The sequence below is a fragment of the Sphingobium cupriresistens genome (assembly GCF_004152865.1).
Lineage (GTDB): Bacteria > Pseudomonadota > Alphaproteobacteria > Sphingomonadales > Sphingomonadaceae > Sphingobium > Sphingobium cupriresistens.
The window spans coordinates 56841-113348 of the sequence record NZ_SEOO01000002.1 but is presented as its reverse complement, the minus strand read 5'-3'; the positions used below and the strand labels follow the sequence as shown (position 1 = coordinate 113348).

General features: G+C 65.7%; 56 protein-coding genes and 1 tRNA gene (1 of these 57 cut by a window edge). 34 read left to right on the top strand and 23 right to left on the bottom strand.

Annotation, left to right across the window (positions count from 1 at the left end):
- Positions 1-68 precede the first annotated feature (68 nt).
- A complete protein-coding gene (locus EWH12_RS01820; RefSeq protein ID WP_129925514.1) occupies positions 69-1172 on the top strand; it encodes a hypothetical protein in 1104 nt (367 codons plus the stop codon).
- Between the two features lie 39 nt (positions 1173-1211).
- Here EWH12_RS01820 and EWH12_RS01815 read toward each other — a convergent pair whose 3' ends face one another.
- Entirely contained in the window at positions 1212-2864 is a 1653-nt protein-coding gene (locus EWH12_RS01815; protein ID WP_129925513.1) for a M28 family metallopeptidase, read from the bottom strand.
- 168 nt (positions 2865-3032) lie between these two features.
- Between EWH12_RS01815 and EWH12_RS01810 the strand changes: the two genes are divergently transcribed.
- The 7 genes from EWH12_RS01810 (at position 3033) to EWH12_RS01780 (ending at position 11511) form a co-directional block, all read left to right on the top strand.
- Positions 3033-5906, top strand: coding sequence for a M16 family metallopeptidase (locus EWH12_RS01810; protein ID WP_129925512.1), 2874 nt, complete (start codon positions 3033-3035; stop codon positions 5904-5906).
- Between the two features lie 23 nt (positions 5907-5929).
- Positions 5930-6232 (top strand): hypothetical protein, encoded by a 303-nt coding sequence (locus tag EWH12_RS01805; RefSeq protein WP_129925511.1) that lies wholly within the window; start codon positions 5930-5932, stop codon positions 6230-6232.
- Positions 6233-6411: 179 nt separating this feature from the next.
- On the top strand, positions 6412-6861 hold the full coding sequence (locus EWH12_RS01800) for a MarR family winged helix-turn-helix transcriptional regulator (protein WP_066607553.1): 450 nt from the start codon (positions 6412-6414) through the stop codon (positions 6859-6861).
- 10 nt (positions 6862-6871) lie between these two features.
- Positions 6872-8938: an FUSC family protein gene (locus tag EWH12_RS01795; RefSeq protein ID WP_129925510.1), complete on the top strand. Its 2067-nt coding sequence runs from the start codon at positions 6872-6874 to the stop codon at positions 8936-8938.
- Positions 8935-9150 (top strand): DUF1656 domain-containing protein, encoded by a 216-nt coding sequence (locus tag EWH12_RS01790; RefSeq protein WP_066607122.1) that lies wholly within the window; start codon positions 8935-8937, stop codon positions 9148-9150. The genes EWH12_RS01795 and EWH12_RS01790 overlap by 4 nt, the downstream gene beginning before the upstream one ends.
- Positions 9147-10067, top strand: a complete 921-nt coding sequence (locus tag EWH12_RS01785) for an efflux RND transporter periplasmic adaptor subunit (protein WP_129925509.1) — start codon at positions 9147-9149, stop codon at positions 10065-10067. The genes EWH12_RS01790 and EWH12_RS01785 overlap by 4 nt, the downstream gene beginning before the upstream one ends.
- A 70-nt stretch (positions 10068-10137) precedes the next feature.
- The gene (locus tag EWH12_RS01780) at positions 10138-11511 is read left to right on the top strand and encodes an efflux transporter outer membrane subunit (RefSeq protein ID WP_242495926.1); all 1374 of its coding nucleotides are present in this window, start codon (positions 10138-10140) and stop codon (positions 11509-11511) included.
- A 182-nt stretch (positions 11512-11693) separates the two neighbouring features.
- Here the strand turns inward: EWH12_RS01780 and EWH12_RS01775 are convergent, their stop codons facing one another.
- Positions 11694-12209: an outer membrane protein assembly factor BamE gene (locus tag EWH12_RS01775; RefSeq protein ID WP_129925507.1), complete on the bottom strand. Its 516-nt coding sequence runs from the start codon at positions 12207-12209 to the stop codon at positions 11694-11696.
- 162 nt (positions 12210-12371) lie between these two features.
- Between EWH12_RS01775 and EWH12_RS01770 the strand changes: the two genes are divergently transcribed.
- From EWH12_RS01770 to dinB, 4 genes are all read left to right on the top strand, one after another.
- Positions 12372-12908, top strand: a complete 537-nt coding sequence (locus tag EWH12_RS01770; protein ID WP_066607555.1) for a ubiquinol-cytochrome C chaperone family protein — start codon at positions 12372-12374, stop codon at positions 12906-12908.
- The gene (locus tag EWH12_RS01765) at positions 12905-13435 is read left to right on the top strand and encodes a YceD family protein (protein ID WP_207212344.1); all 531 of its coding nucleotides are present in this window, start codon (positions 12905-12907) and stop codon (positions 13433-13435) included. The genes EWH12_RS01770 and EWH12_RS01765 overlap by 4 nt, the downstream gene beginning before the upstream one ends.
- Positions 13436-13520: 85 nt before the next feature.
- Positions 13521-14111 carry a hypothetical protein gene (locus EWH12_RS01760; protein WP_129925506.1) on the top strand — a complete coding sequence of 197 codons (591 nt, stop codon included), beginning with the start codon at positions 13521-13523 and terminating at the stop codon, positions 14109-14111.
- A 51-nt stretch (positions 14112-14162) separates the two neighbouring features.
- Positions 14163-15254: a DNA polymerase IV gene (gene dinB, locus EWH12_RS01755; protein WP_129925505.1), complete on the top strand. Its 1092-nt coding sequence runs from the start codon at positions 14163-14165 to the stop codon at positions 15252-15254.
- A gap of 71 nt (positions 15255-15325) precedes the next feature.
- Here dinB and EWH12_RS01750 read toward each other — a convergent pair whose 3' ends face one another.
- Positions 15326-16132: a DUF1134 domain-containing protein gene (locus EWH12_RS01750; RefSeq protein ID WP_066607140.1), complete on the bottom strand. Its 807-nt coding sequence runs from the start codon at positions 16130-16132 to the stop codon at positions 15326-15328.
- Positions 16133-16354: 222 nt separating this feature from the next.
- Here EWH12_RS01750 and EWH12_RS01745 point away from each other — a divergent pair.
- Together EWH12_RS01745 and EWH12_RS01740 are read left to right on the top strand one after the other, a co-directional pair.
- Positions 16355-16446 (top strand) — tRNA-Ser (locus EWH12_RS01745).
- Positions 16447-16466: 20 nt separating this feature from the next.
- On the top strand, positions 16467-17018 hold the full coding sequence (locus EWH12_RS01740) for an arsenate reductase/protein-tyrosine-phosphatase family protein (protein WP_129925504.1): 552 nt from the start codon (positions 16467-16469) through the stop codon (positions 17016-17018).
- Here the strand turns inward: EWH12_RS01740 and EWH12_RS01735 are convergent.
- From EWH12_RS01735 to EWH12_RS01720, 4 genes are all read right to left on the bottom strand, one after another.
- Complete coding sequence (locus EWH12_RS01735; protein ID WP_129925503.1) at positions 16987-18201, bottom strand: carboxylate--amine ligase; 1215 nt, start codon at positions 18199-18201, stop codon at positions 16987-16989. The genes EWH12_RS01740 and EWH12_RS01735 overlap by 32 nt on opposite strands.
- Positions 18198-19178 carry a polysaccharide deacetylase family protein gene (locus EWH12_RS01730; protein WP_129925502.1) on the bottom strand — a complete coding sequence of 327 codons (981 nt, stop codon included), beginning with the start codon at positions 19176-19178 and terminating at the stop codon, positions 18198-18200. The genes EWH12_RS01735 and EWH12_RS01730 overlap by 4 nt, the downstream gene beginning before the upstream one ends.
- Before the next feature lie 160 nt (positions 19179-19338).
- Positions 19339-19833, bottom strand: coding sequence for a flavin reductase family protein (locus EWH12_RS01725; RefSeq protein ID WP_066607163.1), 495 nt, complete (start codon positions 19831-19833; stop codon positions 19339-19341).
- A 109-nt stretch (positions 19834-19942) separates the two neighbouring features.
- Positions 19943-22204 carry an NADP-dependent malic enzyme gene (locus EWH12_RS01720; protein ID WP_129925501.1) on the bottom strand — a complete coding sequence of 754 codons (2262 nt, stop codon included), beginning with the start codon at positions 22202-22204 and terminating at the stop codon, positions 19943-19945.
- 138 nt (positions 22205-22342) lie between these two features.
- Between EWH12_RS01720 and mutS the strand changes: the two genes are divergently transcribed.
- A complete protein-coding gene (gene mutS, locus EWH12_RS01715) occupies positions 22343-24988 on the top strand; it encodes a DNA mismatch repair protein MutS (RefSeq protein WP_129925500.1) in 2646 nt (881 codons plus the stop codon).
- 9 nt (positions 24989-24997) lie between these two features.
- Complete coding sequence (locus tag EWH12_RS01710; protein ID WP_066607171.1) at positions 24998-27760, top strand: [protein-PII] uridylyltransferase; 2763 nt, start codon at positions 24998-25000, stop codon at positions 27758-27760.
- Between the two features lie 133 nt (positions 27761-27893).
- Here EWH12_RS01710 and EWH12_RS01705 read toward each other — a convergent pair whose 3' ends face one another.
- The 12 genes from EWH12_RS01705 to EWH12_RS01650 all read right to left on the bottom strand — a co-directional run bounded on the left by EWH12_RS01705 (position 27894) and on the right by EWH12_RS01650 (position 41010).
- Positions 27894-28397 (bottom strand): L,D-transpeptidase family protein, encoded by a 504-nt coding sequence (locus tag EWH12_RS01705; protein ID WP_129925499.1) that lies wholly within the window; start codon positions 28395-28397, stop codon positions 27894-27896.
- A complete protein-coding gene (gene ribA, locus EWH12_RS01700; protein ID WP_066607178.1) occupies positions 28394-29467 on the bottom strand; it encodes a GTP cyclohydrolase II in 1074 nt (357 codons plus the stop codon). Before ribA ends, EWH12_RS01705 begins: the two co-directional genes overlap by 4 nt.
- Entirely contained in the window at positions 29467-30264 is a 798-nt protein-coding gene (locus EWH12_RS01695; RefSeq protein ID WP_066607182.1) for an exodeoxyribonuclease III, read from the bottom strand. The genes ribA and EWH12_RS01695 overlap by 1 nt, the downstream gene beginning before the upstream one ends.
- A 255-nt stretch (positions 30265-30519) precedes the next feature.
- Positions 30520-31170 (bottom strand): LolA family protein, encoded by a 651-nt coding sequence (locus tag EWH12_RS01690; protein ID WP_066607184.1) that lies wholly within the window; start codon positions 31168-31170, stop codon positions 30520-30522.
- Positions 31171-31576: 406 nt separating this feature from the next.
- Positions 31577-33904 (bottom strand): FtsK/SpoIIIE family DNA translocase, encoded by a 2328-nt coding sequence (locus EWH12_RS01685; protein WP_066607186.1) that lies wholly within the window; start codon positions 33902-33904, stop codon positions 31577-31579.
- Between the two features lie 98 nt (positions 33905-34002).
- Positions 34003-34485, bottom strand: a complete 483-nt coding sequence (locus EWH12_RS01680; protein WP_066607188.1) for a GNAT family N-acetyltransferase — start codon at positions 34483-34485, stop codon at positions 34003-34005.
- On the bottom strand, positions 34482-35384 hold the full coding sequence (locus EWH12_RS01675; protein WP_066607191.1) for a DMT family transporter: 903 nt from the start codon (positions 35382-35384) through the stop codon (positions 34482-34484). The genes EWH12_RS01680 and EWH12_RS01675 overlap by 4 nt, the downstream gene beginning before the upstream one ends.
- A 13-nt stretch (positions 35385-35397) precedes the next feature.
- Positions 35398-36558, bottom strand: coding sequence for a flavodoxin-dependent (E)-4-hydroxy-3-methylbut-2-enyl-diphosphate synthase (gene ispG, locus EWH12_RS01670; protein WP_066607193.1), 1161 nt, complete (start codon positions 36556-36558; stop codon positions 35398-35400).
- A gap of 108 nt (positions 36559-36666) precedes the next feature.
- Positions 36667-37971 carry an OmpP1/FadL family transporter gene (locus tag EWH12_RS01665; RefSeq protein WP_129925498.1) on the bottom strand — a complete coding sequence of 435 codons (1305 nt, stop codon included), beginning with the start codon at positions 37969-37971 and terminating at the stop codon, positions 36667-36669.
- Positions 37972-38396: 425 nt separating this feature from the next.
- A complete protein-coding gene (pgmG, locus tag EWH12_RS01660; protein ID WP_129925497.1) occupies positions 38397-39773 on the bottom strand; it encodes a phosphoglucomutase/phosphomannomutase PgmG in 1377 nt (458 codons plus the stop codon).
- Positions 39770-40204, bottom strand: a complete 435-nt coding sequence (locus tag EWH12_RS01655) for a J domain-containing protein (protein WP_129925496.1) — start codon at positions 40202-40204, stop codon at positions 39770-39772. The genes pgmG and EWH12_RS01655 overlap by 4 nt, the downstream gene beginning before the upstream one ends.
- Entirely contained in the window at positions 40204-41010 is an 807-nt protein-coding gene (locus EWH12_RS01650) for a division plane positioning ATPase MipZ (protein WP_066607202.1), read from the bottom strand. Before EWH12_RS01650 ends, EWH12_RS01655 begins: the two co-directional genes overlap by 1 nt.
- Before the next feature lie 106 nt (positions 41011-41116).
- On the opposite strand from EWH12_RS01650, the gene panC reads away from it, so the two are divergent.
- On the top strand, positions 41117-41962 hold the full coding sequence (gene panC, locus EWH12_RS01645; protein ID WP_129925495.1) for a pantoate--beta-alanine ligase: 846 nt from the start codon (positions 41117-41119) through the stop codon (positions 41960-41962).
- Between the two features lie 41 nt (positions 41963-42003).
- Here the strand turns inward: panC and EWH12_RS01640 are convergent, their stop codons facing one another.
- Both EWH12_RS01640 and hemE read right to left on the bottom strand, forming a co-directional pair.
- Positions 42004-42444 (bottom strand): CopD family protein, encoded by a 441-nt coding sequence (locus EWH12_RS01640; protein ID WP_129925494.1) that lies wholly within the window; start codon positions 42442-42444, stop codon positions 42004-42006.
- A gap of 25 nt (positions 42445-42469) precedes the next feature.
- Complete coding sequence (gene hemE / locus EWH12_RS01635) at positions 42470-43516, bottom strand: uroporphyrinogen decarboxylase (protein WP_129925493.1); 1047 nt, start codon at positions 43514-43516, stop codon at positions 42470-42472.
- Between the two features lie 292 nt (positions 43517-43808).
- On the opposite strand from hemE, the gene EWH12_RS01630 reads away from it, so the two are divergent.
- The 11 genes from EWH12_RS01630 (at position 43809) to EWH12_RS01580 (ending at position 50922) form a co-directional block, all read left to right on the top strand.
- Entirely contained in the window at positions 43809-44636 is an 828-nt protein-coding gene (locus EWH12_RS01630) for a pyruvate, water dikinase regulatory protein (RefSeq protein WP_066607558.1), read from the top strand.
- The gene (locus EWH12_RS01625) at positions 44633-45238 is read left to right on the top strand and encodes a Maf family protein (RefSeq protein WP_129925492.1); all 606 of its coding nucleotides are present in this window, start codon (positions 44633-44635) and stop codon (positions 45236-45238) included. The genes EWH12_RS01630 and EWH12_RS01625 overlap by 4 nt, the downstream gene beginning before the upstream one ends.
- A complete protein-coding gene (aroE, locus tag EWH12_RS01620; protein WP_129925491.1) occupies positions 45235-46062 on the top strand; it encodes a shikimate dehydrogenase in 828 nt (275 codons plus the stop codon). The genes EWH12_RS01625 and aroE overlap by 4 nt, the downstream gene beginning before the upstream one ends.
- 12 nt (positions 46063-46074) lie before the next feature.
- Positions 46075-46668 carry a dephospho-CoA kinase gene (coaE, locus tag EWH12_RS01615; RefSeq protein WP_129925490.1) on the top strand — a complete coding sequence of 198 codons (594 nt, stop codon included), beginning with the start codon at positions 46075-46077 and terminating at the stop codon, positions 46666-46668.
- A gap of 33 nt (positions 46669-46701) precedes the next feature.
- Complete coding sequence (gene dnaQ / locus EWH12_RS01610) at positions 46702-47394, top strand: DNA polymerase III subunit epsilon (protein WP_129925489.1); 693 nt, start codon at positions 46702-46704, stop codon at positions 47392-47394.
- Between the two features lie 88 nt (positions 47395-47482).
- Positions 47483-48079 carry a ribosome hibernation-promoting factor, HPF/YfiA family gene (gene hpf, locus EWH12_RS01605; protein WP_066607224.1) on the top strand — a complete coding sequence of 199 codons (597 nt, stop codon included), beginning with the start codon at positions 47483-47485 and terminating at the stop codon, positions 48077-48079.
- A 122-nt stretch (positions 48080-48201) separates the two neighbouring features.
- Positions 48202-48669, top strand: coding sequence for a PTS sugar transporter subunit IIA (locus tag EWH12_RS01600; RefSeq protein ID WP_066607226.1), 468 nt, complete (start codon positions 48202-48204; stop codon positions 48667-48669).
- The gene (locus tag EWH12_RS01595) at positions 48656-49132 is read left to right on the top strand and encodes a PaaI family thioesterase (RefSeq protein WP_066607228.1); all 477 of its coding nucleotides are present in this window, start codon (positions 48656-48658) and stop codon (positions 49130-49132) included. The genes EWH12_RS01600 and EWH12_RS01595 overlap by 14 nt, the downstream gene beginning before the upstream one ends.
- Positions 49122-49463, top strand: coding sequence for a DUF1491 family protein (locus EWH12_RS01590; protein ID WP_066607229.1), 342 nt, complete (start codon positions 49122-49124; stop codon positions 49461-49463). The genes EWH12_RS01595 and EWH12_RS01590 overlap by 11 nt, the downstream gene beginning before the upstream one ends.
- Positions 49464-49638: 175 nt before the next feature.
- Positions 49639-50304, top strand: a complete 666-nt coding sequence (locus EWH12_RS01585) for a cell wall hydrolase (RefSeq protein ID WP_129925488.1) — start codon at positions 49639-49641, stop codon at positions 50302-50304.
- Positions 50305-50427: 123 nt separating this feature from the next.
- Positions 50428-50922, top strand: coding sequence for an MmcB family DNA repair protein (locus tag EWH12_RS01580; protein WP_066607233.1), 495 nt, complete (start codon positions 50428-50430; stop codon positions 50920-50922).
- Positions 50923-51097: 175 nt separating this feature from the next.
- Here the strand turns inward: EWH12_RS01580 and EWH12_RS01575 are convergent, their stop codons facing one another.
- Positions 51098-51712 (bottom strand): ankyrin repeat domain-containing protein, encoded by a 615-nt coding sequence (locus EWH12_RS01575; RefSeq protein WP_390902371.1) that lies wholly within the window; start codon positions 51710-51712, stop codon positions 51098-51100.
- Positions 51713-51750: 38 nt separating this feature from the next.
- On the opposite strand from EWH12_RS01575, the gene EWH12_RS01570 reads away from it, so the two are divergent.
- From EWH12_RS01570 to EWH12_RS01555, 4 genes are read left to right on the top strand one after another with little or no spacing between them, the layout of a single operon-like run.
- Entirely contained in the window at positions 51751-52431 is a 681-nt protein-coding gene (locus EWH12_RS01570; protein ID WP_129925487.1) for an SCO family protein, read from the top strand.
- The gene (locus EWH12_RS01565; RefSeq protein ID WP_129925486.1) at positions 52419-52856 is read left to right on the top strand and encodes a YcgN family cysteine cluster protein; all 438 of its coding nucleotides are present in this window, start codon (positions 52419-52421) and stop codon (positions 52854-52856) included. The genes EWH12_RS01570 and EWH12_RS01565 overlap by 13 nt, the downstream gene beginning before the upstream one ends.
- Positions 52813-53553, top strand: coding sequence for a M48 family metallopeptidase (locus EWH12_RS01560; RefSeq protein ID WP_207212343.1), 741 nt, complete (start codon positions 52813-52815; stop codon positions 53551-53553). The genes EWH12_RS01565 and EWH12_RS01560 overlap by 44 nt, the downstream gene beginning before the upstream one ends.
- A 3-nt stretch (positions 53554-53556) precedes the next feature.
- Positions 53557-53817 (top strand): hypothetical protein, encoded by a 261-nt coding sequence (locus EWH12_RS01555; protein WP_129925484.1) that lies wholly within the window; start codon positions 53557-53559, stop codon positions 53815-53817.
- Here the strand turns inward: EWH12_RS01555 and trhO are convergent.
- Positions 53814-54653 (bottom strand): oxygen-dependent tRNA uridine(34) hydroxylase TrhO, encoded by an 840-nt coding sequence (gene trhO, locus EWH12_RS01550; protein WP_129925483.1) that lies wholly within the window; start codon positions 54651-54653, stop codon positions 53814-53816. The genes EWH12_RS01555 and trhO overlap by 4 nt on opposite strands.
- Positions 54654-54719: 66 nt before the next feature.
- On the opposite strand from trhO, the gene pdeM reads away from it, so the two are divergent.
- Entirely contained in the window at positions 54720-55379 is a 660-nt protein-coding gene (gene pdeM, locus EWH12_RS01545; RefSeq protein WP_129925482.1) for a ligase-associated DNA damage response endonuclease PdeM, read from the top strand.
- A 189-nt stretch (positions 55380-55568) separates the two neighbouring features.
- Positions 55569-56508: the 5' end (the start) of a TonB-dependent receptor gene (locus EWH12_RS01540; protein ID WP_129925481.1), read on the top strand. 1883 nt of this gene lie beyond the right edge of the window; the window shows 940 of its 2823 coding nt (coding positions 1-940); its start codon is at positions 55569-55571; its stop codon lies beyond the right edge, outside the window.

Here is a 56508-nt window from a genome sequence, read left to right as displayed (position 1 = left end):
GCAGATCCGATTTCTTCTTCTAATCGATTCCACCGGGTCGCACCGCATTATTCCGGGGGGAAAATTTCGTGAAGCGACTCGTCATTCTAGCGGCCATGCTGGCTTCCACGCCGGCAGCCTATGCCAACACCCATTGCGACGCCGTCGGGGGCTACACGATCGGCGCATCGCCGATCGGCCTGGTTCCGGGCACCTATATTCCCTATATCGATGCGACTGGCGTAGAACGGATCAACGTACCCACTGTGACGGGCGGCATCGTGCCGTTGCGCACCAGCCAGTTGACGACTCTCGGCATTCCCTTTTCCTTTGCAAACAGCACACCGCTGCAACTGAGCTGCGGTAGCCCCGACAGCGCCAATTTCCGGGCGGTCGCCGATGCGCTGGACATGGATTTCGATTTCGACTTGGACGGCGATTCAGACACGATCGGCGGCGCGGCGACGGCGTGGAGCGTCGCCAATGAGGATGGCCAGCGTTTCGACCTTAAATATGCCAAGGGCATCCGTCTGTCGGAACGCAACCGCACCCGCTTGCTGATCACCGTCCCGGCGCGATATCTGAACGTCAACAGCACGGCCGGCGGCCTTGCCAGCGCGCATGGCGGCCTGAAGGCCTTTTCGATCGGGCTGGGCGTGGGCGTGCAGATTCCGGTCAGCACCAATTGGTGGCTGACCCCGCGCGTGTCCTATACCGCCACCGACGCCAGCAAGGGGCTGGGCGGCGATGGTGAACTGGCGTCGGCGACCCTGTCCAGCAACTATCGCTTTGCCGGCATCGGGCGTGGCGAACTGACCATGGGCAATCTGGTCGGCTATACCCAGACGGTCCGCACCGGCATCACCAGCCAGGACAGCGCCGACTATTTCAAGCAGCGCAACTGGTGGTTCCGTAACGGGCTGGCCTATCAGTTGCCATTGGGCGGCCGGATGTTCGGGCGCCAGACGTCGCTGCGCACCAGCTATGTCTTCACCCTGGGCGCCAAGGACACGATGGCGTTCGAGCAGGTGCATGAAGCCGCGATCAATTTCGGTTTCCGCATGCGCGAGACGGAGCAGCGCGCGGGCAGCGACCTGCTGCGCGTTGGTTTGCTCTACACCCATGCGAAGAACGAATATTTCAAGAATGCAGATTATGACTCGCTGACTCTGACGGTCGGCTACCGCTTCTGATTCTAGGGTGGGGGGAGCCAGGCTCCCCCTATTTTGCCGTCAGGGCTTGGCCGCCTTGGACACAGTCGGCGCGAAGGTGTCGCCGAAGAAATCCGCCTGATACCAGAGGGGCGCGGCATCGCCATCCGCCATGGCGCGGGTGATGCGGTAATTGGCCTCGGCAAAGCGGGCGCCGGCGGTCCAGTCGATCTTCTGGCTCATGTCATCGCCGGGGTGGTGATAGGCGCCGCCCAGGAACGCTTCCCAAGCCTTTTCGCCGCCATTGGCATAGCCGGTGGCGAGGAAGACGGCGGGGACGCCCTGTTTCACGAACATATAATGGTCCGAGCGCACGAAGATCGTCTCCTGCGGCATTGGATCGGGCGAGAGCTTCACGCCCATGGGCGCGACCGCCTTGGCCACGATCGGTCCCAGCGTGGAATGATCCGCGCCGAAGGCGATGAGGTCGGTAAAGGGATAGAGCAGCAAGGGCATGTCGAGATCGACATTGCCGACGATCTGCCTGACCGGGACGCTGGGATGACGGGCATAATAGTCGGCGCCGAGCAGGCCCTTTTCCTCCGCCGTGGAGGCCAGGAAGATGATCGAGCGGCGCGGTTTGTCCGGCGCCTCAGCCATGGCGCGGGCGACTTCCAGCATGGTGGCGATGCCCGCGCCATTGTCCAGCGCGCCATTGTTGATCCGGTCCTTGTCCGGCGCGTCGCCAGGCTTGGCGGCACTGACACCGATATGGTCGAGATGGGCGGAGAGGACGACATATTCGTCTTTAAGTTTCGGGTCGCTGCCGGGCAGGATGGCGACGACATTGGGGCTGGTGACGCGCTGGCTGACCGTGTCGGCCTTGATCGTCACGCCGGTCTTGAGCGCGAAGCCCTTCGGCTTGCCGCCCGGCTTGTCGGCGGCCTTGCGGATCGCGGCGATGGTCGTGGGCGCGCCGGCGAACACAGCCTGTGCCGCCGGATCGTTCAGCATCGCGGACGCGCGCAGGCCCGGTGCCGCGTTGAACGGCACGCCTTCGGGCGAAACCCAGGTGAAATCGGGTTCGTCGGCGAACTGCACCATCCGCGCCCAGGGACGGGCCTTGGCCGACTGGAGCGTGTTGAACGCGATCATGCCGATCGCGCCATGGGATTCGGCGATCTTCCCCTTGGTGGCGGAAAGATGTGCGCCCTCCTCGCTCGGCAGCCCCTTGGGATAGCCGCGCAGGGTGACGACGATCTTTCCCTTCACGTCGAGGCCGGCATAGTCGTTGAGGCCAAGCCGCGCATTTTCAAGGCCATAGCCGACGAAGACGAGCGGCGCCGTGACGTCAAGATGCGGCTGGTCGGCGTTTATGCCGACGATCACGTCGCCGGCGTGGGTGAAGCTTTTCGCCCCGGCCGGGCCGGTGACGGTCAGCGTGGCGGGCGTTTTGTCAAATTCGGTTTTCTGGAAGGTGATGCGCTGGAGCCAGCTACCATTGTCGCCGGCAGGCTCGAGGCCGAGACCGTCGAACTGGCTGGCGACGTAGCGGGCGGCGATCTCATGCCCTTCGCTGCCGGTGTCGCGACCTTTCAACAGGTCGTCGGCGAGAAATTCGACATGGGCGCGCATGGCCGCGGGGGTGAAGACCGGATCGGCGGCGTTCTGAGCCGAGAGGGCGGCGGGCAACAACAGCGCCGTCATGGCGGCGAAGGCAATGGCGGTTTTCATGAAAGGATATGTCCACTGGATTACGGTATCGATGGAGGATTGCCGCCCTCCCCCGGCCATGTCCAGCAATAAGCGTATTGCACGTCTAAAACGGCCCGCTATGCTGCGCCCATTGTCGCTTCAGCCGCGTTCTGCACTCGCTAAAGCTCCCCTTTTCATGAGGTTCTCATGGCCCTTTCCCTGATGTCGCGCCGCCTGTCCCTGATGCTGGGCCTGTCGGTTCTGGCGCTGTCTCCCATGGCGCAGGCCGCCAAGCCCGTAGCGGCCGCAGCGCCCGCCCCGGTCGCCAGCCTCGTGTCCCAGGTCGATATTCCTTATGAGGAATTCACGCTGAAGAACGGGCTGCGCGTCATCGTCCATACCGACCGCAAGGCGCCGGTGGTGGCGGTGTCGATCTGGTATCATGTCGGGTCGCGTTATGAACCTGTCGGCAAGACCGGCTTTGCCCATCTGTTCGAGCATCTGATGTTCTATGGCTCGGAAAATGCCGATGGTCCCTTCTTCGGACGGCTGGAAGATATCGGCGCGACCGACTGGAACGGGACGACCTGGTTCGACCGCACCAATTATTTCGAGACGGTGCCGACCGGCGCGCTCGACCGGGCCTTGTTCCTGGAATCGGATCGCATGGGGCATCTGCTGGGCGCGGTGACGCAGGCCAAGCTGGATACGCAGCGCGGCGTCGTGCAGAATGAAAAGCGGATGGGCGAGAATGAGCCTTATGGCCTGGTCGAATATGCGCAGCTCGACGCGATGCTGCCCGCGGGCCATCCCTATCGCCACTCCACCATCGGGTCGATGGCGGACCTGAACGCGGCGAGCCTGGCCGACGTCCAGAGCTGGTTCAAGACCCATTATGGGCCGAACAACGCCGTGCTGGTGCTGGCGGGCGACATTGATGCCGCAACCGCCAAGACGAAGGTCGAGAAGTGGTTCGGCAATATCGCCGCCGGCCCGGCCCCCAAGGATGTGGACGCGACCGTGCCGAGCCTCGACAAGGATGTCGAAAAGGTGATGCACGACAATGTCGCGGCGACGCGGCTGTATCGCAACTGGATCGTGCCGGGGGTCAATTCGGCCGATTTGCAACAGCTGGACCTGGCGATGACAGTGTTTGGGGGGCTTAAATCCTCGCGGCTCGACAATGTGCTGGTGCGCGACGAGAAGGTCGCGGTCAGCGTGAAGGCCAGCATCCAGCCGTTCGAGAAGCTGAGCATCGCCGAGATCACCGTGGACGTGAAGCCGGGCGCCGACCCGGTGGCGGTGGGCAAGCGGCTGGACGCGCTGCTGGCCGATTATCTCGCCAAGGGGCCGAGCGCGGACGAAGTGCTGCGCGCGGCGACCACCCAGGCGGCGGGCACTATTTCCGGGCTGGAAAAGGTCGGCGGCTTTTCGGGCAAGGCGGTGACGCTGGCCGAGGGTGCGGTCTATTCCAACGATCCGGCCAAATATAAGAAAGACCTGGCCGTTTATGCCGGGGCGACGCCCGAAACGGTGAGCGCGGCGGCGCGCAAATGGCTGGGCCGGCCCGTGTTGCGCCTGACCGTGGCGCCGGGCGAGCGTAGCGCCGCGGACAATGCGTTGGCGGGGAATGCGACGCACAGGCCCGCCTTCTTCCGCAATCCCGATGCCGCCGCGCCCGTCATCACGACGCAGGCAGGGGCTTTGGCCGCGCCGACCAAGATCGCCGAGCCGCCGATCGAGCCGGTCAAGGATCTGGACTTTCCCGATGTCGAACATGCCACATTGAAGAACGGCATCCCGGTGGTTCTGGCCCATCGCGCGACGGTGCCGACGGTGCGGATATCGGTCGCTTTCGACGCAGGGAATGCCGCCGACGACCGGGCCAAGCTGGGCACGGCGGGGCTGACCGCCGCGTTGCTGGACGAAGGCACCACAACCCGGTCGTCGGTGCAGATCGCCGAGGAGCAGGAAAGGCTGGGCGCGTCGATCAGCGCGGCCAACAGCATGGACCGGACCAATGTCGGCCTGTTCGCACTGAAGCCCAATCTGGATGCGTCGTTGGGCCTGCTGGCCGATGTGATCCGCAACCCCGCCTTCGCGCCGGCCGAGGTCGAGCGACTGCGCGGGCAGGTGCTGACCCGGATCGCGTCGGAAAAGACCGAGCCGATGGCGATCGCGCAGCGGATGCTGCCGCCCCTGCTCTATGGGCAGGCTCATCCCTATGGCATTCCCTTCACCGGGTCTGGCACGGAAAGCGGCGTCAAGGCGGTGACGCGGGCGGACCTGACCGCCTTCCACGACGCCTGGCTGCGGCCCGACAATGCGACCATCTTCGTCGCGGGCGATACGACGCTGGCCGAATTGATGCCGCTGCTGGAAAAGCGCTTCGGCGACTGGAAGGCGCCCAAGACGGCGAAGGGGACCAAGACGTTCCGCATGGACAAGATGATGCGTCCGTCACGGATCATCCTGATCGACAAGCCGCAAAGCCCGCAATCGCTGATCCTGGGCGGGTTGTTGACCAACAAGGCGGGGACCGACAACCCGGTGACGTTGCAGACCGCCAATGAAGTGCTGGGCGGCAGCACGACGTCGCGCCTGACGATGGACCTGCGCGAGACGAAGGGTTGGGCCTATGGCGCAGGTACGGCGCTGCCGGGCGTCAAGGAGGCGATCCCGCTGCTGGTCTATGCGCCGGTGCAGACCGACAAGACCGGCGAGTCGATCATCGCCGCGCGGCAGGACATCAAGGACTATCTGACGACCAAGGGCACGACGGAGGCGGAGCGCAACCAGACGATCAACAGCCAGATCCTGTCGCTGCCGGGCAGTTTCGAGACATCGTCGGACCTGCTGTCCGCGATGATGCGCAACAGCCTGGTCGGCCGGCCGGACGATTATTACGAGACATTGCCCAAAGTCTATCGCGCCATGACCGCCGCGGACTTCGACAAGGCCGCGCGCGAGGCGATCAACCCCGACCGGCTGATCTGGGTCGTGGTCGGCGACGCCAAGCTGGTGCGACCGCAGCTTGACGCGGTGGGGCTGCCGGTGGAAATGGGCACACTCGCGGATTGACGCGAACGTAAAGGAGACTGGATATGGCAACCGTAGATGGCGCTTATGATTGCGTGGCCAAGACGCCGATGGGCGACCAGAAGGGCGTGTTCACCGTCGTCAGCAGCGGCGACCGTTTCAACGGGACCTTCGCCGGGATGATGGGGTCGCTGGACGTGGTCGATGGCAAGGTCGATGGCGACGCGCTGACATGGAAGATGGAGATGACCATGCCCATGCCGATGACGCTGGAATGCGAGGCCGCGGTGGCGGGCGACGCCATCACCGGCACGATGCAACTGGGCGCGTTCGGGGCGTCGGCCTTTAACGGGACGCGCCGGGCGTAAGGCGCTTTGACTGGGCTCCCGCGCAGGCAGGAGCCCAGTCAGACGGCAGGACTGGACTCCCGCCTGCGCGGGAGCACGGCATATGGCGGATCGATCGCACGGCCCATTTCCATCGTGCGACAACGAGTGTGACAGCAACACGCCATTGACAATTTTCATTAGTTAGCTATCTAATGGAAATGCCCCTGTCAGAACCCAAGCGCGCGCTCGCGCACAAGATGGCCCCGGTCGCCCGCGCCTGGCGGCAGTTGGCGGATACCGTATTGGCGGAATTCGGCGTGTCCAACAGCGCCGCCTGGTGCCTGATCCATATCGACCGGCTGGGCGGCGAGGTGGGCCAGAGCGCGCTGGCCGAGTCGCTGGACATCAGCCAACCCTCTTTGGTTCGCACATTGGACCAGGTGCAGGCGGCGGGGCTGGTGACGCGGGCGCAGCATCCCGACGACAAAAGATCCAACATCATCGCCCTGACCCCGGCCGGGCAGGAACTGGTCGGCCGGATCGAAGCGAAGCTCGACGCCCTGCGGGGCGAATTGCTGAAGGACGTGCCGGACGGCGCGATCGAGGTGACCGTGTGGTTGCTCGACCTGCTGAGCCTGCGCATCGCCGAGCATAAGAGCCCGGCGTGAGCATCCGGCCATGAGCGGCAAAATCATCGGCGAGCGCTTCGGCGCGCCGGCCGCGCTCTTTTCCCTCAAATGCCTCGCGGCGAGCATGTTGGCGCTTTATGTCGCGTTCAGCATCGGGCTGGAGCGGCCCTATTGGGCGTTCCTGACCAGCTATATCGTCGCCCAGCCCATGGCCGGCGCGGTGATTTCCAAGGCGGTGTTCCGCGCCGTGGGCACATTGGTCGGCGCGATGTTCGCGGTCGCCATCGTGCCGCCGCTGGTCAATGCGCCCGAATTGCTGGCGCTGGCCATGGCGTCATGGCTGGCGCTGTGCGTGTTCGTCTCGCTGATGGACCGGACGCCGCGATCCTATATGTTCGTGCTGGCGGGCTATACCGCCTGCCTGATCGTCTTCCCCGACGTCGATACGCCGCAAACGATCTTCACGGTGGCGTCGCTGCGCGTGCAGGAGATTTTGATCGGCATCGCCTGCGGCAGCCTGGTCCATAGCGTGATACTGCCCGGATCAATCACCACCACGCTGTTGGCGCGGGTGGAGGGGATGCTGCGCGACGCCGAACGCTGGTCGCGCGACGCGATCGCGACGGAACCAGTGGCAGGTTTGGATGCCGAACGCCGTCGGCTGGCGCAGGACGTCACGGAATTGCACCAGATGTCGGTCCACCTGCCCTTCGACATCAGCCGCCTGGCGCCGCGCGTGCGCACCGTGCGCGCATTGCAGGACCAATTGTCGATGCTGCTGCCGCTGGGCGCGGCGGCGGAAGACCGGCTGGCGCAATTGAAGGCCGCCCATGGCGGGACCGTGCCGCCGCAGGTCGAGACGTTGATCGCCGATATACGCGCCTGGCTGGATTCGCCGGTGGTGGACAATGACAGCCGGGCGCTGCTGGCCCAGGCGCTGATCGACCGCTGTGCGGCGATGGAGCCGGCGGCGACGCCCGACATGGGATGGGCCGACATGATGCGGTTGAGCCTTTATGCCCGGCTGGCCACGCTGATCGCGGCGCATCGCGACTGCCGCGACCTGCACGACCAGATGGCGACGCACAGTCGCGCCGCGGTGACGCCGAGGGTCGCGCAGCTGCTGGAGGGTCGCCGCAATCGCGAGTTGCACCGCGATTACGCCAGCGCGGCGCGCGGCGCGTTCAGCGCCTTCGTCACCGTGACGCTGGGCTGCGCGATCTGGATATTGAGCGGGTGGAAGGATGGCGGGACGGCGGTGATGCTGGCCGGCGTGTTCCTGGCCTTGTTCGCGGCGCTCGACAATCCGCTGGCCCCGCTCAAGGGATTCATGGTCGGCACGATCGCCGCGTCGGCGCTGGGCGCGCTGTACGGCTATGCCATCATGCCGCGGCTGGACGGTTTTGCGATGCTGGCGCTGGCCTATGCGCCCGCCTTGCTGATGCTCGGCGCGATGATGGCCTCGCCGCGCTGGGCGGGGATTGCGCTGCCCACCCTGCTGGGGCTGGGCAGCCCGGTGCTTTTGTCGAGCAGCTATGTCAGCGCCTTTGGCAGCTATATCAACGGCGCGGTGGCGCAGATCGTCGGCATCTGGTTCGCGATCATCATGGCCGGGCTGTTGCAATCGGCCGGGGTCGAAGACGCGATCCGCCGCACGTTGCGCGCGGGCTGGGCCGACATCGCCAATCGCGCGACGCTGATGAGCCCCCCCGACGTGCGTGGCTGGATCAACCGGATGCTCGACCGGATCGCCCTGCTCGCCCCGCGTCTGGCGGCGACCCGCGCCGATAGCGGCAAACCGCTCTACGATGCGCTGCGCGACCTGCGCACCGGGGTCGCGATCGGCGAGTTGCGCCAGTTGCGGCTGGACCTGCCGATCCAGGAAGGCGCGCCGCTGGCCGCCGTGCTGGGCGGGGTCAGCCGCCATTATCGCGGGTTGGACCCGGACGGGCCGGCGCAAGCCGATCCTGCGCTGCTGCACGATATCGACAGCGCCATCAGCGACATCAGCGCCCATCCGCGCTTGCCGGTGCGACGGGAGGGCGTGCTGGGGCTGGTGAGCCTGCGCCGCAACCTGTTCCCCGACGCCCATGCCTATCGGAGGGCCATGGCATGACCGGCGAAATCGCCCTGGGGGGCATCTATATCCCCACCCTGTTGCTGCTGGCGCTGGTCGCGCTGGTGCTGAGCTGGGCGCTGACCCGGCTGATCGGCGCTTTCGGCCTGTACCGTTTCCTGGCCTATCGTGCGGCGGTGGACCTCAGCCTCTTCATCCTCCTGCTCGGCGCCCTCGCGCTGCTCGTCCCCACCTTTGGAATCCGTCTATGAACCGCCTCTCGTCCACGCTGGTCCGCAGCGCCGCCACCATCCTGCTCGTCATCGCCGCGGCGCTGGTCGCGATCTGGATGTGGAATCATTATGAGCGCAGCCCCTGGACCCGCGACGGGCGGGTGCGCGCCGATGTGGTGCGGGTGACGCCCGACATCAGCGGGCTGGTGACGTCGGTCGCGGTGCATGACAACCAGCAGGTGAAGGCCGGCGACCTGCTGTTCGTGATCGACACGCCGCGTTACGCACTGGCGCTGGATCAGGCCCGGTCGCAGATCGCCAGCGCGCAGGCGACGCTGGCGCAGGCGCGGCGGGAGGCGCGGCGCGACCTGGCGCTGGGCGATCTGGTGGCGGCGGAGACGCATGAACAGAATGTCGCCCGCGTCGAGACGGCGCAGGCCGCGCTGACCGAGGCGATGAGCGCGCGCGAGGGCGCGGCGCTGAACCTGCAACGCACGCAGGTCAGGGCCTCGGTCAATGGGGTCGTCACCAACCTGGACCTGCATCCGGGCGACTATGTCGGCGCGGGCAGCCAGGCGCTGGCGCTGATCGACAGCGATTCGATGCGGGTCGAGGGCTATTTCGAGGAAACCAAGCTGGGTTTGATCTGCATCGGCGCGCCGGTGACGGTGCGACTGATGGGCGAGGCGCAGGATCTGCACGGCCGGGTCGAGAGCATCGCCTTCGGCATCGACGACGACAGCCGGACCAACAGCGGCAACCTCCTCCCCTCCGTCGAGCCGACCTTCAGTTGGGTACGGCTGGCGCAGCGCATTCCGGTGCGGGTGAAGCTGGACAAGGCGCCGGCGGGGTTGCGGCTGATTTCGGGCCGGACCGCAACGGTGACGGTGCAGCCCGCGGCGCCTGAGAAAAATGGGGACAAGGATGGCAAGGCGGGGGTTTGCCGTCATGGCTAAGGCTAACCGGGCCAAAAGGCAGCCTGTTCCCGCCTGCGCGGGACCGCATAAGGGTTTGGGGCCCGCGCTGTTGGTGTTGGCCCTGTCCGCCTGTGCGACCGCCGGGCCGGATTATCGCCCGCCGGCCCGGTCCGCCGCCACCGCGCCGGCCGCGACCGGGGCGTTTCATTCGGCCCAGGGCGGACCCTATAGCCAGGCCGACCTGCCCGACCATTGGTGGCGCCTCTATGCCGATCCGCAGCTCGACGCGCTGATCGAACAGGCGGTGGCCGCCAATACCGACCTCGCCCAAGCCGACGCCAATCTGGCCCAGGCGCAGGCCGTGCTGCGCGAGGCGGAGGGCGGGCGCACGATCGCGACCGGGGTCAGCGGCGGGACGACGTTGTCGCGTCCGTCCAGCACCGGATACAGCCTGCCCGGCGTGGTCGGCTATGATCTGGGCCTGTCGGCCAGCTATCCGCTGGACCTCAATGGCCGGATCAAGCGCGCGATCGAAGCGAGCGGCGCCGATGTCGAGGCGAGCGCGGCGGCGCGCGACTATGTGCGGGTCAGCGTCGCGGCGGCGACCGCGCGCGCCTATGCGCAGGTGTGCGCGGCCAATTACAGCCTGGGCGTAAACCGGCAGGTGGTGGCGTTGCAGCGCGACACGCTGAACGCGACGCGGCGGCTGGCCAAGGGCGGGCGCGGCACCGCGTTCGACGTCAGCCGGGCGCAGGCGGCGGTGGAGACGAGCGCGGCGGCGCTGCCCGCGTTCGAGGCGCAGCGGCAGAACGGCCTTTATCTGCTGGCGACATTGCTGGGGCGGCCGCCGGCCGATTATCCGCGCGATGTAGAGAGTTGCGCCGCGCTACCGGCGTTGCGCATGGCCCTGCCGGTGGGGGACGGCGCGGCGCTGATCCGGCGGCGGCCCGACATCCGGCAGGCCGAGCGGGCGATCGCAGCCGATACCGCGCGGCTGGGGGTGGCGACCGCCGACCTCTATCCGCAGGTCAGCATCGGCGGGTCGGTCGGCCTGTCGGGACCGCTCAAGGATCTGGGGTCTGGCACGGCCTTCGGCTTCAGCCTGGGGCCGCTGATCAGTTGGAGCTTCCCCAACCGGCCGGTGGTGCGGGCGCGAATCGCGCAAGCCGATGCGGCGGTGCGGGGCGACCTGGCCGGGTTCGACGGCGCCGTGCTGGAGGCGTTGCGCCAGACCGAGACGGCGCTGGAAAGCTATCGCCGCGATGCAGAGCGCGCCGCGGCGCTGGACCGGGCGCGGGACAGCGCAGCGCTCTCCGCCAATCAGGCGGGCAAGCTGTTCCGCTTTGGCCGGGGCGATTTCCTGTCGCTGCTGGACGCGCAGCGCAGCCTGGCCAGTGCGGAGGTCATAGCGGCGGCGGCGCGGACGCAACTGGTGCAGGACCAGATTGCTATCTTCCTGGCGCTGGGCGGCGGCTGGGAATGAGGGTGACTTGTCGTGAAGGCCGCGAGCGTGATTACATTGATCCCATCCGTTCGTCCTGAGTAGCCATTGAGCGAAGTCGAAATGGCGTATCGAAGATACATGCGCTGCGCTTGATGCTTCGATACGGGTCTTCGACTGCGCTCAGCCCCTACTCAGCACGAACGGGGTCAGGTCATCCAACCTTAGCTGCCGTTCGGGCCGCCGCCGGTGTTGCTGCCGCCGCCAGCGCCGCCCATGCCGCCAGCGCCGACCGCACCGATATTACCGAAAATCTCGTCGAACAGGCTGCGGTTGCGGCCCAGTGTCGGGGTCTTGTCGCCCATGGGCGAAATATGGGCGACCTGATCCAGACCCATGCGATCGACCGCCGTCACATTGCCCGCAGGATCGAAGCGGACGCGCAGCACAGTCTGTTCGACCGGCTTGGGATTGGAGAAGGCCAGCGCGCGCATCTCGCGCGAGACATAATACCAGTCCTGCTCGCCAAATTGCGAAATGAAGCTGGGACGGCCCAGCGTTCCTTCCACCGAAGCGCGATTGTCGATGCCGGGCTGAACCGAATCGACCAGCAGCTTGTCGATCGAATAGCCCTGATGCGTGCGAACGCGGGTGCAGCCAGACGCGCCCAGCACCAGCGCGCTGAGGCCGATCGCGAGCAGGATGCGCCCGCTTGACGAATGACGGCTGAACTGACGCATGAAATTCTCCTGCGGGGGGCCGACCCGCGAACCCAAGAAACTGATGTCGCCATTGCATTGCGCGACGCAGCGATCAATATGGAAATGCGCAAGCCCCGGCAAGGGGCGCAAATCATCGGACGGCGCGTCGCCATCCGATCCGTCACGAAAAGCCGTTGCCCGATGTCTGCCTCCCCCTCCTTCCTCCAGCGCCTGTTCGGGCGCACCGATCCCAAAGAGGGGCTGCGGCCGCTCTATAACGCCGTGATCCGGGAGGGGCGTCAGCCGCACTGGTATGTCGAGGGCGCGGTGCCCGATACGCTGGACGGGCGGTTCGACATGATCGTCGCGATCCTGGCACAAGTGCTGATCCGGCTGGAGCAGCAGAATGGCGCGCAGGACAGCGTGTGGCTGACCGAATTGTTCGTCGACGACATGGACGGGCAGTTGCGGCAGGAAGGCATTGGCGATGTGGTGGTCGGCAAGCATATCGGGCGGATGATGAGCGCGCTGGGCGGGCGGATCAGCGCCTATCGCGCGGCGCTGACCGGGGAGGCCGGCCTGGCCCCCGATCTTGCCGACGCGCTGCGGCGCAACCTCTATCGTGGCGCGGCGGTGGACGACGGCGCGATCAACCATGTCGAAGGCGCGCTGCGGGCGCGCTGGACGCGGCTGGGCTGCGTGTCGCGCGACGCGATGCTGACGGGAGATATCGGATGACCATCAACCCCAACCCCGAATTTGCGCGCACCCACAAGGTCGATCAGATCGCGCGGCTGGCGGGCAAGCTGCATATCGCAGCCAAGCAGCCGGAGCGGGACGCGCTGGCGCTGCGATTCGGGCTGTCGGCGCTCGATCGGCTGGAGGCCGATTATAATGTCGCCATGGAGGCTGGCGCGATCGTCGCGCGCGGACGAGTGCGCGCGGAGCTGGCCCAGCCCTGCGTCGCGACCGGCACGCCGGTGCCCGAAACGATCGACAGCGATTTCGTGTTGCGCTTCGTGGTCGAGAGCGAGGAAGCGCAGGCGGCCGACGAACTGGAGCTGGATGCGGAGGATTGCGATACGATCGGCTATGACGGCCATGTGATCGACATGGGCGAAGCGGTGGCCGAAACGATGGCGCTGGCGATGACCCCCTTCCCCCGCGCGCCGGACGCGGACGCCTATCTGAAGGAGGCCGGCGTGCTGAGCGAGGAGCAGGCCAGCCCTTTCGCCGTGTTGCTGGGCCTGAAGGACAAGGATTAGGGAAACGGGATTAGGGAAACGGGATTAGGGAAACGGGAATAGGGAACCGCGCATAGACTGGTGCGTCCCTCTTGCCATGAGACGCATGATTCTGATGGCCGCGATGATGGCGGGCGGGTGCGCCCCGCCGCCGGTGACGCCCCCGGCGTCCCCCAAACCACTATCGTCCGATGGACCGGCGCCACCCGCCGCGCCTGCGTCTTCGCCACTGATCGGCGCGGATGTCGCGCGGGTCCAGTGGGATGTGGCAGAAAATCGGGCGCAATGCGCGCCGCTGGCGCTGCGGTCCGACGGCGGCGCGGCGGGCAAGGCGCGCCCCGCGCAGTTTAGCGGCGGCTGGGCGGTCGCATTCGACCTGCCGGGGGTGCGCAGCGCCTATGGCTTCGCCGGGCCGGGGACAATCGCGATCGATGCCGAGCCGGATGCAGCGCAGCGGGCGCGGCTGACGCGGCAATGGCCCTATATGCGCGATCTGCCCACGCTGCCCCATCCTGCCTTTGCCGGTTATGGCGTGGTCGGCGCGGAGCCCTATCCGGCAGACAATGCGGACGGCAAAGGGCTTCATTCGCTCGCCTATCTGCGGATCGGCGGACAGCATTGCACCTATAATGTGTGGAGCCGGATCAGCCGCGCCCATCTGGAGACGTTGCTCGACAATCTGCGCGTGCAGGATTGAGGCGGCCGAGTCTGTTTCCCTTTCGTTCCTGACTATGGCATAGACGATGGCATGGACGCCTCGCCGCCGCCGCTGCGCAAGATCATCCATGTCGACATGGACGCCTTTTATGCGTCGGTGGAGCAGCGCGACGATCCGTCATTGCGCGGATTGCCGATCGCGGTGGGTGGGGGCGGCCCGCGCGGCGTGGTGGCGACATGCAGCTATGAAGCCCGCACATTTGGCGTGCGATCCGCCATGCCGGGCGCGCGGGCGCGGCGGCTCTGCCCCGACCTGATCTTCGTACCGCCCCGTTTCGACGTCTATCGCACGGTATCGGGCCAGGTGCGGGAGATTTTCAGCCGCTTCACCGACATCGTCCAGCCGCTCTCGCTCGACGAAGCCTATCTGGACGTGACAGTGAACAAGCCGGGCATCGCGTCGGCGACGCAGGTGGCGGAAGAGATCAGGCGGATGATCCGGGAAGAGACGGGGCTGACCGCGTCGGCCGGCGTGTCCTACAACAAGCTGATCGCCAAGCTGGCGTCGGACCAGAACAAGCCCGACGGCGTTTGCGTTGTGCGGCCAAGTGAGGGGCCGGCCTTCATCGCGGCGATGCCGGTGCGGCGCATCCATGGCGTGGGACCGGTGACGGCCAAGCGGATGCAGGCGCTGGGGATCGAAACGGGCGCGGACCTGCGGGCGCGGGACATGCGATTTCTGCAGACGCATTTCGGCAGCGCAGCCGACTATTATTATCGCGCGGCGCGGGCGCAAGACGACCGGCCGGTGCGCGAGCGGGAGGGCCGCAAGTCGGTGAGCGTGGAGGACACTTTCTTCGACGATCTGGTCGAGGAGGCGGCGCTGGTGGCGGAGATCGAGCGGATCGCGGCGAGCCTGTGGACCCGGATCGAAAAGGCGCAGGCCTGGGGCCGGACCGTGGTGTTGAAGGTGAAGTTCGCCGATTTCCGCATCATCACCCGGTCACGGAGTTTTTCGACGCCGGTGCGGTCGCCCGACATATTGGCGCAGGCCGGGCGGGAATTGCTGGTCGCGCAACTGCCGCTGCGCATGGGCGCGCGGCTGCTGGGGTTGGGGGTGCATAATCTGGAGGGGGAAGAAGGGGGCGAGGCGCAGGGCGGGCAGTTGGCGCTGGGCTTATAAGGGGTGAGCGGGTGGCGCGCGCCCTGCGCCACCACCTGCGGCGGCGGTCCCCCTCCCCGTACCGGGGAGGATTAGAAGGGTAGCCAAGTGCGCTTTTCGCTGAACTTCATATAGCCCGCATTGACGCCCAAGCGGTAGCCGACGCCCAGGCGGATAGGGATCAGCACGACATTGCCCCAGCGCAGATAGGAGGCGGTGAAGCCGCCGACCAGATAGGCGGTGCCCTCCGCCGCGGGGAAGCGGTGGTAGAGATCCTGGGTATCGTAGAGATTATAGACGAGGACGAAGGTGTTGGCCGCATTGCCGCCGACGTCAAAGCCGATCGACGGGCCGGTCCAATAGACTTCGCGCTTGCCCTCCACCTTATGGTTGAGCGTGCCCGAACCGTAGCGCAGGCCCACGACAAAGGCGCCCGACGCTTCGCGACCGGCGATATAGGCGTTGGGGCGGCCCTGATCCTTCAGCACTTTTTCGATGAGGCCCGCGAGGCCTTCGGCGCCCTTGCCGAACACGCCTTCGGCCGCACCGATCAGGTCGTCTTCCTGATAGGATTCGGCGGGCGAAAGGGCGGCAGGCGGCGAATTGCTCGTCACCGGCGCGCCGGTGGCGGTATTGCCGGCGGCGCTGCCGGCTGGCGCTTCATAGGGGGTGACGCCGGGACTGACGCCCTGATTGACGCTGCTGTCGACGCCGGGATCGGTCGGCACGCTATTGACCGGCGGCGGCGGCGCGAGGTCGGAATCGATCGCCGTATTGGGATCGATCGTCTTGACCTGCGCCGAGGCGGCGATCGGCGTCAGCGCCATGCCCGCGAGCGCCGCGACCAGCGCCGTGGCGCGCGCGATACGGCCCCCTATCTGCCCGTTGATGCCGATCATGCCCGATACTCCCCGAAAAGCCCGCTTAAATGTCATATCATGGCATTGCGACCAGCAAGCTGAAACGACAATGAACGAACGGCGACCTGAGTCGATTCCGCGCCGGAACGAAAGAGGAAAGACGGCGAAAAATTCCGCAAACAGCCCGTTGCCATGCTGCAAAGCCCTCGCTATAGCCCCTGCCAGCCATTGCTTTCCTGTCTGGGTGGGCAAATTTCGTGCGGAGACGTGGGTGAGTGGCTGAAACCAGCGGTTTGCTAAACCGTCGTGGCCTTAAGGGGCCACCGAGGGTTCGAATCCCTCCGTCTCCGCCAATTTTTACAGGGTCCGCGCGTTGATCCGATCCCGCTTCGGCACCTTTCGCGGGCTTGTCCGCCTCGCTTTGTCCTATCCGCAGCTCCTGCTCGGCCGGTCGGCCAGCCGCGCACCCAATCCGACGCAGGTGCGGCGGCTGGTGTTCGTGTGCCAGGGCAATATCTGTCGCAGCGCCTTTGCCGACGTCGCGGGCCGGCAGGCCGGGTTGAACACGGCGTCCGTCGGCCTGTCCACCACCACCGGGCGGGCCGCGCATGACGCCGCGATCGTGGCGGCGCGAGCGTTGGGCCATGACCTGTCGGACCATAAGGCGATCGACCTGAAGGATTATGTGCCGCAAGCAGGCGACCTGTTGCTGGCGATGGAGGTGCGGCAACTGCATCGGCTGGCCGCCGATCCGCGCCTGGCCGATCTGCCGCGCCTGTTGCTGGGGTGCTGGACCCGGCCGATGCTGCCGCATCTGCATGACCCCTACGGGCTGGACGACCGCTATATGGCGACCTGCTTGGCGCGGATCGATCGGGCGATCGGCGCGCTGGTCAGCGCCTTTCCCGGCGCACGGCTTTCCTGACGATCTGTCCCATGTCGCGCAGCCAAGGCCCCACGTCGGAACCGCTGAAGACATAGTAGCGAGTACGCGGGTCGAAAAAGGCGAGCAGATAGCTGGCGAGGTCGAATAGCGGGCGACGGCGGAAGAAGGGATCGCCGATGCGGCCGGGCGCCAGCAGGACGCGCGCCAGCCGCTTGGTTTCCGGCACCATGTAGCGCGCGCGCACATCGTCGCGCGGCGGGGGGGCGACATCGGTCCGGCCCAGCACCTTGCGGCGATAGGCTTCCCAGGCGAAATCGGCGCCGCAATGGCGCGCGAGCGGCAGGCTGCCCCAGAAGCGGCCATTGACTTCCATCAGCCAGTAGCGGCCGCTGTCGGGCTCGTAGCGATATTCGACCATCGCCTGCCCTTCCCAATCGAGCGCGCGCAGCAGCTTTTCCGAGAGCGCCATCTGCGCGCCATGCGCATCCGCAGGCTCGGCGCGGCACAGGGTCGATACGCCGCCTTCGGGCGGCCATTCGTGCAGGCGGCGATGCTGGAAGCGTAGCGTCGCCTGTCCGTCCTGCATGTAGAGCATCTGGCCAAGGCCGACGCCGCGGCAATATTGCTGGATCAGCGGCCAGCGGCCGACCGGGGCATAGCGGTGCAATAGCGCGACCAGTTCGTCAGGCGTGCGGACATAGTCGGTCTTGATCCACTCCAGCCCCGCCTGCGCCAGCACCGCCATGATGTCCGGCGGATTGGCCCATTTGGCGACGAGCGGATAGCGCATCTGGGCGGCGCGGGCGGCGAAATCCTCGCCCGCGCGCGGTTGCCAGGTCTGCGGCACGCGCAGCCCGGCGACCGCGGCGGCATGGAGCGTCTGCAGCTTGTCAAGCACCCGGCCAAGCGGTTCGGGTCGGGGGACGAGGAGATGGCAGTCGCCGATCATCGGCGGCAGGGCGGCCAGTTCGATCGGGTCGGATTCGGAAATCGCCAGCACCGCTCGCGCGCCGGTGCGGGCGATCAGGCCGGGCAGCCAGTCGGCGATCGGGCCAGCCGGGCGCATCGTCCAGTCGGCGCAATGGCGCGATGCCGCCCCGATCGACGTCGCGCTGCGGGCGATGCCATGGACCGGCACGCCATGGCCGCCCAGTTCGCGCACGACCGTCAGGGCGATCGCATTTTCCATACCCAGAAGCAGAACGCCCGGAAACGCGGTCACGCAGGCACCAGCCGGTGTTCGTAGCGCCAGGTCGCCCAGGCCTGCTCCGCCATGCGCAGGCCAGTGCGCCACTGGCTGGGCGCGGCCCGGCTGAGGCTGCGCGCCGGGCGGTCGGCGAGGTCGGCGGGGAGGTCGTTGAAGCCCGCGCCGTGCATGTCGGGCAGGTGGGCGGCTTGCCGGCACAGCGCCTCGAACCGGGCCATGACGGCGCGGTTGGGGCGCTGGCGGTCGCGTGAGAGCATTTCGAAACTATGGGTGACGACGACGAAGGCGTCATGCCTTTCGCCCACGGCGTGGCGCATCCCGGCGCGCATTTCGGCGGCCGACATGGCGCAGATTTGGGCCGGGCGGAAACCGCCAGGGCGGTCGGCGATGCCGGATACGGGCAGTTCGGCGACGCCCTGCGATCGTGTCGCGCCGATCTGCGCGGGATCGGCGGTGATGCCGCATTCGCGGCCGAGATAGGCGGGATTGACGCTGCTGTCCCAAGCGAGGCCGAGCGTCGCCAGCGCGCGCAACGTATCGTCATTGGCGCCGAAATTGCCGGCGCGAAAAGCGGTGATGGCGGGCGCCCCCGCCTGTTCCAGCCATTGTTTGGCGAGGCCCAGCAGGACGATCTGGTCGGCGAGCGAAAAATCGCCGATATTACGGCCCTGCCGGCCGCCGACGGGCGAGTCCTTCGCCCAGGCGAGCCATTCGCTGTGGATGTGCATCTGCACTTCATGTCCGCGCCCGACGATCGCGCCCACGATCGGCGCCAGAAAAGCGGCACCATGGACAAGCGCGGGCATTGGATCGAGGAAGAAGACGCCCTTGAGGCCATGGCGTTCGAGCAGGTCCATCTGCCAGCCGATGCCATAGGGCCTGCCCTGCGCCAGTCCCCAGATCGAGCGATCCACATTGTCCGCCAGGCTGACGCCCCGATGGTGCAGCGCAGAAGACAGTTCGGTGTCGATGGTGATGAGCAGCGCGGTCATGGGGGCGGTCCGGTCAGGGGGCGACAAGCCTGCAATAGATGAGCGGGGTTAAGGAGGCGTAATGTTTTCCCGATATGTCCGAACGGACGTTATCGGAAAAAACGGGCCGCCTCCTGTCATCCACCATGCCCCCTGAGACGGCGCGGCGCGCGCCCTTCCTTCATTCGAGCAGGGAAAATTCGCCGTAATTGCCCTGGAAGAAGAGCAGCGGGCTGCCGGGACGGTCCACTTCCAGCGCGACGACGCGGCCGAGCGCGATGTCATGGTCGCCCGCTTCATGCACCGCATCGAGCGTGCAGTCGATCCAGGCGACGACATCGTCGAGGATCGGCGAGCCGTTGGCCGAGACGCGATGGGCGATGCCGGCGAACTTGTCGGGACCGGGACCGGCGATCTGGCGACAGAGCGGCTTCTGGTCGCTGGCGAGGACATTGACGCAGAATTTGCCGACCGCCTGGATGCGCGGCCAGCTGGTCGAGCTTTTGGCGGGGAAGAAGGCCACCAGCGGCGGTTCGAGCGAGACGGAGGTGAAGGAACCGACCACCATGGCGGCGGGCGTGCCGTCCGCCTCGACCGCGGTGACGACGCACACGCCGGTCGGATAATGGCCCAGCACTCGCCGGAAGGTCGCACTGTCGAAACTGGCTACGCTCATGTCTTGCTCCCGAAAGGGTCATCAATCTTTTCGCGCGCGCAACATGCACCATGCAAGTGCAAAGCACACATATCCGACGGGAGGTAAGCCGCGAACGGTGCGCGCCCGATCAGAGCGCGACGCCGCCCGCCGCCAGCACCGCCAAGGTCAGCAGTTCGGATGCATTGGACGACATGGTGGCGATCTGCACCGATTTTTCCATCCCGACCAGCACCGGCCCGATCATCGACGTGCCCCCCAGTTCGCGCAGCAGCTTGGCCGAGATATTGGCCGATTGCAGCCCCGGCATGACCAGGATGTTGGCCGGGCCTGACAGGCGGCTGAACGGATAATTTTTCATGACGGCGGGGTTGAGCGCGACGTCGGCGGTCATTTCGCCTTCATATTCGAAATCGACAGCGCGTTCGTCGAGCAGCTTCACCGCGCCGCGCACATTTTCCAGGAAGGCGCCGGGCGGATTGCCGAAATTGGAATAGGAGAGGAAGGCGACGCGCGGGTCGACCCCCATGCGGCGGGCGACCGCCACGGTGCCTTCCGCGATGTCGGCCAGTTCGCTGGCGGTAGGGCGTTCGTTGACCGTCGTGTCGGCCAGGAACACGGTCTTGTCCTTGGCCACCATGACATGGATGCCGAAGGGGGTGCGGCCGGCCGCCGGGTCCATCACCCGCTTCACTTCGCGCAGCGTCTGCGCATAGGGGCGGGTCATGCCGGTGATCATCGCATCGGCCACGCCCATCTTGACCAGCAAAGTGCCGAAGATGTTGCGATCGCGATTGACCATCCGCTCGCAATCGCGGCGCAGATAGCCGCGGCGCTGGAGCCGGGCGTAGAGCATGTCGACCATGTCGGGCACCAGCGGCGAATTGACGCTGTTGTGCAGTTCGAAGCTTTCGGGGTCGCGGACGCCCAGTTCCTTAAGCTTTTCGACCACGTCGCCGCGGCCGACCAGCACCGGTATGCCATAGCCCAGCTCGCGGAACTGGATCGCCGCGCGCAGCACCACTTCCTCTTCCGCTTCGGCGAAGACGACGCGCTTGGGATTGGCCTTCGCCACTTCATAGGCGGTGGTGAGGACGGTGGTGGTCGGGTTGAGCCGGGCCTTCAAGGACTGGCGATAGGCAGCCATGTCCGCGATCGGCTTTTGCGCGACGCCGGTTTCCATCGCCGCCTGGGCGACGGCTGCGGGCACCACCTCCATCAGGCGCGGGTCGAAGGGCGCGGGGATGATATAGTCCGGGCCGAAGCTGTGCGATCGGCCATAGGCCTTGGCCACTTCCTCCGGCACCTGTTCGCGCGCCAGATTGGCGATGGCGTGGGCGGCGGCCAGCTTCATCGCTTCGTTGATGCCGGTCGCCCGCACGTCGAGCGCGCCGCGGAAGATGAACGGGAAGCCCAGGACGTTGTTGACCTGGTTGGGAAAGTCCGACCGGCCGGTGGCGACGATCACGTCGGGGCGGACGGCATGGGCGTCGGGCGGCAGAATTTCGGGATCGGGATTGGCCATGGCGAAGATGATCGGCTTTGGCCCCATCGACTTCACCATATCCTGCGTCATCGCGCCTGCGACCGAAAGGCCCAGGAACACGTCCGCGCCCTTGACTGCTTCCGCCAGCGTCCGCGCGTCGGTGCGGACGGCATGGGCCGACTTCCACTGGTTCATGCCCTCGGTGCGGCCCTGGTAGATCACGCCCTTGCTGTCGCACATGATGACGTTTTCATGGGGGACGCCGAGCGCCTTGATCAGTTCGGTGCAGCTGATGGAGGCGGCGCCCGCGCCGTTCACCACCACCTTCATGTCCTTCATCTCGCGCCCGGTCAGCAGCGCGGCGTTGATGACGCCGGCGGCCGCGATGATCGCGGTGCCATGCTGGTCGTCATGAAACACCGGGATGTTCATCCGCTCCTTGAGCGTCTGTTCGATGATGAAACATTCGGGGGCCTTGATATCCTCAAGGTTGATGCCGCCGAAGGTCGGCTCCATCAGTTCGACCGCCTCGATGAAGCGATCGACATCCTCGGTCTTCAACTCGATATCGATGCTGTCGACGTCGGCGAAGCGTTTGAAGAGGACCGCCTTGCCCTCCATCACCGGCTTCGACGCCAGCGCGCCGAGATTGCCCAGGCCCAGAATCGCCGTGCCGTTGGTGATGACCGCGACCAGATTGCCCTTGGCGGTGTAATCATAGGCGCAGGCCGGGTCTTTCGCGATCGCCAGCACCGGCACCGCGACGCCGGGGGAATAAGCAAGGCTCAGGTCGCGCTGGGTTGCCATCGGCTTCGACGCGATGATCTCGATCTTGCCGGGGCGTCCGGTCGAGTGGAAGAACAGCGCCTCGCGCTCGGAAAATTCCACATTCGATCTGTCGGACATCGCGGCACCCATATATTGGAACAACAGGGCGGCCCTAGCGGTAACATTATCCTGTGGGCAAGTGCGAGACGCGCAATTTTCTGGCCGCTTGGGCGAAGCGCTGGTTTCGGGGGGAGGATCAGGCTATCGGCTTTGGCCATGGCCCTTTCGACCGATACAGCCGCCCCGACGCCGATGATGGCGCAATATCTGACGCTCAAGGCACAGGCGCAGGACTGCCTGCTCTTTTACCGGATGGGCGATTTTTTCGAGCTGTTCTTCGACGACGCCAAGATGGCGGCAGCAACCCTCGACATCGCACTGACCAGCCGGGGGGAACATGGCGGCGCGCCGATCCCGATGTGCGGCGTGCCGGTGCATAGCGCGGAAGGCTATCTGGCGCGGCTCATCAAGGGCGGGCATCGCGTCGCCATCGCCGAACAGACCGAAACGCCGGCGCAGGCCAAAGCGCGCGGGGGCAAGACGCTCGTGGCGCGGGCGATCGTGCGCTACGTCACCGCCGGCACCCTGACCGAGGAGACTTTGCTCGACAGCCGGCGCGACAATATGCTGGTCGCGCTGGCGCAGGTCGGCGGCGACGTATCTAGCGAGATCGGCATCGCCGCCGCCGATATTTCCACCGGCCGGTTCGAAACGATGACCTGCCCGATCGGCGACCTGCCCGCCGAACTGGCGCGGCTGCGGCCGAGCGAGACGGTGGTGGCGGAGGGATCGAGCCTGGGCGTGGCCGATGGCCATCCTTTCGATCGCGCCGCCTTTTCGAGCGCGCGAGCGGACGAGGCGTTGAAGCGCCTGTTCGGGGTCGCGACCCTGGACGGGTTCGGCCAGTTCGGCCGCGCCGAGCTGGCGGCGATGGGCGGGCTGATCGCCTATCTCGATCATGCGGGCAAGGGCACCCTGCCCTTCCTGGCCCCACCATTGCGCAAGACCAGCGGCGGCCATGTGGCGATCGACGCGGCGACGCGCGAGAGCCTGGAGATCGTGGCGACCATGGCGGGCGCGCGGGCGGGCAGCCTGCTGGGCGCGATCGACCGGACGGTGACGGGCGCGGGCGCGCGGCTGCTGGGACAGGATCTGTCCGCGCCGCTGATGGACCTGGCGACGATCGAGGCGCGGCTGGGGCTGGTGCAGCTCTTCCACGACGATGCGACCTTGCGCGACCAGATGCGCGGCGCGTTGCGGACGCTGCCGGACATCGGTCGGGCGTTGGGGCGCGTGGCGGTTGGGCGCGGCAGCCCGCGCGATCTGGGGCAGCTCCGCGATGGGTTGGGCGAGACCCGGTTGTTGCGCGAGCGGTTGGGGCGGATCGCCGAGCCGCCGCTGTTGCTGGCGCGGATATTGCCGGCGCTGGACGGCCATGGCGCGCTGGTCGATGCGCTGGCGCGCGCGCTGGTGCCCGCGCCGCCGACCGAAACGGCGAGCGGCGGCTATATCGCCGACGGCTATGATCCCGCGCTGGACGAACTGCGCCGGATGGCGGGCGATGGCCGCCGCGCGATCGCCGCGCTGGAGGCGAAATATCGGGCGCAGACCGGAATTTCCGCGCTCAAGATCCGGCATAATGGGGTGCTGGGCTATCATGTCGAGGTGCCCGCGCGCGCCGCCGACACGCTGATGGCGCCCGACAGCGGCTTTACCCATCGCCAGACGCTGGCGGGCGTGGTGCGGTTCAATTCGATCGACCTGCATGAAGAGGCCGGGCGCGTGGCGCAGGCGGGCGCCCATGCGCTGGTCGCCGAAGCCGCGCATCTGGAGGAGTTGATCGCCGCCGTGCTGGACCGCAAGGCCGACATCGCCCGCGCGGCCGAGGCGCTGGCGCGGCTGGACGTCGCCGCGTCGCTCGCCGAACGGGCGGTCGAAGGCGGATGGCAGCGGCCGCATTTCGTGGTTGAAGACGGCGCCGGTCCGTGCCTGGACATCGTGGGCGGGCGGCATCCGGTGGTCGAGGATGCGTTGCGGCGTGAAGGCCAGCCCTTCGTCGCCAATGATTGCCGTTTGAGCGAGAGCGACCGGCTGTGGCTGGTCACCGGCCCGAATATGGGCGGCAAATCGACCTTCCTGCGGCAAAATGCGCTGATCGTCATATTGGCGCAGGCGAGCGGTTACGTCCCCGCGCAGTCCGCTACGCTGACTTTGGTCGATCGGCTGTTTAGCCGCGTCGGCGCGTCGGACAATCTGGCCAAGGGGCGATCGACCTTCATGGTCGAGATGGTCGAGACGGCCGCAATCCTGAGCCAGGCGACCGAACGGAGTTTCGTCATCCTGGACGAGGTCGGGCGCGGCACGTCCACCTATGACGGGCTGGCGCTGGCCTGGGCGGTGGTGGAGGCGGTGCATGAGGTCAATCGCTGCCGATGCCTGTTCGCGACGCACTATCACGAGCTGACCCGGCTGGCCGAGACGCTGCCGTCGCTGTCGCTGCACCATGTCCGGGCGCGCGAGTGGAAGGGCGATCTGGTGCTGCTGCACGAACTGGCGCAGGGTCCGGCTGATCGCAGCTATGGCCTGGCGGTGGCGCGGCTGGCGGGCTTGCCGCAGCCGGTGTTGAAGCGCGCCAAGGACGTGCTGGCGCGGCTGGAGGCGGGCAAGGCGAAAACCGGCGGGATCGCGGCGGGGCTGGACGACCTGCCGCTGTTCGCGGCGGCGGCGGTGCAGGAAGAGGCCGCGCCCGACCCGCTGCTGACGGCGATCGACGCGATCGACGCCGATGCGCTGTCTCCGCGCGCGGCGCTCGATCACATATATCGATTGAAACAACTGGCCGCTGAGCGGCGGTCCGACTAGAGACAGCAAATGGTCATGCAGTTCCCCGCGCTGGGATCGCGCCGCGCGATCATCGACCGGCGCGCAATTTCCGACACGATCAATGCCCTGGCGATGGAGCATCGGGGCGATAGCGCGCGGCTGCGCGCCGCTATCGTCCAGGAATTGAAGGCGGCGCTGGACGAGGGCCGGGCCGAGGTGGCGCGGCGGCTGGAAGCCAAGCCGACGCGCGGGCGCGAATCCGTGACCGCCTTCGCCTTCCTGATCGACCAGATATTGCGCCTGCTCTACGACGCGACGACGCATCACCTCTATCCGGCGGGCAATCGCAGCACCGGCGAACGGATCGCCCTGATCGCGGTCGGGGGATACGGCCGGGGCGAAATGGCGCCGCACAGCGACGTCGATATCGGCTTCATCACCCCGTGGAAGCCGACCGGATGGACCGAGCAGGTCATCGAATCCATGCTCTATTCGCTGTGGGATCTGGGGCTGAAGGTCGGGCATAGCAGCCGGTCGATCGATGAGACGATGCGGATGGCCAAGGCCGACCTGACCGTGCGTACCGCATTGCTGGAGGCGCGCTACGTCTGGGGCGACCGGGCGCTGTATGAGGAGACGTCGGTCCGGTTCGACGCCGAAGTGATGCAGGGCAACGCCCGCGCCTTCGTCACCGAAAAGCTGGAGGAGCGCGAGGAACGGCACAAGCGGATGGGTGACAGCCGCTATGTCGTGGAACCCAATGTGAAGGAAGGCAAAGGCGGTCTGCGCGACCTGCACACGCTCTTCTGGATCGGCAAATATGTGAACCGGGTGCGTTCAGTCGCCGAGCTGGTCGATGTCGGCTTGTTGACCCAACTGGAACTGCGCCAGTTCCAGAAGGCCGAGGATTTCCTGTGGGCGGTGCGATGCCACCTGCACACCATCACCGGGCGCGCCGAGGACCGGCTGACCTTCGACCTGCAACTGGAGACCGCGACGCGGATGCGCTTCACCGGGCGCGCCGGCCGGTCCGGGGTCGAGCGCTTCATGCGCTATTATTTCCTGAACGCGAAGATCGTGGGCGACCTGACCGCCGTGTTCCTGGCGCATCTGGACGATCAGATGGCGGAGAAGGGCCGGCGCTACATTCCGTCCATCTTCCGCCGGCCCAAGAAGCTGGACGGGTTCGTGCTGGAACGCGGGCGCCTCAGCCTGCCGAGCGACGATTTTTTCCAGGCGGACCCGGTGCGGTTGCTGGAAATATTCGCCGTGGCGGACAAGCACGGGTTGCAGATCCACCCCAGCGCGATCCGCGCGGCAAGCCGCGACGCGGGCCTGATCACCGCCAAAATCCGCAAGGATGCGCGCGCCAATGCGGCTTTTCTGCAAGTGCTGACCAGCCCGCGCGATCCCGAAACGGTGCTGCGCTGGATGAACGAATCGACCGTGTTCGGCCGGTTCGTGCCCGATTTTCGCCGCGTCGTCGCGCAGATGCAGTTCGACATGTATCATCATTATACGGTCGATGAGCATACCATCCGCGCCGTCGGTCTGCTGTCGCGGATCGAGAAGGGCGAGTTGCCGCAGGATCATCCGCTGGCGACCGACCTGATGGGCAAGATCCTGTCGCGGCGCGTCCTCTACGTTTCCGTCCTGCTGCACGATATCGCCAAGGGGCGCGGCGGCGACCATAGCCTGCTGGGCGCGGAAGTGGCCGAGCATCTGTGCCCACGCTTGGGGCTGACTCCAGCTGAAACGGAGACGGTCGCCTGGCTGGTGCGCTATCATCTGCTGATGTCGGCCACCGCCTTCAAGCGCGATCTGTCGGACTATAAGACGATCCTCGACTTCGTCGATGTGGTGCAAAGCCCGGAACGACTGCGGCTGCTCCTGTGCCTGACGGTGGTGGACATCCGCGCGGTGGGACCGGGGGTGTGGAATAGCTGGAAGCGCCAGTTGCTGGGCGACCTGTATGAATCCGCCGAAGAGGTGCTGCGGCTGGGCCATAAGCAGAAGGGGCGTGGCGAAAGAGTGATCGTGAAGCAGGAAACGCTGCAACGGGCGCTTGGCATTGACGACGACGCCTTCGCCGCGTTCAGCAAGCGGCTGCCCGAATCCTATTGGATCGCCGAACCTGACGACATATTGTTCCACAATGCGCAGCATATATTGGCGGCGGGCGAATCCCCGCTATCGATCGCCGCGCAATATTATCCGCAGCGCGGGGCGACCTTGGTGACGGTCTATGCCGCGGACCATCCGGGTCTCTTCTATCGCGTCGCTGGCGCCATCCATCTGGCCGGCGGCAATATCATCGACGCGCGCATCCACACGACGCGCGATGGCGTGGCGATCGACAATTTCCTGGTCCAGGACCCGCTGGGCGGCGCATTCCACAGCCCCGACCAGTTGAAGCGCATCCGCAATGCGATCGAGGATTCGCTGTCCAACCGGCACCGGATGATCACCAAACTGGCGGCGCGCCCGCTTCCCCGGACCCGCGCCGAAGCCTTCCGCATCGAACCCAATGTGCTGATCGACAACAAGGCGTCGAACCGCTTCACCGTGGTCGAGGTCAATGCGCGCGACCGGCCCGCGCTGCTGTTCAGCCTGGCCAATGCGCTGTTCCAGTCGAAGGTCACTGTCCACAGCGCCCATGTCGCCACCTATGGCGAGCGGGCGGTCGACACCTTCTACGTCACCGACCTTTTCGGCGGAAAGATTGAGAGCAAGGCGCGGTTGCAGACGCTGGAGCGGCGCTTGCTGGAGGCCGCCGGCGGCGAAGTGGGCGAGGCGCTGGAGCGAGCGTGATGCGCGTCACCCGCTAAAGATCGCCCAATTCCGTTCGGGCTGAGCCTGTCGACGCCTTGTTCTTCTTTTCCGAGGTCGAAACAAAGGCCCTTCGACCGGCTCAGGGCGAACAGCGTTTTCATGATACCGCGCTTTAGGGGACGATCTCCATCGCATCGCCCGGCGCGAGCAGCGGGAGCAGGCGCAGCATGTCCGCCCGGTCCACCGCGACGCAGCCGGCGGTGGGGCGGCTTTCGGACAGATGGAGGAAGATGGCGCTCCCCTGCCCCGGCACCGGCGGCGCGTCATTATGGCCCAACACGACGATGACGTCATAGGCGTCGTCGCTGCGGATCAGGCTTTCGGCGGAGAAGGGGCGCGGCAGGCGGACCGGGCGGTTATAGGCGGGGTCTTCGGGATCGTCCGACCAGCCGTCGTTCGCGCGGACCCAGCGCCAGGGAAGGCGTATATCCGTCGCCTCGACCTTGCCGGGGCGCAGCAGCACACCATGGATCGGCCATAGGCCCAAGGGCGTGCACCCGTCCCCTTCCCGCTTGTCCGCCGCCGGGCAGGCGCCGTTGCGGCCAACGGCGCAATCCATCGCCAGATCGCGCAAGGTCAGGCGACCCGCGCCGCAATCGACGCGGATGACGGTCATAATTGATGGCCGGTGCGGTCGCGCTTTGTGGCGAGATAGCGTTCATTATGCGGGTTGGTGGGCAGGATGATCGGCAGGCGCTCCGTCACCGCGATACCCGCCGCTTCAAGCCCCGCAACCTTGTTGGGATTGTTGGTGAGCAAGCGCACCGCGTCCACGCCGAGCAGGTCGAGCATCCGCGCCGCGACCGAGAAATCGCGGGCGTCGATGGCGAATCCCAGCCGGACATTGGCATCCACCGTGTCGAACCCCTGATCCTGCATCGCGTAGGCGCGCAATTTGTTGACCAGGCCGATGCCGCGCCCTTCCTGACGGAGATAGAGGAGGATGCCCCAGGGCGCATCGGCGATCCGGTGCAGCGCCTCATGCAGTTGCGGGCCGCAATCGCATTTCAGGCTGCCCAGCACGTCGCCGGTCAGGCATTCGCTGTGCAGGCGGATGACCGGCGGCGAGCTATCGCGCTTGCCCACCACCAGCGCGATATGTTCGCGCGGTTCGTCCGGGCTGCGGAAGGCGATGATTTCGCCGCTCTCGCTGGCCGACACCGGCAGGCGCGCGCGGGTGGCGATGGCGAGGCGGGTGGCGTCGTCATAGGCGGCGATCGCGTCGGCGCTCACTGTCGCTTCGACCGGGGCGTCGCCGTTCGACAGGAAATAGGCGGGCAAGATGCCGGCCAGCCGGGCGAGGCGGAGCGCCGCCTTGGCGGCTTGGGGCGCGGGTAGCGACCGGGCGCGAAACGGTCCTTTCAGCGGCGAGGCGAGATCGAGCACCGGGTCGGAAATGGCGGTGGCGACATCGGCGTCGATCCAGGGCGCGCGTTCGACCAGCACCGGCAGGTCGGGGTCGGCCGCCGCCAACTGGTTGGCCAGCTTCAAGGTTTCGGCGCGGGCGGCGGATATGAGGATATCGGCCTGGCCGCGCGGGTCGAAGTCCGCCAGCGTGACCGCATCCGCGCCCTCGATCGCCATCAGCCGAATCGCGCCATCGGGCGCAGACAGGCGCACGGCCCAGCCGCGACGCAGCGCGTCTATGGCGCGCGCAGCATCGCGCCCGTTGGCGACGCTAGGCATCAGAAAGCGAATTCGGTGATGATGGGGATATGGTCGGACGGCTTGATCCAGCTGCGCGCGGGTTCGACCACGCGATGGCTGGTCGCCTTGTTCGCCACGTCCTTCGTCATCCACATATGGTCCAGGCGCCGGCCGCGATCCGATTCCGCCCAATCCTTCGCGCGGTAGCTCCACCAGGTATAGAGGCGCGCCGGCGCGGGATGGAAATGGCGGCCGATATCGACCCAGTCGTTCGACGCCTGCAACCGGGCGAGGATTTCACATTCCCCCGGCGTGTGACTGACGACGTTGAGCAATTGCTTGTGGCTCCAGACGTCGCATTCCAGCGGGGCGATGTTGAAGTCGCCGGTCAGGATGGCGGGTTGGCTGCCTAGCGCGGACGACCATTGGATCATCCGTTCGAGGAAATCCATCTTCTGGCCGAATTTGGGATTGAGATCACGGTCGGGAATGTCGCCGCCAGCGGGGACATAAACATTCTCGATCCGCACGCCATTGTCGAGCCGCACGCCGACATGGCGCGCTTCGCCATTGGCCTGCCAGTCGAACCGGTCATCCTCATGCACCGGCACCTTGCTCATGATCGCGACGCCATGGTGCATACGCTGGCCATTCAGCACCTGATGAACATAGCCCATGCGGCGGAACATTTCGGTGGGGAAAGTCTCGTTCACCACCTTGGTTTCCTGCAGGCACAATATGTCCGGCGCTTCGAGCCGCAGCAGTTGTTCGACGATGTCGATACGCGCGCGGACGGAATTGATGTTCCAGGAGCAGATGGAGAGGGTGTCGGCCATGCCCTCCACCTAGGAGGCCGCAGGCGGACACGCAAGCGGCTGAGAGAAGGCCGCACAAAGTAAGACCCCCGCTCCGGGGGCGTGGAACGGGGGTCTCGATCGCGCCCTTGAAGCGCTTCGCGGCGAGAGGGGGGACCGGGTAACAGGGGGGAAATCCCGGTTGTCTCTCGCCTTGGGTCTTGATTAGCGCCCGCCATATGAGCGGCAGATGAACGAAGCGCCAAGTTTTTCCATCCGTCCTGCAAGGCGCTCCGGTCAGCCGCCCGCCGCCCGTCCCCTGGGTCGCGGATCGGTCCAGCGGAAGGCGGAATCGGCCACCGTCGCGCCATAGACATGGTTGCTCAGCCGCACCGCCGTCCGGTTATTCTGCGAATCGAGCGCCACCCAACCGTAAAGCTGCAAGCCCGCGGGCCCGGAGGCGTTGCGTTTGAAGATCATGGTGATGGTGCCATATTCGGGCCGCTTGGGATCGCGCGCCTCGACGCTCAGGATCGACGGATCGCCGGTCGGCACGAGCTTGCCATATTTCGACAGATCCTTGTTCGGATCAAGCAGCGCGCCCAGCGGCGAGTTGCCGATCGGCCAGCGCTGCACCTGGCGTACTTCATAATCGATCATGGTCAGCGCCCTGCCATCGCCCACGATCAGCAGCGGCACGCCCTTTTGATATTGGAAGCGGATCTTACCCGGCTGCTTGAGGGTCAGCTTGCCGGTCAGGGTCTGACCGCTACGGTCGGTCTGGGTGAAATCGGCGGTGAGGGTGGTGACGCCGCGAATATAGGCATTGACCTGGGTCAGGTCGGGCGAGGCCTGCTGCGCGGCGACGGGCGCGGTCGGCACGACGACCGACAGGGCCGCCGGCGCGGCGGCGAGGGCCAGGATCAGGGGCGCAAGGCTGCGCTGCATGGCGTTCAACTCCAGTTGTTCAGGAAAGTGGTGGATATGCGGTCGGGCTTGAACCCGTTGTGAACCCGGCTGTTCCGAAATAGCAAGCTTTGGGCTTGATGGGGGAGAGCATCCGCAGACGGTCGCGACAGCTCGATCCCCCATGCTCCCGCCTCGCCCTGCCGGTCTGACCGGCGGCACCGCTCCAATTATGTTATCGGCGCGGCAGCAGCGGGATTCGCCTAGTCCTAATCGCGGATAAAAAAAAGGGCCGATCCGAAGATCAGCCCGAAAAGTTTTAGGAGAGGATGCCTGAAAGGCCTGATCCTATTGCCCGGTTCCGCTTCATGCTGCAAATGCGAAGGCCGCAGGAGCGATTGCACGATACGCAATCGTAACCAATTTTGGCCAGATCATCTGGCCAGTATCAGAGCGGATTGCCATTTTCGTCGCGCAGCACTTCGCGGCGGCCAACATGGTTGGGCGGGCCGACCAGCCCTTCCTCCTCCATCCGTTCGATCAGGCGCGCTGCCGAATTATAACCGACGCGCAATTGGCGTTGCAGCCAGCTTGTCGAGGCCTTCTGATTTTCGAAGACGAGCTGGCACGCCTTGCGGAACAGTTGCGCGTCGGGGCTGTCGTCGCCCAGGTCCACGCCGTCGAGCGCGAAGCTGCCCTCCTCCGGCTCCTCGGTGACGGCCTGGATATAGTCGGGCTGGCCCTGCGCGCGCCAATGGTCGGCGACCACGCGGACTTCATCGTCCGATACGAAGGGACCATGGACGCGGGTCAGGCCCTTGCCACCATGCATGTAGAGCATGTCGCCCTTGCCCAGCAGTTGTTCGGCGCCCTGTTCGCCCAATATGGTGCGGCTGTCGATCTTGCTGGTGACGAAGAAGCTGATGCGGGTCGGCAGGTTCGCCTTGATGACGCCGGTGATGACGTCGACCGAGGGACGCTGGGTCGCGAGGATCAGGTGGATGCCCGCGGCGCGCGCCTTCTGCGCGAGCCGCTGGATCAGGAATTCGACTTCCTTGCCCGCGGTCATCATCAGGTCAGCCAGCTCGTCCACCACCACCACAATCTGTGGCAGCGGCTGGAAATCCAGCTGTTCCTCTTCATAAATGGGCTTGCCGGTTTCGGGGTCGTAGCCGGTCTGGACCCGCCGGCCGAGCGGCTTGCCCTTGGCCTTCGCAGCGCGAACCTTTTCGTTGTAATTGGCCAGGTTGCGCACCGATATGGACGCCATCATGCGATAGCGATCCTCCATCTGCTCCACCGCCCATTTGAGCGCGCGGATCGCCTTGGCCGGTTCGGTGACGACCGGAGAGAGCAGGTGCGGGATGTCGTCATAGGTCGACAGTTCCAGCATCTTGGGATCGATCATGATCAGGCGCAACTGGTCCGGCGTCATGCGGTAGAGCAGCGACAGGATCATGGCGTTCAAGCCCACCGACTTGCCCGACCCGGTGGTGCCCGCGATCAGCAGGTGCGGCATGGGCGCCAAGTCGGCGATGATCGGTTCGCCGGAGATATTCTTGCCCAGGATGATCGGCAGGGTCGCTTCCTGCATGAACTGTTCGCTGGTGATGAGTTCGCGGAAGGACACGCCTTCGCGATGAGCGTTGGGCAGTTCGATGCCGATGACCGTGCGGCCGGGGATCGTCGCGACGCGGGCGGACAGCGCCGACATGTTGCGGGCGATATCGTCCGCCAGCGCGATCACGCGGCTCGCCTTGATGCCGGGCGCGGGTTCCAGTTCATACATGGTGACGACAGGGCCGGGGCGGACTTCGGTGATGTTGCCCTTCACATGGAAATCGTCGAGCACCGATTCGAGCAGACGGGCGTTGCGTTCCAGCGCGGCCTTGTCGATCTTGCCGCCCTGGTTGGCGGGGACAGGGTTGAGCAGGTCGGGCGAGGGCAGCGAGCTGTGCCCGAACAGGTCGTCCTGGCTGACTGGCGCCATCGCGCGCTGCACCGGCGCGGGCTTGGGCGACTGGATGGTGATCGGCGGCTTGGGTTCGTGCGACACCTGCTTGCGCGGAGCGATGACGCGCCCGGCCAGCTCATCCTCTGCGTCGTCGTCATCATCGACCGCAGCGGCGGGGCCGGCAAAACCGAGCGTCGGACGCGGCAGGTTGAGTTTGGGCAAGGAGGGCCGACGCAGCGCGATGATCGGCTTTTCCAGCGCCAGGCTGCGATAACAGGCGAACAGGCCCGTAATCAGCGCGCCGACGATAAGAATGCCCGTGATCCAGGGCGCGGCGGCCGGCGCCTGCGCGGTCAGGCTGGCGATCCCCTTGGCGACGACCAGGCCGATCACCCCGCCCCAACCCGCGGGCAGGCCGACCAGCGGCGCGCTCTGGAACAAGGCGAGCGCGATGCCGATCAGGGCGATGCCGAACAGGCATTGCCCGAACTGCCCCTTCCACCCGCTCATATCCTGGTCGCCCCACATGCGGCGGGCGGTGACCGTCATCAACGGCAGGATCAGGGCGACGGGGACGCCCAGCAGCCAGAGCAGGAAATCGGCCGTCCAGGCGCCGGGCGCCTGCATGATATTGGCGACATGATCGCCCGCGACGGTGTTCATCGACGGATCGCTCGGCGCGTAGCTGAGCAACGCCAGGGCCAGGAACAGGGTCGCCAGCATGAGCGTGATCGCGCCGATCAGCGCGCCGCTGCGGATGACGCTGCGCTTCAGCATTTCGCGCCATTCCGGCGTGCGTTTCACGGTGCGGCCGACGGCCATAATCCTGCTTGTCCCCCAAATGTTCCGTTTCGGCACAATGAACCCGACGGCGAGTCCCCGTCAAGAGTGCGGCCGATCGGCTCGTCGCGCTGGCTCGATCAGAGCGCGGCGAGCGCCGCCAGCGTGTCGCCATCGACCCGCTGCACCGTCCATTCATCCATCGCCGTCGCGCCGAGCGACCGATAGAAGGCGATGGCGGGTTCGTTCCAGTCGAGCACCGACCATTCGAGCCGGGCGCAATCGCGTTCGATCGCCAGCGCGGCGAGGCGCGCGAGCAGCGCCTTGCCCGCGCCCAGGCCACGCGCATCCGGCAGGACGAACAGATCCTCCAGATAGACGCCCGGCCGTGCTTCGAAGGTCGAGAAATTGTGGAAGAAGAGGGCGAAACCGACCGCCCGGCCTTCATGTTCGGCGATCAGCACCTCCGCCATCGGCCGCGGGCCGAACAGATAGCGGGCGAGCGTGGCGCGGTCCGCCTTCACCGCATGGGCAAGCCGTTCATAATCGGCCAGCGCCAGGATGAAGTCATGAATGGTGCCGATATCGTCGGCCTGCGCGTCGCGAATGATGATGTCGGTCATGCCGTTCCTGCTTCCACATGGGCGACATTGGCCCCTTTGCTGCGGGCGGCGATAAGGCAACCCGCGACGATCAGCAATGCGCCTGCCACCGTGGTCAGGGTCAATCGCTCGCCGAACGCCAGCCAGCCCATCAGCGCCGCCCAGAGAAAGGCGCTATATTCGACCGGGATGAGCCGCTGCGCCTCCGCCCGCGCATAGGCCCAGGCGAGCGCGGCGAGCGAAGTGAAGGCGAGGCCGGCCGCGAGCAGCACCAGCGGAATCGCAGAACGGTCGGGCAGCACAGCCCAGGCCGGCGCGCCCAGCACAAAGACGCCCAGCATGACGATATGCTGGAAGAAGGCGACCTCGATCGGCGAAGCGCGCTGCGCCTGTTGCCGTTGAAGGATGAGGTTCCAGGCGAAAAGGACGGCCGATGCCAGCACCGCGCCTGCCCCCAAAAGCGCGTCGGCGTCATAACGCCCCTGCAATTTGCCCGACAGGATCACCCCCACGCCGACCAGTCCCAGCAGCGACGCGGCGATCGCCTGCCGTCCGATCGTTTCACCCAGCAGCAACGCGGCGAGATAGAGGGCGATCAGCGGCGCGATGAAGGAGAGCGCGATCGCTTCGGCGAGCGGCATCCGCATGAGCGCCCAGAAGAAGAGCGCCGCCATCAGCGCCACGACCGCGCCGCGCAGCAGGTGCAGGCGCAGCACGGCGCGGTCCGGCCAGCGCTGCCGGGTGAGCAGCATCAGCGCAAGGCCTAACAAGCTGCCCGCCGCGGCGCGCCAGAGCAGCGCATTATAGAGGCCGATGGAAAGGCTGAGCCCCTTCATCGCCGCGTCCATCACAGAGAATAGCGCGACGCCGATGCAGCATATGGCGAAGGGAATGGCGAACCCGCCGGGCGTGGGGCGCACCGCGTCGCTCCGCTTATTCCGCCGCCTCGGCCTTGCCCGCGTCGGTCATGTCGGCTTCCGCCTTGGCCGCCTCGACCTCCGCCGCCTTGGCTTCGACCAGGCGGACGATATGATCGACCATGCCTTCGTCCTGCACGGTGTGGTCGGTGATGCCCGACAGATAGACCATATGCTTGCCGGCCCCGCCGCCGGTCAGGCCGATGTCCGTCTCGCGCGCTTCGCCTGGACCATTGACGACGCAGCCCAGCACCGACAGCGAGAGCGGCGTGTGGATATGCTGGAGCCGTTCCTCCAGCGCCTGCACGGTGCGGATGACGTCAAAGCCCTGGCGCGCGCAGGACGGGCAGGAAATGACCTTGACCCCGCGGGTGCGGATGCCGAGCGACTTCAAGATTTCATAGCCGACCCGGACTTCCTCTTCGGGTTCGGCCGACAGGGACACGCGGATCGTGTCGCCGATGCCGGCCCAGAGCAGGTTGCCAATGCCGATCGCGCTTTTCACGGTGCCGCCGATCAGGCCGCCGGCTTCGGTGATGCCCAGATGCAGCGGGCAATCGACCGCGTCGGCGAGTTGCATATAGGCGGCCACGGCGAGGAAGACGTCGCTGGCCTTCACCGCGACCTTATATGCGTGGAAATCCTGGTCCTGGAGCAGCCTGATATGGTCGAGCGCGGATTCGACCAGCGCTTCGGGGCAGGGTTCGCCGTATTTTTCGAGCAAATCCTTCTCCAGCGACCCGGCATTGACGCCGATGCGGATCGAACAGCCATTGGCCTTGGCCGCATCGACCACTTCCTTCACCCGCTTTTCCGACCCGATATTGCCCGGATTGATGCGCAGGCAGGCCGCGCCCGCGTCGGCCGCTTCCAGTGCGCGCTTATAGTGGAAATGGATGTCGGCGACGATCGGCACGCGGGACGCGCGGACGATCTGTTTCAAGGCGGCCGTCGATTCCTCGTCGGGGCAGGAGACGCGGATGATATCGACGCCCGCTTCCTCGCAGCGACGGATCTGGTCGATCGTGCCCTTGACGTCATGGGTCAGCGTGTTCGTCATGGTCTGGACCGTGACAGGCGCGCCGCCGCCGACCGGCACATTGCCGACCATGATCTGGCGCGACTGCCGCCGCGCTATGTCACGCCAGGGGCGCAGGCCGGGATTATGATCGGACATGAAAAGAGGCTCCGTAAGCTACGGAGCCTCTATAGGGATGTTTGGTGACGGTTAGAAGCGGGAGATCCTTGCGTTTCAGCTTCGCTGAAACAGGCCGCACCGCGAGAATCAGAAGCGCAGCGTCGCGGATGCGGCGACCTGATCCGCATTGCCGCTGGTTTGCGACAAGGTGGTGGCGGTCACGGTTGCTGGCGATGGGAAATAGCTGTCGGGACGGATGATGTTCGCCTTTTCCACGAAGGTATGGGCGTAGCTGAGGTTCAGCGCGAAGGCATCCGACATGTTCCAGGTCGCGCCGCCGGTCAGCCAGACGCGGTCGCCATCGGGGACGCGGGTGGTCAGATGCTGCGGATTGGTCGGCGAACGATCGAACATCGTGCCGGCGCGCAGGGTGAAGGCCGGGCTGACATCATATTCGCCGCCGACGCTGACCGAATAGCTGTCCTTGTAATCCAGTTCCTTGTTGGTGGTGCCCGCGGCCGAGGTGACGGCGATGCCCTTGAACTTCGACCAATTATACCATTTGCCGGTGACCATTGCGCGCAACTGAGGCGTCAGCTTGTGCATCATCGAGACGGTGACGATGTCGGGCAGTTCCAGCTGCGCGGTGGCGGCGAATTCGCCATTGCCCGCGGCGACCGGCCCGACGAGGCCCGATACGATCTGCGTGCCGGCCAGTTTGTGGCTGACGCCCGACCGATAATGGACGCCCCAATTGGTATCGCCGGTGGTGTAGAACAGGCCCGCATTCCAGCCGATCGACCAGTCGTCGCCTTTCAGGCTGGCGAAACCATCCGTCGTGACCAGGGGCGAGAGCTGCGGCAGCGCGTTGGTCAGCGTCGCCTTGACATATTGCACGTCGACGCCGCCGCCGATCGACAGATTGTCGCTCAGCTTATAGGCGGCCGAAGGCTGGATATTATAGGTTTTAAGGTCGGTGTAGAGCGAGTCATAGCGACCGAAGAAGCCGTCATCATATTCCAGTTTCAGGCCGAAAGGCGCGTTGACGCCCAGGCCGACCCAGAGTCGGTCGCTGACCTGCGCGCTGGCATAGAAGCTCGGAATCGGGATGACGCTTTCGAAAGGATTGCCGCCGTCATTGCCGCCGACCGGGACCGACAGGGTCGATCCGGGGATGGTGCGGCGCGAACCGCGATTGGTCTGGTGCGCCGACGCCATCAGCGCGACGCCGCCGACCGAGGTCTGGATGCCCGACAGCTGCGTCATCGCGGCCGGATTGAAATAGATGGTGGATGGATCGTCCCCGGCCGCCGCGCCGCCGGACAGGGCGCGTCCGGTTTCCTTGGGCGATTGTTCCTGCAGGTAGAATCCGCCGGCAAAGGCCGGGGTCGCGGACGCCAGCATGACGCCGGTCAGGAGAAGAGCAGAAAAAGGGCGACCGCGAAGCAACATGACAGATCCTCTACTGGGCATGATATTGGCCTTGATCGGTGGCGTTCGAACGCCCGACCGGCTGTTTGGACGCAGCCCGATTATCAGGATTGTGGTTAAATTCCAGTGAGCGGATCGCCCGATCCATCCCATTTTCGCGGCTATAGGCGCATGTGGCAGGGCGAAACGCTACGGCAACAGGGCAGGACGGCAAACGGATCGAGACGAAAAAAAAGCCGCCCCGAAGGACGGCCTTGAGATTTTAGGAGAGGATGCCTGAAAGGCGAGTTCCTTTTGCGGTGCAGCGCGGATTGTCGCAAATGCGAAACATGGAGGGACGATTGCGTTTCCTGCAATCATTATCTCAGGCCATGCTTTCCGTAAGGGAAGATAGCGGGAGAAAACGGATTAACGATACCAAAATATGAGAGCGGCGCAGGCGCTTTTCAGGTCGATTCTGCCCGGATGACGCCCGAATCGGCCAGTTGCGCATCCATTTGCGCGATCAGCCGCGCCAGTCCCGCCTCGTCGGCCGATTCGGCGCGCGCCACCAACGCAGCCTCGGTATTGGACGCCCGCAGCAGCCACCAGCCATCGACGGTGCGGACTCGCGCGCCGTCGATGGCGCGGATATCAGCGCCCGCGGCCTTCAGCCGGGCGAGGATATCGGCGATCACCGCGAACTTGCGCGCGTCGGCCACCGGGAAACGCCATTCGGGTGTGATGATGCTGGTCGGCATCGCGTCATGCAGGGCGGTCAGGCTTTGTCCCAGCGATCCGACGGCGCGGATCAGGCGGACGGCGGCGTAAAGACCGTCGTCATAGCCGGGATACGCATCGGCGAAGAAGAGATGACCGGTGGTTTCGCCGCCCAGCGGGCTGCCAATCTGCTTCATTCTGGACTTGATATGGCTGTGGCCGGTCTTCCACATATCGGGTCGTCCGCCCAGCATCGCGATGCGGTCGAAAACGGTCTGGCTGGCCTTCACATCCGCCACGATCGGCGCGCCGGGCCGCTTTTCCAATATGATTTGCGCGAAGAGGCCGAGCAGCTGGTCGCCCGCGATCGTCCGACCTAGCCCGTCGATCACGCCGATCCGGTCGCCGTCGCCATCGAAAGCCACACCGAAATCGAGTTGCTTGGCAAGGACGAGCGCGCGCAGGTCGGCCAGATTCCGTTCCTGGGAAGGATCGGGATGATGGTTGGGGAAATGTCCGTCTATATCGGTGAAGAGCAGATGATGCTCACCGGGCAGCAATTGCGTCAGCTTCTCCACCACCGGACCAGCGGCGCCATTGCCCGCGTCCCAGCCGATGCGGCAGGCCGGGCCGTCGAAACCCTGCATCAAGCGCGCGACATAGCTATCCATGACGTCAATCGTTTCGACACGCCCCACGCCGCTGTTCCAGTCACCGGCCGCCGCCAGCGCGCCCAGACGCTGGATATCGTCCCCGAAAAATGGGGCATGACGGTGGACCAGCTTGAAGCCGTTCTGGTCGCCGGGATTATGGCTGCCGGTTATCTGGATGCCGCCATCCAGATCGCGCGCCATGTCGGCATGATATAGCATCGGCGTTGGACCAAGGCCGATGCGCAGCACGTCGATGCCGGTTGCGGTCAATCCCTCGACCAGCGCGCTTTCCAGCATCGGCGAACTCAGTCGCCCGTCATAGCCCACCGCAATCCGTCGTCCTTCGGCGCGGGCGACGATCGTGCCGAAACTGCGCCCCAGCGCCCAGGCGTCGGCGGCGCGCAGCGTATCGCCCACCGTGCCGCGCAGATCATAATCGCGCAGCAACGTGGGATCGAAAAGGTGCGTCAACGCTGCGTCTGATCGTCGAGCAGCAGGTCGCGCGCGGCGTTGATCTGGGCGGCGAGCGCCTCGGTCCCGCCCTTATCGGGGTGGACCGAGGCGATGAGGCGGCGATGGGCGGCCCGGATCGTCCCGGCATCCGCATCGGGTGCGACCCCCAGCAGCGCTCGCGCCTTCGCCACGTCATCGGCAGGCGGCGGCGCGACGGGCGCGGCGGGGCGCGTGCGGGCTTTCGCCTTGATATTGCCCTGCTTGGCGAAAAACAGCGCCGCGCCGATCAGCAGCGGCGCGCCGATGACGGGTTTGCCTTTGGCCGCGAGCACCGCGCCGACCAGCGCCGCGCCCAACGCCATGCCATCTTTTGCCGTCATGCGTTGCAACTTTCCCGTCCAGATCAGCCAGATCGCAAGCGCTGCGATGAAGAGCGTCAGCACGCCCATCAGGCCGCGCCGAGCAGGTCCATCGACGTCACGCCATCGCGCGTCGGCAGAGCCAGGCCGGACACCATTTCGCGCAATTCCTGGCGCGCGGCGATATGGCTGACCCCCAATTCGCCCAGATGCCCCTTGTCAAGCAGGGTGAGGCCGGAAGGGAAGAGTTCGCGGAAGATCACGCGCTCCGACAGGCCGGGTATGACGCGGAAGCCGACCCGGCGGGAGAGTTCCATCAGCGCGTCGCCGACCCGTTTTTTGTTGCGCGCGTCATGATGCTGAACGCGGTTGCGCAGCACCACCCAATCGATCGCCACGCCATCGACCTTCGCCCGCGTCTTGCGCGCTTCGAAGATGAGTTCGGAATAAAAGGACAGGCGGCGGACCTTGAAGGTTTCCGGGTCGACTTGGCCGATCAGGTCGAAATCGACGAAACTGTCGTTCATCGGCGTGACCAGCGTGTTGGCGTGCGGCGCCAGATGCCGGGCGAAGACGTCGTCGCGGCCGGGCGTATCGACCACCAGGAAATCCTTGTCGGCCGCCAGGGTCACGACCTGGTCGTCCAGCGCGGCGATGCTGTCGCCGGTGAAGACGGCGAAATCGGGCGTGGGCAATTCGATGCTGCGGCGGCGCGCGGTGTCGAGGCGATTTTCCATATAGCGGGTGACGGTCCGCTGGCGCGGATCGAGGTCGATCATGCCGACGCGATGACCCAGCGCGCTCAAGGCGATAGCGGTGTGAACCGCCGTGGTCGACTTGCCGGTGCCGCCCTTTTCATTGGCGAAGACGATGAGATGCGGCTGTGGATTGCCCATTTGCCCCGGTTAACCCCGTTGATTGTCGCAATGTTTGTTGACGGTCGCGCCGGCGCGAGCCTAGCAGGACAGCTATAGTGAAGCCCTTATCGGAGCCGTTCCTTCCGTGCAAACGCTGCGTGACCTGCCCGCCCTTCGTGCCGCCGTCGATGCGCTGAAAAGCGATGGAAAGCCGCTGACATTGGTGCCCACAATGGGCGCGCTGCATGACGGTCATATGGCGTTGGTGGAGGAAGCGCGGCGGCGCGGGCGGCATGTCGTCGTGTCGATCTTCGTCAATCCCCGCCAATTTGGTCCCAACGAGGATCTGGACGCCTATCCCCGGCGCGAGGCGAAGGATGCACAGATGCTGGTCGCAGCAGGCGTGGACATCCTCTGGATTCCGCCCGTCAATGTCATGTATCCGGCCGGTTACGCCACGAACATCAGCGTGTCCGGGATCAGCGACGGGCTGGACGGCGCAGCCCGGCCGGGCCATTTCGACGGGGTGTCGACGGTTGTTACCAAATTATTCAACCAGGTGCGGCCCGATGTCGCGATTTTTGGCGAGAAGGATTATCAGCAGCTCGCCGTGATCCGCCGTTTCGTGGCGGACCTCGACCTATCCGTCGAGATTATCGGGATGCCGACCCAGCGGGCCGAGGACGGCCTCGCCCTCTCCTCCCGCAACGCTTATCTGAGCGAAGAAGAGCGCAAGGCGGCGCTGGCCCTGCCCCGCGCGCTGGGCGAGGCTAAACGGCAGATCGAGAAGGGCGAACCCGTCGAGGGCGCGCTGGCCAAGGCGATCGCTACGCTGGCGGCGCATGGCTTCGACCCGGTCGATTATGTGAGCCTGTGCGATGCGGCGACGCTGGCGCCGATGACGGTGCTGGATCGACCCGCGCGGCTGCTGGGCGCGGCAAGGCTGGGCAAGACCCGGCTGATCGACAATATCGCGGTCGATCCGGCCTGATCGATCGATCACGTCGAGAGGGCGTTACCCCATTATGATACCTAAAAAGGCTTCACGATCACCGCGATGACGATGACCGCGGCGGCGATGCCGGGGATTTCGTTCATCATCCGCAATTGCTTGTCGCTGAGCGGGCGCTGACCCCGCGCAAGCTTCTTCGTATAGCCCGCGACCCAGCCATGATAGCCCGACAGGCCGAGGACGAAGAGCAGTTTGAGGTGAAACCAGCCAAAGCTCCACGCGCCGATCTCCACCATCAGCATCAGCCCGAACAGCCAGACCAGGACCAGCGAGGGATTGAGGATGATCTTGAGCAGTCGTCCTTCCCGCTCGATCCATTTCTGGTCTTCGGGCGATCCGGGTACGGTTTCCTGATGATAGACGAAGAAGCGCGGCATCATGAACAGCCCCGCCATCAGGAAGATGACGAAGATGACATGGGCGGCCTTCACCCAGAGATAGGCGGCGCCGAGATAGGCCATCAGACGGAAACTCCCTTAAGCGGCTTCATGCTCTTCGCACATAGCTAATGAGCGCTTCGACATGCGCAATGGGGGTATCGGGCAAAATGCCATGGCCCAGGTTCATGATATGCGGCCGGTCGGCGAAGGCGGCGCGGATCGTATCGACCGCCTGCTCCACCGCGCGGCCGCCCGCGATCAGCGCCAGCGGATCAAGATTGCCCTGCACCGGCATCGCCTTTGGCAACGCCTGGTTCGCCCAGTGCGGATCGATGGTTTCATCGACGCCGACCGCATCGACGCCGGTCTGCGCGGCATAGTCGGCGAGCTTCGCGCCCGCGCCCTTGGGAAAGCCGATGATCGGAATGGTCGGGTGCAGCGCTTTCAGTCGCGCGACGATCCGCTTATTGGGTTCGATCACCCAGCGCTGGAATTGCAGCGGAGACAGGCTGCCGGCCCAGCTGTCGAACAGTTGCACGGCTTCGACGCCCGCGTCGATCTGGCCGCACAGATAGGTTACTGTCGCATCGACGATGGCGTCGATCAGCGCGGCGAACTTTTCCGTCTGCTGATAGGCCATACGGCGCGCCGCCCCATGATCCTTGCTGCCCTGCCCCGCGACCATATAGGTCGCAACGGTCCAGGGACTGCCCGCAAAGCCCAGGAAGGTGACCGAAGGGTCCAGCGCCGCCTTCACCTGCCGCACCGTCTCGTAGACCGCCTCGAAGCGGCTGAAATCGGGTGTCAGTGCCGACAGGTCGGTTTCGGCAAGGATCGGGGCGAGACGCGGGCCTTCGCCAGCCTCGAACCACAGATCCTGCCCCATGGCGTAGGGTACGATCAAAATGTCGGAAAAGAGGATCGCGCCATCGAAGCCGAAGCGGCGCAAGGGCTGGAGCGTGACTTCGGCGGCGGCGGGGCTGTCATAGACGAGTTCCAGGAACCCGCCCTTGTCCGCCCGCAGCGCGCGATATTCGGGGAGATAGCGGCCGGCCTGGCGCATCAGCCACATGGGCGGAACAGCGGGACACTCGCCCCTGAGAACGGCCATGAGCGGTTTGGCGGGATGGTCGCTCGGCGCGGCGGGGCTCATCTATAGTCTCTCTTATTATTAAGATTCAAAAAGGATGATGGAGATAGTAGGGCGGTTGGCAGCGGGGTTTATGCGTTGCGCCCGGATTTGCCAACAGCTTGACTCAGGTGCGCCGCGCTTTGCCGTCCGAGTCACCATGGTCATCCACGCTATCCACAGGCTGTGGATGAAATTACGGGTCTGTTGGGGGCATGTGGATAAGATTCCCGGCTCCGGGGATAGCGGAAAGACGGGTTTTTATCCCCTATTTCATCCCTTGCTTTATCCACAGCCTGCCCACAGAGATATGCCCATGGCGCGCATCCATCTCCATCTCCTGTCTGACTCCACCGGCGAAACGCTGGAGAATATCGCCAAGGCGGCGATCGGCCTGTTCGAAAATGTCGAGGCGATCCGCCATTTCTGGCCGATGGTGCGGTCCGATGTCCATCTCGACCGGATTATGGAGGAGATCAGCGCCAATCCTGGCCTCGTCCTCTTCACCCTGACCAACCATCCGCTGCGCAAGCGGCTGGAGACGCGCTGCCGCGCGCTTGGCCTGCCCCATGTCGCGGCGCTCGACAGCGTGGCCGACGCCCTGTCCAACATATTGGGGCAGGAGACCCGCACCAGGCCGGGGCGCAAACATATATTGGATGAAGCCTATTTCGCCCGGATCGAGGCGATCCAGTTCACCATCGCCCATGACGATGGCGTGGGCCATGAAAATTGGGAGGAGGCCGACATCGTGCTGGCCGGGGTGTCGCGCGCGTCGAAGACGCCGACCTCCATCTACCTCGCCAATCGCGGCTACAAGACCGCCAACATCCCGCTGGTCCCGGAATCGCCGCCGCCGCATAATCTCTACAGCCTGAAGCATCCCATGGTGGTGGGGCTGACCGTCAGCCCCGAACGGCTGATCCAGATCCGCCGCAACCGTCTGCTCTCGCTCAACCAGGCGCCCGAAACCGCCTATGTCGATAATGAGAAGGTGCAGGAGGAACTGGCCTTCGCCCGGCGCATGTTCGCGGACAATGGCTGGCCGGTGATCGACATGACCCGCCGGTCGATCGAGGAGGCCGCGGCCGCCATCATCAACCTGTTCAACGACCGCGAACTGGCGGAAGGGGTAGAGGCATGATCGTCCTCGCCTCCCAGAGCGCGAGCCGCAAGGCGATGTTGACCGCGGCGCTGGTGCCGTTCGAAACCCTCTCGCCCGGCGTCGATGAGGAGGCCGCCAAGGACGCGCTGCGCGCCGACGGGCTGGACGCGCGCGCGCTGGCCGATGCGCTGGCGGAACTGAAGGCGCTCAAGGTGTCGCGCCGCGTGCCGGGCGCGCTGGTGCTGGGCTGCGACCAGACGCTGAGTATCGGCGATGGCGATGATCGCGGCGTAATGATCGACAAGGCGGTTGATCGCGCCGACGCGACACGGATATTGCAGCTCTTGTCCGGCCGGGTCCATCACCTCCACAGCGCGGCGGTCATCGTGCTAAATGGCGAGCCGATCTGGCGCCATGTCGAGCGGGTGCGGATGACGGTGCGGCCCTTGTCCGACGCCTTCATCGCTTCCTATCTCGACGCGGACTGGGACGCATTGCGCTGGTGCGTGGGCTGCTACCGGATCGAGGGTCCGGGCGCACAACTGTTCAGCAAGGTCGAGGGCAGCCAGTTCGCGATTCAAGGACTGCCTTTGCTGCCTTTGCTTGACTTTCTGCGCGTGCGCGGCGTTTTGGCGGCATGACCGACAAGTTGCCCTATGCCGAAGTGATCGGTGATCCGATCGACCACAGCAAATCGCCCCTGATTCACAATTTCTGGCTGAACGCGCTGGATATCGAGGCGGAATATAAGAAAACCCACGTGACGCCGCAGGGGCTGGCCGCCTATTTCCTGATGCGGCGGAGCGATCCCGACTGGCTGGGTTGCAACGTCACCATTCCGCACAAGATCGCGGTGATGGACTATGTCGACGACCCGGGCGGGGTGCGCGAGCGGATCGGCGCGGTCAACACCATCGCCAGCGAAACCGGCGGGCCATTGATCGGCACCAATACCGATGCGGGCGGCTTCCTCCAGCCGCTGCTACGCGACAAGTGGAAGGGGCAGAGCGCGGTGATCGTCGGATCGGGCGGCGCGGCGCGCGCGATCCTGTTCGCGCTGTCCAGCCTGGGCGTGCCCGACATCACCATCATGGCGCGCGACGTGGCCAAGGCGCAGGCGCTGCTGAACCGCAGCGGCGCGCCGGGCCGGGCGATCGGGCTGGGCGACGCGCTGCCCGCGGCCGACCTGCTGGTCAATTCGACCTCGCTCGGCATGATCGGCCAGCCGGTGCTGGACCTGGACCTGGCCTCGTTGGCGGACAATGCGACGGTCTATGACATCGTCTATGCGCCGCTGGAGACGGGCCTGCTCAAGACCGCCAAAGCACGGGGCCTCAAGACGCTTGATGGCCTAGAGATGCTGATCGGCCAGGCGGCGCTCGCTTTCGACATCTTCTTCGACGCGCAGGCGCCGCGCGACCTGGACGCGGAATTGCGGGCGCTGCTGATCGCGGCGGACGATTAAGGGCTGGCGACGATGAAAGTCTATGGCCTGACCGGATCGATTGGCATGGGCAAGTCGGCGGTCGCGGCGATGCTGCGGCGCGAAGGCGTGCCCGTGTTCGACGCCGACGCGCAGGTGCATATTTTGCAGGGACCGGGCGGTGCGCTGCTCCCCGCGATAGAGGCGCGTTTTCCCGGCACGACCGGGCCAAGGGGCGTGGACCGGGCGAAGCTGGGCGCGGCGGTGTTCGGCCATCCGCAGGAACGCCGGGCGCTGGAAGCGATCGTCCATCCGGCGGTGCAGGCGGCGCGACGGCTGTTCCTGCGCCGACACCGGTCGCGGAAATTCGTGGTTCTCGATATTCCCTTATTGTTCGAAACCCATGGGTACCGGCGGTTGGACGGCGTCATCGTCGTCACCGCGCCGGCATGGAAGCAGCGCAAGCGGGTGCTGGCGCGACCTGGCATGACGGCGACGAAATTCCGACAGATCGTCCATCTGCAAACCCCCGATGCGCAAAAGCGGCGACGGGCGGACCATATCATCCGCACCGGCGCAACCTTTACCGACACCCGTGCGCAGGTGCGCCGTCTGGTCGCTTGCCTTGGCGCGCAGACAGGTCGATAAGGGTTGGCCCATAGAGTCGAAACGAAGAGGGCGATGCGCGAGATCATTTTCGACACCGAAACGACAGGATTCGATCCGGCATCCGGCGACAGGATGGTTGAGATCGGCTGCATCGAATTGATCAACCGGGTGCCATCGGGTCGCACCTTTCACGCTTATTATAATCCACAGCGCGACATGCCCGCCGCGGCCGAGGCGGTGCATGGACTATCGACCCATTTCCTGTCGGACAAGCCGCTGTTCCACAGTGGCGCGGCCGACCTGCTCGCCTTTCTGGAGGACAGCCCGCTGGTCGCGCATAATGCGCGGTTCGACTTCGGATTCCTCAACCATGAATTGCGCCGGTGCGGCCATGCCGACGTGTCGCTCGACCGGATGATCGACACGGTGGCGATCGCCCGCACGCTGCATCCCGGCGCCAAGCACAGCCTGGACGCGCTCTGCACCCGATACGGCATCGACCGCAGCCATCGCGTCAAGCATGGCGCGCTGCTCGATGCCGAATTGCTGGCGCAGCTGTATATCGAACTGACCGGCGGCCGTCAGATCGGCCTGGGTCTGGCACAGGAGGAGGATAAAGAGATCGTCGGGGTGGAACTGTCGGCTGGCGCCGTGGTTCGCCCTCTTCGTCCTGCGCGCGTCTTCACAGCCAGCGCGCAGGAGCTGGAGCGGCATGCGGCGTTCATCGCGACGCTCACCAAGCCGCTCTGGCTGGAGGAGGCCTGAGGCAAGCCGGTCGTTGACCGGTCCCCCCATGTCTCCAGACCAACCGGGTCGCCTTCCTGGCGGCCTGGCAAGAACAAGGAGAAGGCATATGGACATTCGCATTTCCGGGCATCAGGTCGAAACGGGTGAGGCGCTCAAAAGCCATGTCACCGACCGTTTGGAGGCGATGGCCGAGAAATATTTCTCCCGCACGATTTCGGCCCATGTCACTTTTCGCAAGGCGCCCCATGGCGCGTTCCACTGCGACATCGTGTGCCATGTCATGACCGGCCTGATCCTGAAAGGCGCCGGCGAAGCGCAGGAGGCGCATCCATCCTTCGATCAGGCGTGCGAGCGTATCGAGAAACAGCTGCGCCGCTACATGCGCCGCCTCAAGGACCGCAGCAGCCAGGCCGCCGCCGCAGAAGCGCAGCGGACCAACGGCTATAGCGTCGATGACATCGATGGCGCTGGCTACACCATCTTCGCGAGCACTATGGAGGATGAGGAAGACGCCGCCGATGCGCCGCTGATCGTGGCGGAAACCCGCGTCGACATCCCCGAAGCGAGCGTGTCGGACGCGGTGATGATGCTGGACCTGCGCAACACCAATGCGCTGCTGTTTCTCAACGCCGGCACATCGGCCTATAATATGGTCTATCGTCGGCATGACGGCACCATAGGTTGGGTCGAACCACGCGGTTGATCCTGCGCCCGGCCCCGGCCGCCTGTTGACCTGATGGTGCGGGCGGCTTATGGGGCCGGGCTTTCATTGTCCGAGGAAAGCGCGAAGACTGTGCCGCGCGGCTCGGCCGTTTCGGATTGACCATGGTTCACTTCAACGACATCGTTTCGGCCGACGCGCTCGCCACGGGCCTGTCGGCGAACGGCAAGAAGCAATTATTTCAGAAGATCGCGGGGCTTGCCGCCTGCGCCTATGATCTGGACGCGGACGAGGTGGGTGACGCCCTGTTCGAGCGCGAACGGCTGGGGTCCACGGGCTTTGGCGGCGGCGTCGCCATCCCCCATGCCAAGATCGCAGGCCTGTCCAAAATGTGCGGCGTGGTCGTGCTGCTCGACCCGGCGGTGCCGTTCGACGCGGTGGACGAAGCGCCGGTGGATGTCGTCTTCGCCCTGCTGTCGCCGGTCGATAGCGGCGCAGAACATCTGAAGACGCTGGCGCGCGTGTCGCGCTATCTGCGCGATGAGGGTCAGGTGACCCGGCTGCGCGGCGCACAGTCGACCGGCGCGCTCCACGCGCTGCTGGCGGGCGGCGAGGCGCGTGACGCTGCCTGAGACGACGCCCGGCGCCGGCGCGAGCGGCGAAACCGCGCATTTTCGCGCGTTGGAGAATCTCTACCGTTCCGCGCCGATCAACCGGCTGTTCCGGTCGGACCTGACGATCAGCGAGCCGGGCCGGTCGGTGATCGACTTCGACGTCGATGAAAGCCAGTTTCATGCTGCGGGAGCGGTGCATGGCACCGTCTATTTCAAGATGCTGGACGATGCGGCCTTCTACGCCGCCAACAGCCTCGTCAGCGACCGTTTCCTGCTGACCACCGCCTTCAACCTGCTCTTCACCCGTCCGATCGCGCCGGGCCGGATTCGCGCCGAGGGTCGCTGGATCAGCGGCAAGCGACGGGTCTATGTCGCCGAAGCAAGCCTGATCGATTCCGACGGCGAAGAGGTCGGGCGTGGCACCGGCACCTTCATGCGATCGCAATTTTCGCTCTCTTCGCTGCCGGGCTATGGCCGCTGACGCCCGGCTGACCAGCGCGATGCTGGTGGGCGCGCTGCGGCGGCGGGTCGCGGCCGCCGGCGGTTTCGCCACGATCCTGGTCAAGGGCGACGTGATCAGCGGTGTGATTCTGGTCCAGACGCTTGAAAAAGGGCGGGAAACGGGTCTTTTCGAAAGGGTGTCGAACTTTGCCGGGGGTTATGCGTTAATGCGTTGTGGTCCTTCGATCGAAGAGGGGCCAGAGGCGCTCGCTCAATATGTAGCGCGCCGGCGCAAGTCGGACCCCGACCTGTGGATAATCGAACTCGACATCCCGGAAGCGGAACGGTTTGCCGTGGAAACACTCGGCTGATCGTTGACTCATCGCAATGGTTTGGGCAGAGGCCGCCCACGCCAACGCGCAGGTTGCCGAATTCGCCCATTGGGGGGCGGGGCCGGTAAACACGCAGACGGGGGGCGGCCGAACGTCATAAGAATATCGGTTGAAACGACGTTTCCGGCCAATAACCGCATGTTTTTGAGTGATAATGAGTTTTCGTCTGAAAGCTGCCATCGCCGCAGCCTTCGCCCTGTCCGCCGCTGCTGCGGTCACGGCGTCCGATATGTCGATCGCGGGCGAATCGATCGCCACGACCACCTCTCTCCCCCAGACGTTTCCGCAAACGTCCCCGACTGGCGCGCAATCCGCCGTCATTTTCGCCGCGCCGCGTGAAATTACGCAGCCGCTGGCATCGGCCGACAAGGCCGACCCCGAATTTTCTACCGATTCCGACGCGCAGGCGACCAGCCTCGCTGCTCTGGTCGACGCCCAAGGCGCGCCTGAGGAGCTGGACGGCGACATGCATTGCCTGGCCGGCGCGGTCTATTTCGAATCCAAGGGCGAAAGCCTGGAAGGTCAGCTGGCCGTCGCGCGCGTGATCATCAACCGGGCCAAGTCCGGCCGCTTCGCCGACAGCCTGTGCGGCGTCGTCTATCAGCCCAGCCAGTTCAGCTTCGTGCGGGGCCATTCGATGCCGGCCGTGCGCGCCGACAGCCGTAGCTGGCGCGAAGCCGTCGCCATCGCCCAGATCGCGATGAACGACAGCTGGGTCAGCCGCGCGGAAGGCGCGCTCTTCTTCCACGCCCGCCGCGTATCGCCGGGCTGGGGCAAGGCCAAGCTGGCGATGATCGACAATCATATCTTCTATCGTTGAGGATATGGCGGCGACGATCGGGCGTGGGAACGCGCCGGTTCGCGATGGCGAAATTTTCAAGGCCGGTTCGGTTCGTCCGAATCGGCCTTTTCATATGTTCCTGTCCTGTTCTATGGTGGCGCGATGAGTAGCGCCCCGATAGACGCCTGTTCGCCGCTAACCGACGGCACCGCCCTGGCGGTGGCGCGCGGCACGCTGCGACTCTTCTTCCGCCACGACATGAGCGGCATATTGGAAGTGCCGCTGCCCAATGGACGCCGCGCCGACATCATGGCGATCGACGGCGCGGGGCGGCTGACCATCGTAGAGATCAAGTGCAGCCGGGCGGACCTGTTGGGCGACATGAAATGGCCCGACTATTTCGACTATTGCGACCGCTTCTTCTGGGCGGTGCCGGCCGGGTTCGACCTTGCCCCGTTCGAGAGCGAGGCGCTGTGGCCGACGCGCACCGGCCTGATCGTCGCCGATCAATATGACGCCGAACTGGTGCGCCCGGCCCCGGTGGAGCCGCTGGCCGCCGCCCGGCGCAAGGCGGAGACGCTGCGCTTCGCCCGCCGCGCCGCCCGGCGGTTGACGGCGCTCAGCGACCCGGACCATGTTACGGAACTGGGCTGGTAGGGGGACGGCCATAGGCGACCAGAAGCGGACCTTGGCCGACCCTTGCAATCCGTTCGCCCTGAGCGAAGGCGAAGCATTTGGCCTCGCTCCGCTCGGCAGAGGGCTTCGACTTCGCTCAGCCTGAACGGATTTCCTATGTCCGCTTCCCGCCCAAACCCGCCTTATCCCCACTTCCTCAAAACACCGGACCCTGCACCGGCCCCTTGGGCGCCGCGGCGGGCTTGGCGGCGTCGAGCGCTTCGGTAAGGCCGGGGGTACGGCCGTCGCGCTTGGCATAGTCGCGGGCGGACATGCCGGCGATGGTGTCGCGCTTCTCCGGATTGGCGCCCTGCGCCACCAGCAGGCGGACCAGACCGACGTCGCGCAGCTGCACCGCGCGGATCAGCGGGGTTTCGCCGCTGTCATTCACCTTGTCGACCTGCGCCTTGTAGGCGAGCAGCGTGCGCACGCCTTCCTCGAACCGGCCCTGCACCGCATCCATCAGCGGGCTGTTGCCGTCATTGTCGGTCAGGTTGGGATTGGCGCCCTTCGACAACAGGAAGGTCAGCCAGGTTCCATCGCGCCGGGCGACGAGGATGTGCAGCGCATTTTCGCCGGTCGATACGTCGCGGCTGTTGATGACGGTGGAGCCGGGTTTCTGGAGCAGGTTGGTGACCTTCTCCCCATCCTTGTCCTTCACCGCCTTCAGAAAATTGTAATTGTCCGAAAATTGCGCCTGGGCGGGACCGGGAACCAGCAGCGCCAGCGCCAGCGAACCCAGCAATGCGGAAAAAAGCTTCGTCTTCATCATGCGCCCCGTTGCATTTGCAAATCGCGTCCTAGCAGGGCATGGCTGGCCATGCCATGAACAAAGACGTCGCCCCATCCATCCTGCCTTCCATCGCCCTGCCCTTCCTCGCCTTGCTGGCTGCCTGCAATATGGGTGCTGGCGGGAATGCATCAAGCGGCGACAGCGAACAGGGCGAATTGATCGGCGCGCGGATCGGCGCGCCCTTCACCCTGATCAACCAGGACGGCAAGCCGACCCATTGGGACGATTATAAGGGCCAGTATCGGCTGGTCTATTTCGGCTATACCTATTGCCCGGACGTCTGCCCGGTCGATCTGCAACGGATCATGCAAGGGTTCGCGCAATTCGAGAAGGACAGGCCGGCCCTGGCCGCCAGGGTCCAGCCGATGCTCATCAGCGTCGATCCGCAACGCGATACGCCCGCCGTGCTCAAAACCTATGTCGCGGCCTTCCATCCGCGCCTGATCGGCCTCACCGGCACGAAGGATCAGATCGCCAAGGTCGCCAAGGATTTCGTGGTGATCTATAATCCCGAGGAAGGGTCTGGAAAGGCCGGGGGCGCGAGCGACTATATGGTCAGCCACAGCCGCACCCCCTATCTGTTCGACGGCGAGGGCAAGCCGGTTGCGCTGGTGCCGGTGGACGATCCCGCCACGGCGGACGTGAATGAAGGCGCGCCGGACAAAGTGGTCGCCTTCCTGGAAAAATGGGTCAAGTGACGCACTTCTGGGAAAAACCGCTTAACAAGCTCGACAAGGCCGAGTGGGAAGCCCTGTGCGATGGTTGCGGCAAATGCTGCCTGCACAAGGCCGAGGATGAGGAGACGGGGCGGATCTATCCGACCAATGTCGCCTGTCGCCTGCTCGACCGGCAGAGCGGGCAATGCAGCAATTACAAGGACCGGCGAACGTTCGTCCCGGATTGCGTGCGGCTGACCCCGGCCAAGGTCAGGCAGATCGGCTGGCTGCCCAGAACATGCGCCTACCGGCTGCGTGAAGAGGGACTGCCGCTGCCTGACTGGCATTATCTGATCTGCGGCGACCGGGAAGCGGTGCATCGGGCGCAGGAATCGGTGCGCGGCTGGACGATCGCGGAGGCCGATGCGGGCGATTGGGAAAATCATCTTGTCGACCGCGAACTCTGATCCCGATGCGGCGATCCTGATCGATGGCGTGGCCATGCCGGTGCTGGTGCGCCGATCGGCGCGGGCGCGGGCCTACCGGCTGACGATCGACAGCACGCGCGGGGCGTTGCGCCTGTCGCTGCCGGCGCGGGCGAACCTGAAAAAGGCGCTCGGCTGGGCGCAGGATCATGAAGGCTGGGTGCGCGCCCAGATGGCCAGGCAGCCCGCTGTCACGCGGCTCGACCATGGTACGGTCTTCCCGCTGGAGGGGCGCGAGGTGACGATCCACTGGGTCGCGGGCGCGACCCGCACGATCCGACTGGAGGGCGACCGGCTGCTGCTGGGCGGCGCGGCGGAATCAGTGGGCGCGCGAGTGCAGCGCTGGCTCGTCAGCCGCGCCAGGGCGGTGCTGGAGACCGAAAGCCACGAAATCGCGCGCGAGCATGGGCTGATCGTTGCATCGGTCGGCGTGGGCGATACCCGCAGCCGCTGGGGCAGTTGCGCCTCGTCCGGGGCCATCCGCTATAGCTGGCGGCTGATCCTGGCCCCGCCCGAGGTGCGCAGGGCGACCGTGGCGCATGAACTGGCGCATCTGCTGCACATGGATCACAGCCCCGCCTTTCATGCGGCGCATAAGCGGATCTATGGCGCGGACCCGCGCCCGGCGCGGGCATGGCTGCGTGCGCATGGCGCGGGCCTGCATCGCTATCGGGGCTGACGCATGGCCCGCAGGAAGCGTTACCTGACCGCCACCATGGCGGACGGCTATGTCAAGACGATCGGACCTACCGCCGATCCCTTCACCCATTATTGGCGGATCGTCGCGGTGCTGGACAATGGCAGGACCGAGGTCTTCTGGGGCCATGTCCGCTCGCTGGCGGAGGCGAAGAAGAAGCGCGCCGCCGCAGCGGAAGGGGCGAAGATGCGGGGATGGAAACGCTATGATTTCGAGATAGCGGAACTGGTGGAGACGTCCGCTTAACCCCGGTGCGGCCAAACACCGGACTCGTCGCCCGGACAGTCATGCGCCGCATCGCGCAGATGGGGCAGGCCGCAATCGCGGCAGGTGACATAGTCGCCGGGTTGGAGGCCATGGCCGACCGCGACCCGCTCGTCGAAGACATAGCAATCGCCCTGCCAGCGGCTGTCGGCTTCGGGCATCTCCTCCAGATAGCGCAAGATGCCGCCCTTGAGGTGATAGACGTCGGCAAAGCCGCGCGCCTTGACCAGCGCGGTGGATTTTTCGCAGCGTATGCCGCCGGTGCAGAACATCGCAATCTTGGGGCTGCGACCCTGCGCCTTCAGGTCTGCGGCGAAGGCGTCGAACCAGTCGGGAAATTCGCGGAAGGACCGGGTTTCCGGGTCGATAGCGCCTTGGAAGGTGCCGACCGCCACTTCATAGGCGTTGCGGGTGTCGATGACGACCGTGTCGGGATCGGCGATCAGCGCGTTCCAGTCGGCCGGGTCGAGATGGGTGCCGGCCTGCGTCGCCGGGTCGAGATCGCCCACGCCCAGCGTCACGATCTCCGCCTTCACCTTCACCTTCATCCGGGCGAAGGGCGCGAGATCGGCCCAGGAATATTTGACGTCGGCGTCGGCGCAGCCAGGCAGGGCGCGGATATGCCCGATCAAAGCCGTGATAGCGCCCGCATCGCCCGCGACCGTGCCGTTGATCCCCTCCCCGGCCAGGATCAGCGTGCCGCACGTGCCCAGATCGGCGCAGCGCGCGCGCAGGTCTGCGGCCAGCGCCTGCGGATCGGGAAAGCGGGCGAAGCAATAGAGGGCGGCGAGGGTGTAAGCGGGGGGACTAGCGGACATGGCCAGCGCCTATAGGCGTTTGCGCGCCCCCTTGAAAGCCGGGGCGTAGAGGCGCATAGGCGGGCGATGGTTCCCCTTTCGTTCGCAGGTCACGCTTTCATGGCGCTGCCCGAAGCCGCGCTCTACTGGCCGGCGCAGCGGGCGCTGCTGGTCGCCGACCTGCATTTCGAGAAGGCGAGCTGGTATGCGCGCTTCGGCCAGTTCCTGCCGCCCCATGACAGTGAAGCGACGCTGGACGTGATCGAGGCGCTGGTGGAACGCACGGGCGCGCAGGCGGTCTTGTCGCTGGGCGACAGTTTCCATGATGCCCATGGTGCGGCGCGGCTCGATCCCTCGGCCCGAAAAAGACTATTTTCCCTTACGGAAAGGCTGGACTGGACCTGGATTACCGGCAATCATGACGTCGGTGTCGCGGACATGCCGGGGGGACGTCGGGTAGCGGAAGCGCAGGTCGAGGGGATATGGTTGCGGCATGAGGCGGAGGCGGACGATCCGCGCCCCGAAATATCCGGCCATTTCCACCCCAAGCTGCGCCTGTCGCTGCGCGGTCGGCATGTGTCGCGGCGGTGCTTCGTGGGGTCGGCGACCAAGCTGATTCTGCCTGCGCTGGGTGCGCTGACGGGGGGGCTGGATGCGGGGCATGGCGAGATTCGCCGCGCGGTGGGGGCTGGAGCGGCCGCATTGGTGCCGGTCGCGGACCGCTTATTGCGCTTTCCCTTATCGTAAGGCGACGTTACGGAAAGCAGATATTAAGCCGTTGCCGATAGGCAACAGAGCTGGATCATTCGGCCGTCAGCTGCGCCAAAAGGCGCAGAAAAGCTTGGCTCTATTGCCTTCGCCCTGCTGTGTCCGCATAATCACCCACAGTTCCGACGCGGCGAAAAGTCGCGCGGACCAGGAGAGGATTAGCCAATCATGACAGACAAGAGTCTCTGGGCATCTGCCGCCATCGTCGCGCTGGCCATGAGTGCGGTCGCAGGCGCGTCCGCTGCGCAGGCGCAGGATGCAATGCAGGACGGGGCCGCGCCGCAGCCGGTCGCCGACGATTTGGGCGCCAACATCATCGTCACCGCCACCCGCCGCGCCAGCCCCCTGTCCGACGTACCGATCGCGGTATCGGCCGTGGGCGCGGCCGCCATGCAGAATAGCGGCGCGAGCGACATCCGCACGCTGAACCAGCTGGCCCCGTCGCTGCTCGTCTCCTCCACCGGCTCCGAAGCCAATGCCTCCGCCCGCATTCGCGGCATCGGCACGGTCGGCGACAATCCGGGGCTGGAAAGCTCGGTCGCGGTGTTCATCGATGGCGTTTATCGTTCGCGCACCGGGTCGGGCCTCAACGAACTGGGCGAGATCGAGCGGGTCGAGGTGCTGCGCGGGCCACAGGGCACGCTGTTTGGCCGCAATGCGTCGGCGGGCCTGATCAACATCATCAGCAAGGCGCCGGAAAACACTTTCCACGCCAAGGGTGAGATCACCTATGGCAATTATGATTATTGGCGGCTGTCGGGCCGCGTCACCGGGCCGATCGCCGAGGGTATCGCGCTCAGCCTGGACGGCGTCTGGTCCAAGCGCGACGGGTTCTACAAGCTGGTCGACGGCGCGGGCGCGACAGTCGGCGACACCAACGACCGCGACCGTTATTTCGTGCGTGGCCAGGCGCTGATCGAACCCAATGACGCGCTCTCCATCCGGCTGATCGGCGATTATACCAATCGCGACGAAAGCTGCTGCGGCGCGGCCTATATCGAATCGCGCGAGCGGCGACCGGCGGCCGGCGGCGGCTATACCGACGCGCCATTCAACCGCATCGCGGCGATCCTGGCGGGTCAGGGCAGCGTCATTCCGGCCGATCCCT

Bases quoted from the DNA above. Each gene is read 5' to 3' on its own strand.
- EWH12_RS01640 (WP_129925494.1), bottom strand. From the start codon at position 42,444: ATGGCCTATCTCGGCGCCGCCTATCTCTGGGTGAAGGCCGCCCATGTC.
- ispG (WP_066607193.1), bottom strand. From the start codon at position 36,558: ATGTCCGATCATAATCCCGGCCTGCGCCCCTGGCGTGACATAGCGCGG.
- EWH12_RS01805 (WP_129925511.1), top strand. From the start codon at position 5,930: ATGGCAACCGTAGATGGCGCTTATGATTGCGTGGCCAAGACGCCGATG.
- EWH12_RS01710 (WP_066607171.1), top strand. From the start codon at position 24,998: ATGGTCATGCAGTTCCCCGCGCTGGGATCGCGCCGCGCGATCATCGAC.
- trhO (WP_129925483.1), bottom strand. From the start codon at position 54,653: ATGTCCGCTAGTCCCCCCGCTTACACCCTCGCCGCCCTCTATTGCTTC.
- EWH12_RS01575 (WP_390902371.1), bottom strand. From the start codon at position 51,712: ATGATGAAGACGAAGCTTTTTTCCGCATTGCTGGGTTCGCTGGCGCTG.
- EWH12_RS01585 (WP_129925488.1), top strand. From the start codon at position 49,639: ATGAGTTTTCGTCTGAAAGCTGCCATCGCCGCAGCCTTCGCCCTGTCC.
- EWH12_RS01680 (WP_066607188.1), bottom strand. From the start codon at position 34,485: ATGACCGACATCATCATTCGCGACGCGCAGGCCGACGATATCGGCACC.
- EWH12_RS01655 (WP_129925496.1), bottom strand. From the start codon at position 40,204: ATGGGCGTGCTGACGCTCTTCATCGCAGCGCTTGCGATCTGGCTGATC.
- EWH12_RS01775 (WP_129925507.1), bottom strand. From the start codon at position 12,209: ATGCGTCAGTTCAGCCGTCATTCGTCAAGCGGGCGCATCCTGCTCGCG.
- EWH12_RS01685 (WP_066607186.1), bottom strand. From the start codon at position 33,904: ATGGCCGTCGGCCGCACCGTGAAACGCACGCCGGAATGGCGCGAAATG.
- dnaQ (WP_129925489.1), top strand. From the start codon at position 46,702: ATGCGCGAGATCATTTTCGACACCGAAACGACAGGATTCGATCCGGCA.
- EWH12_RS01650 (WP_066607202.1), bottom strand. From the start codon at position 41,010: ATGGGCAATCCACAGCCGCATCTCATCGTCTTCGCCAATGAAAAGGGC.
- dinB (WP_129925505.1), top strand. From the start codon at position 14,163: ATGGACGCCTCGCCGCCGCCGCTGCGCAAGATCATCCATGTCGACATG.
- EWH12_RS01785 (WP_129925509.1), top strand. From the start codon at position 9,147: ATGAACCGCCTCTCGTCCACGCTGGTCCGCAGCGCCGCCACCATCCTG.
- EWH12_RS01765 (WP_207212344.1), top strand. From the start codon at position 12,905: ATGACCATCAACCCCAACCCCGAATTTGCGCGCACCCACAAGGTCGAT.
- EWH12_RS01815 (WP_129925513.1), bottom strand. From the start codon at position 2,864: ATGAAAACCGCCATTGCCTTCGCCGCCATGACGGCGCTGTTGTTGCCC.
- hpf (WP_066607224.1), top strand. From the start codon at position 47,483: ATGGACATTCGCATTTCCGGGCATCAGGTCGAAACGGGTGAGGCGCTC.
- EWH12_RS01600 (WP_066607226.1), top strand. From the start codon at position 48,202: ATGGTTCACTTCAACGACATCGTTTCGGCCGACGCGCTCGCCACGGGC.
- EWH12_RS01795 (WP_129925510.1), top strand. From the start codon at position 6,872: ATGAGCGGCAAAATCATCGGCGAGCGCTTCGGCGCGCCGGCCGCGCTC.
- EWH12_RS01750 (WP_066607140.1), bottom strand. From the start codon at position 16,132: ATGATCGGCATCAACGGGCAGATAGGGGGCCGTATCGCGCGCGCCACG.
- EWH12_RS01705 (WP_129925499.1), bottom strand. From the start codon at position 28,397: ATGACCGTCATCCGCGTCGATTGCGGCGCGGGTCGCCTGACCTTGCGC.
- EWH12_RS01695 (WP_066607182.1), bottom strand. From the start codon at position 30,264: ATGGCCGACACCCTCTCCATCTGCTCCTGGAACATCAATTCCGTCCGC.
- EWH12_RS01570 (WP_129925487.1), top strand. From the start codon at position 51,751: ATGGCTGGCCATGCCATGAACAAAGACGTCGCCCCATCCATCCTGCCT.
- EWH12_RS01760 (WP_129925506.1), top strand. From the start codon at position 13,521: ATGATTCTGATGGCCGCGATGATGGCGGGCGGGTGCGCCCCGCCGCCG.
- EWH12_RS01565 (WP_129925486.1), top strand. From the start codon at position 52,419: ATGGGTCAAGTGACGCACTTCTGGGAAAAACCGCTTAACAAGCTCGAC.
- EWH12_RS01790 (WP_066607122.1), top strand. From the start codon at position 8,935: ATGACCGGCGAAATCGCCCTGGGGGGCATCTATATCCCCACCCTGTTG.
- EWH12_RS01725 (WP_066607163.1), bottom strand. From the start codon at position 19,833: ATGAGCGTAGCCAGTTTCGACAGTGCGACCTTCCGGCGAGTGCTGGGC.
- hemE (WP_129925493.1), bottom strand. From the start codon at position 43,516: ATGAGCCCCGCCGCGCCGAGCGACCATCCCGCCAAACCGCTCATGGCC.
- ribA (WP_066607178.1), bottom strand. From the start codon at position 29,467: ATGCCTAGCGTCGCCAACGGGCGCGATGCTGCGCGCGCCATAGACGCG.
- EWH12_RS01770 (WP_066607555.1), top strand. From the start codon at position 12,372: ATGTCTGCCTCCCCCTCCTTCCTCCAGCGCCTGTTCGGGCGCACCGAT.
- EWH12_RS01690 (WP_066607184.1), bottom strand. From the start codon at position 31,170: ATGCAGCGCAGCCTTGCGCCCCTGATCCTGGCCCTCGCCGCCGCGCCG.
- EWH12_RS01580 (WP_066607233.1), top strand. From the start codon at position 50,428: ATGAGTAGCGCCCCGATAGACGCCTGTTCGCCGCTAACCGACGGCACC.
- pdeM (WP_129925482.1), top strand. From the start codon at position 54,720: ATGGTTCCCCTTTCGTTCGCAGGTCACGCTTTCATGGCGCTGCCCGAA.
- EWH12_RS01625 (WP_129925492.1), top strand. From the start codon at position 44,633: ATGATCGTCCTCGCCTCCCAGAGCGCGAGCCGCAAGGCGATGTTGACC.
- EWH12_RS01730 (WP_129925502.1), bottom strand. From the start codon at position 19,178: ATGACCGCGCTGCTCATCACCATCGACACCGAACTGTCTTCTGCGCTG.
- aroE (WP_129925491.1), top strand. From the start codon at position 45,235: ATGACCGACAAGTTGCCCTATGCCGAAGTGATCGGTGATCCGATCGAC.
- EWH12_RS01810 (WP_129925512.1), top strand. From the start codon at position 3,033: ATGGCCCTTTCCCTGATGTCGCGCCGCCTGTCCCTGATGCTGGGCCTG.
- EWH12_RS01665 (WP_129925498.1), bottom strand. From the start codon at position 37,971: ATGTTGCTTCGCGGTCGCCCTTTTTCTGCTCTTCTCCTGACCGGCGTC.
- EWH12_RS01590 (WP_066607229.1), top strand. From the start codon at position 49,122: ATGGCCGCTGACGCCCGGCTGACCAGCGCGATGCTGGTGGGCGCGCTG.
- EWH12_RS01555 (WP_129925484.1), top strand. From the start codon at position 53,557: ATGGCCCGCAGGAAGCGTTACCTGACCGCCACCATGGCGGACGGCTAT.
- EWH12_RS01720 (WP_129925501.1), bottom strand. From the start codon at position 22,204: ATGTCCGACAGATCGAATGTGGAATTTTCCGAGCGCGAGGCGCTGTTC.
- coaE (WP_129925490.1), top strand. From the start codon at position 46,075: ATGAAAGTCTATGGCCTGACCGGATCGATTGGCATGGGCAAGTCGGCG.
- EWH12_RS01630 (WP_066607558.1), top strand. From the start codon at position 43,809: ATGGCGCGCATCCATCTCCATCTCCTGTCTGACTCCACCGGCGAAACG.
- EWH12_RS01560 (WP_207212343.1), top strand. From the start codon at position 52,813: ATGCGGGCGATTGGGAAAATCATCTTGTCGACCGCGAACTCTGATCCC.
- EWH12_RS01800 (WP_066607553.1), top strand. From the start codon at position 6,412: ATGCCCCTGTCAGAACCCAAGCGCGCGCTCGCGCACAAGATGGCCCCG.
- mutS (WP_129925500.1), top strand. From the start codon at position 22,343: ATGGCCCTTTCGACCGATACAGCCGCCCCGACGCCGATGATGGCGCAA.